Raw genomic sequence first — 54,948 nt, forward strand, 5'->3', positions numbered from 1 at the left:
ACGGCCCAGGCCGTCGAAAGTTTGCTGGCCGATCTGTAGCAGCGGGCCGACATTGTTCATGGTGTTTCCTCCGCCTGCTGGACACTCACGCTCTCGGGGTGCTCGCCATCACTGTGTTTGGCATAGGTCCAGATGACCTTGGTACCATCGGGCAAGGTGCGTTCGAGCACGCGTGAGTAGGCGTCATACAGGAAGTCGATGACGATATCCGGCTTGCCGGCCACGATTGTGCGTTGCTGCGTGACCCTGTCCAAGCCATCGCGGGTGAAGCGGACAGTACGCACCTTTCTGCCTGAGTCGTCATGGAGCACTTGTTCGACGACGCTGCCCGCAGGGTTGCTGTACGTGACCTGCTTGCTGCTGGGTTTGCCGTTGCTGTCTTCCTGCCACTGTTCGGTGCACAGCGTGATCGGGTCGTGAACGGTACGAGTGGTCACGCCCGTGAGCGAAGTCTCTGAATCAGCGTTGCCCCAGTCGTCATAGGTCGTCTCGAGGCTCTGTTCGATGGCTTGAGCATTGACACCTTTCCAGCCCTCTACCGGATCGAGTTGCCAATCGTATTTCCAGTCATAGGATGTTTGCTTGATCACCCGTCCCAGCCCGTCGTACTGCGTATGGGCCACATCGCGAAAGACCAACGCGTCATCCACAGGGTTGTCGATGTCTTGCAGCTGGACCATCACCTCGCGGCCGGAGCCGTCGAGCCAGGTGTATTTGTGTTGGCCCGTGGCGTCGGTTTCGTCCAGCCCCACGAGGACCTTTTCGTCACTGCCTGGAAAGTTAGGTGCATTGGCACTGCTGAAGTCGTCACTGAGGTGGAACTGTGCGGTGCGTACCGCTTGGTAATCAGTGCCTTTGGCGATCGTCGTCTTTCTGATACGCCCGAGTTCGTCGAACTTGTAGACGGTGAGCGCCCCGCTAGGGCTGCGTTCTTCGCGCGTCAGGCCGGTGATGAGCGAGCGCCCCTCGCACGTGGCTGACTGATGGGTTGCATCGCCCTCGAAGCCTTTGACCGTAGTGGTGATACGCAGCAATTTGTCCATGCGCCCATAGCCGTCCTCTCCGTCATCGAAATCAACGATGTCGTACGAGTAGTCGGTTGTGGTGGTGACGCCGCCCAACTCGGTCTCGGCCTTGTCCAATCGACCATAATGAGGGCCGGGCGTGAGGACGTAGGTGTTGATGGTCTTTTCCAGCAACCGTGGTTTTTCCGGGTCGGTTGTATCGTGAAGCTGTTCTGTCTTGACCACCGCGTGGGGCGGGTCGTCTGTTCTGCTGGAGGGCAGGTTTTCGTAGGTGTAGTCAGTGGTCAATACGGGGGCACCGCCAAACGTGCCGTCTGCAAGGGTGGCGGGGGTGACTGTTTTCTTTTTCAAGAAGCGGATCATGCCGGAGGGGTCGGGGGGGAAACTTTTGCCTTCACCAGCGGGGTCGTAGTAGTCGCTTTGCTCCACGACTTGGCTTGGAAAGGTCGTGGTCAGGATGTTGCCGGCGATATCGTAGGTGTATTCAATGCATTCCGAACGCTCGCGGGTAGTCTCTGGGTCGGAGGTGTCGGTATAGGTCGTGGTGACTTTGATCGGCAGTTGGCACCAGGGCTGCTGGCTTTCCCAGGTAACGTCGTAGTTGATGTCATAGTCAGTGACGACCTCGGTCTGGCAGGTGCCTTGTTTGGTCGTTTCGTTTATCGGCAGGTGATGCCGGTCCCAAGTGCGAGTGATGGTCGCCAAGGTCACCGCGTCGGCGCTCAGCGTTTCGATGACGCTGTAATCGTAGCGTCGGCGTAATTTGTAGAGGGTGTCCCAGCCCCTTTCCCAGCGAATACCCTCTGTGTTGCCGTAGCCTAAGTAGTTGTTCGTGCCCACCCACTGGTAGCGCTGCTGCCGGATGTTGCTGAGCACTCCATCGGAGTGTGTCCAGAGGATGACTCTGGGCAAGAAGTCGATCGGTGCTGCGTTTGGCAAGCGGTGGGAGGTCTGGGCCGTCTCGCTCCAGCTGATCGTGTCCTCGGCACCCAGAGGCCCGGTGAGCTTGGTGGGAAAACGCAATGTCTGGCCCCCGCCGACGGTGATGCTCTTGTAGAGGAAGACAAACGGCTGGTCGAGGGTCGGCAGCCGCAGCCACCTGAGTTCATTGCTCTGTTGTTCGAACTTGATGACCGTTTCATGAGTGGTCTGCGGTTCGAGTGTCAAGCTGGGTATGCCTGCTCGGTTGATGGACGCCAGCACACGTTTTTCATCCCTGACCTTTTCCAGGTAATTGATATTGTTGCCCCGGACCCAGTCGAAATACAGGCTGCGACCTTCCGGGCTTCGTACCTCATGGAGCACATAGGCGTTGCCTTGGTCGTTGACACGCCTGAGAATTTCGAACTCTCCGGTCTTGTGTTCGACCTTGAACTGATTGTTGGCAAGGACGGTCACGCGTATTGCGTCGAGCTTGTAGTCCTGGAAGGCCAGGCGACCGCCAACGTTCAAGTCGGAATTGGCAAGGTCGACCACGAATTGTTCACCACTGGAGAGGCGCAATGACCACCACTGTTGGTCTCTGATCAGTTCTGAATAGCTGACGCCCCAACCGTGACCGAAGCCGGAGTTGATATGCGAAGCCAAACTGCTGAAGGCCAGGGTGAACGACCACGAGGGGCCGCCCAGGTCATTGGCCATCCCTAAGGGTAGGGTGATGGCCAGATTGAATTGCCCAGTGCGCGGATCGACACCAGATTGCACCGCTTGTATGAAGTTATTGGCCTGGGTGTGAACGTTCCCGACGTTGAGGGGAGCAGCACTTGCTGTCGAAGCGGTAGTGTCAGTCATCGTAGGCTCCTGTCTGTTTATAACAGAGGCTCAAAAGAGCTAGGGCTTTTCATACAGCACCTGCCTGAGGGGCACTGTTGGCTTGCAGCTGGGATTCGGGTGTTGTGGAAACCACCAGTTTGATTCGTTTCTCTAGCTGCGTGCCTTCGGAGGTAAACCGGATCGACACGTTGTGGCCATTTCCCTGACGGTCCACGACCGTGACCGTGAGTGGCCCTTGGTATCTGGAACTAGCTGAATGATAAGGTATTCTACTGTCGCCCTGTAACAGCACAACAAGAGACGAAGCGTTGTTACTGACGACTGTCGTTTTCATACGCTCTTTTTTGAAGGCATCAGGTAATACAATGTTCGTGTTGTAATGAACCGTGCGGTCGCTGCCAATGAGGGCAATGCCTACGTGGGAGGCGAAGGTCTGACTTGACTCATTGGTGTGCCAGCGAATCATGCCGGGGGTATCGTCAGCGTCGAGCGTTGCATAGGAAAATCTGAAATGTTTCAGTGAAAGGGCGTGTTCGATAAGGAAGTTGGAACCGCCGGAGATGTCGCCCTCTTCGAGTTGAGTTTGCCAGGTATAGTCTTCGGGATAATTGTAATTGGCAGGTCGTACGGAGGAGAGTTGAATGCTGCTTTCAAGGCCTTCGTTGGTTGTGCTGTAGTATACACACCCGTCGTCTTTTGTGATGGCGGCTCGCAATACGACAGCGTTACCACCTGGCGCCGTCGAGTGGATATAAATTGATTTAGGTGCGGGATCCGCTGAGGTACGGGACGGCTCAAGAGATATTGAATCAGAGGTGGGATAGTAATCAAAATCGCTGTCCCACGTGGTCGTGTAGCCCCAGGGGGGCGAGCCGCTAAAACTTGGCAGGTCTCGGTATTCATCCTGCCTGACTTCGATGACGGCACGAAGGGTTGCCCACTCCGTGGCTGAAATCGACAGGCCGGGTAGCGGTATGGCATCCAGCTGAACTTCAATCTGTTGGCGGCCGTTAGCGAATACCTGGGAGCTGGCAGACGTTATCGTAATGGTGAGATTCTGAAGCCAGCTGTCTGCTGATTCCATGTCATGGGAGCGCTTTTTGGATTTCATGATCATCCCTCGTATGTGCATACAGTAGGCTTGATGGTATGTGAAAGTCGAAAGGCGAGTTACCTGACATAAATGCCAGGTATTAGCGCGTTGGCTAAGTGTGTGGCAACGGTATCCTCATGACTGACGTTGGTCGTAGCTGGTTTTCAACTGGGTCGTTTTCGATGGGCACAGCACGATCGGCCGGGTAGCGCGTCCGCGCAGCCCGGGGTTTCAGGTTGTAATCGCAGTTTTTAGCTGGGCGCTTAGCTTTTGGCGTCAATCCATTCGAGCATATTGGCGTCGGTGCCCCGTTGAGCTCTAATCCATAATGGATGGCCGTTACCATATTGATCTCGGTAAAAGACCCGTAGGCCTTTATCTATCTCGGATTCCTGCCCAAAGCCATATACCTTTAGCCTTGCTGCGTAAGCGATACCTGCAGTGTTATTAACTTGAATTAAAAAAAATTGGCCAAGTGCGAAAACGATCGCCTTGCGGCTATGGTCTCGTCTGAAACAAATTTGCTCATTAAAGATAGTAAATCCGACATTGTCTTTAGCAAAAATATAGTCAGACGAACTGCTGGAGCGTATTTGATATCGGCTGTCAGAGATTTTAAGTTTGTAAAGGTCGATGTCATAATCATCGCCTGATTGATGGTTGCTACGGGTGTACTCGAATTCACCGGCCGGTATTGTGTAGTTCTGCGGGTAAGGTACGATAGTTGCTGAACTGTTGGATTTACCGGATTCGGTTTCTCCGCCGACTTTACCGGCTTTGAAGTACGTGTGATAGGTCACACCGTCCAGTATCAGCCGCGCTGCCACCTGAACATTCACCGCTGAACTGGTCTTTATCCAGATGCGAATGCTTTGATCATCCTGTGACGGCGCTGATTGTTCAGCGGGCAATGACGCTGGATACGGATCAAACAAATCGTCGGGGGAGCGTTTGCTAGCCGAGATATACCATGAATACCCATTAGCCAGTCGCGCGCCGGTATCGTAGCTGACCAGCTCGATGCTGTTCAATTGACTTGCTGTCAGATTGACGGGTTCCTGATTGTCATTAACGGCTCTGATGACCACATCCACATAGGTCGTTTGGTAGGTGTTGTTGTACAGAGGGCATCGGGTGTTGTTTTCGGCTAACCCAAGCCCCTTCACTTGGAAAAACGCAATATTGGCAACGGCTTGCGGCACGACCGGGTTTTCCTGTGCGCAGTGGCTGCTGATCAGGCGAAATCCGGGGTGGTCACCGTCCTGGCCATCATCGAGTTCAATTGAAAACGGGTGTCGATTGCCCTGCCGGTCATAAACGCAGAGTCGCCACGCAGGTTGCTGACCACCAGGCTCTTTGCTGGAGGGCGTGTGATCTTCATGCTGTAAACGTATCGCGATGTGCCCTGGGTTATTAGGGTCGAAACGCGCAGTCAGGCGCGGGGGCGCGTCCGAGGTGGAGCAAGACGGGTCACCCTGCAACTGTATGAACCCGTTGGAATCCCCTGAATCGGATTCGGCGCACGAGAAAGCCCCCGAGCCCGGTGTCAGGATGTATTCTTGGATAACGCTGTCCGCTTCCTGGGGGCGTTCAGAGGGAGTTGTCAGCTGGTAGTCTTCAGGGAACAGGTAAGTGGGGGTGGGGTGGGCGTAGAGTTCAATGTCAGCGCCTACTTCATCGGTCCAGTAGGTCTTTCCATTGTCACGGGTGATACAGGCACGTAACTGAATCTTGCTGCCCCCTGGCGCTCGGCTATGAACATACAGCTGCTTTTGCCTGCTGCGAGGATGCATTTCCCTGGGTGAGCTTTCTAGTTGTATTTCCATGCCTTCAAGTTCAGGCGGAATTGCCAATTCGGGAAGGGCCGGCGGTACCAGCACCGGAAAGTAATCGAACCGTTCGTCGCGCGTGGTGGTGAAGTACCAAGGGGCAGTTACATGCTCTTCGGGCAAGGGGTCATAACCCCCTTCGCTGTTCTGCACGACAATATGCAGGGAGGCGAACTCGCTGTCGGAGAGCTCGCCCTCAAGGGGCGTGGCATACACGTTAACGGCCACTTGCTGCCGCGTATTGTTGTGGACGCAGGCGCTGTGCGATGACAGCTCGATGCTGAATTCGCCGAGCCACTCGGAATAAGTCGGAGCTTGTGCCATGACTGTTTCTCCTTGAATACCCGGACAGTGGGTAGGCCAAGTGTATGCGTACGATTTGTTTCCGGAACCTGGCAAAAATATCAGGTCGTAGGGGCGGGCCTAGGGGGGGGGGGCTGCTCGCTGAGCGTCAGGGGAAGTCTCGATGTTCTTGTGGTTCGCAAACAAAAACGCCTGGCAGATGCCAGGCGTTTGCTGCGACCCGCTAAGGCCTTACTTCACTTCGATGGCCAGGCTCTGGGCAATCTTGTTTTGCCACAGCGCAGGGCCGGTGATGTGTACCGACTCACCATTACTGTCGACTGCAACGGTGACTGGCATGTCCTTGACCTCGAACTCGTAGATCGCTTCCATGCCCAGTTCGGCAAAGGCCAGCACTTGCGATTTACGAATGGCCTGAGCGACCAGGTAGGCAGCGCCACCCACGGCCATCAGGTACACCGCCTTGTTGTCCTTGATCGCTTCGATCGCAGTCGGGCCGCGCTCGGACTTGCCGATCATGCCCAACAGGCCGGTCTGCTCGAGGATCTGGCGGGTGAACTTGTCCATCCGCGTGGCGGTGGTCGGGCCGGCCGGGCCGACCACTTCGTCACCGACCGGATCGACCGGGCCGACGTAGTAGATGAAGCGGCCTTTCAGATCGACCGGAAGCTCTTCACCGCGGTTGAGCATCTCGACCATGCGCTTGTGCGCGGCGTCGCGGCCGGTGAGCATCTTGCCGTTGAGCAGGATGGTTTCGCCTGGCTGCCAGCTGGCGACTTCTTCCGGGGTGATCTCGTCGAGGTTGACGCGGCGCGCGCTCGGGCCGGCTTCCCAGACGATTTCCGGGTAGGCGTCCAGCGACGGCGCTTCAAGCTCTGCAGGACCGGAGCCGTCGAGCACGAAGTGGGCGTGACGGGTAGCCGCGCAGTTGGGGATCATGCACACCGGCAGCGAAGCGGCGTGGGTCGGGTAGTCCATGATCTTGACGTCGAGCACGGTGGTCAGACCGCCCAGGCCCTGGGCGCCGATGCCCAGCTGGTTGACCTTGTCGAACAGCTCCAGGCGGATCTCTTCGATGCGGTTCTGCGGGCCGCGGGCCTTGAGCTCATGGATGTCGATGGATTCCATCAACACTTCCTTGGCCATGACCGCAGCTTTTTCGGCAGTACCGCCGATGCCGATGCCGAGCATGCCAGGCGGGCACCAGCCAGCGCCCATGGTCGGCACGGTCTTGAGCACCCAGTCGACGATCGAATCGGACGGGTTGAGCATGGCCATCTTCGACTTGTTCTCGGAGCCGCCGCCCTTGGCTGCGACGTCGACTTCCAGCTTGTCGCCTGGCACTACCGAGTAGTGGATGACGGCTGGGGTGTTGTCCTTGGTGTTCTTGCGCGCACCGGCCGGGTCGGCCAGGATCGAAGCACGCAGGACGTTCTCCGGCAGGTTGTAGGCGCGGCGCACGCCCTCGTTGATCATGTCGTCGACGCTCATGGTGGCGCCATCCCAGCGCACGTCCATGCCCACGCGCACGAACACGGTGACAATACCGGTGTCCTGGCAGATCGGGCGGTGGCCTGTGGCACACATGCGCGAGTTGATCAGGATCTGCGCGATCGAGTCACGGGCAGCCGGCGATTCTTCACGCAGGTAGGCTTCGTGCATCGCCTGGATGAAGTCAACGGGGTGGTAGTACGAAATGAATTGCAGGGCATCGGCGACGCTCTGAATCAGGTCGTCTTGCTTGATCACGGTCATGCAGCGCGCTCCTCTTGAAGACGGGAACATCTGTAAAAGGCTTTTCGACCACCAGCGTGGCGAAATGCCTGGCAACGCGGCGGCAGGTCAGGCCGACGCAAAAAAGGCGCGGCAGTATAGCGCGCATACCGGTGCGACACACCACCGCATGCGCGGGACCAAGGTCTGAAGCGGGTTGGCAGCGTTGTTGCCTGTGTTCTGTAGAATGCAGGAAGAACCCTGGAGGTCTTTGACCCATGCCCGATGTCTACGTAGGCGCGCAGCGAATCAGCGTGCCTGCCGCCAGCAATTTGCTCGACGCCCTCAATGGCGCGGGCTTCAACGTGCCCTACAGCTGCCGCGCCGGCAGCTGCCATGCGTGCATGGTGCGCTGTGTGGATGGCGCTGTAGCGGACGCTTTGCCCGATGCGCTGCCGGTGGCCAAGCGCGAGCAAGGTTGGCGCTTGGCCTGTCAGTGCAGCGTGCTTGGAGACCTGCAGGTGGCGTTGTTCGACCCGCGGCTGGACGGTCTGCCTGCCAGCGTCTGCGCGGCGGACTGGCTGGGCGAGGTGTTGCGCCTGCGTTTGTTGCCGGAGCGGGCGTTGCGCTATCACGCCGGTCAGCATCTGTTGTTGTGGCTCGGCGGGGTCGCACGGCCTTATTCGCTGGCGAGCCTGCCGGGTGAAGACGATTTTCTGGAATTTCACATCGACTGCCGACGCCCTGGTGCTTTCTGCGATCAGCTACGACGGTTACGGGTGGGAGACCGTCTGCGCTTGGGCGAGCTGCGTGATGGTGCTCTGCATTATGACCCGGACTGGCAGGCCCGGCCGCTCTGGCTGTTGGCCTCCGGCACCGGCCTTGCGCCGCTCTGGGCCGTTGCCCGTGAGGCCCTGCGTCAGGGTCACACGGGCGAAATCAAAGTGTTGCATGTAGCTGCCAGTGACGCCGGCCATTACCTTGCCGACGCCCTGCAGGGTTTGGCCGGGCTTGCAGTTGAACAGGTGCTCGCCGAGCATCTGGACAGTGCGTTGGCTCAATTGCGGCCGACATCGCGGCAGACCATGGCATTGCTCTGTGGCTCGCCGAGCAGCGTCGAGCGTTTTGCCAAACACTTGTTCGTCGCCGGCCTACCGCGTAACCAGGTCCTGGCCGATGTGTTCGTTGAACACGCCTGAGTCACAGCGGTGTATACAGCTGCGCGGTAGCGATTCGATAACGCCGGGTATCAGTGGAATCAGCCTGGCCTACCCAGCGCTGCCACATGAGGGACGGTCGCCTCTGCGCGACCCCTATCATTTTTGCCAGTAGCGGCAGTGTGTTGCCAATGTCTAAATGAGCCACGGATGAAGAAGGAGAGCTTCCATGTGGACCCTGGCACGCCTGATCGTTGGGCTCTTGCTCAGCATTGCTGCGCAAACGGTGCAGGCCGCCGATGCGACGAGTATGCTCGCCGCGCGCGCAAAGGCGGCAGTGGACCAGCTGAACACCTGGTACAACAGCACCACCGATGACTGCGGTGGCCCAGATAAACCCGGTTATTTGTGCAGCGGCATCACTTTGCGTACAACGGCCAGCAGAACAGGTTTTTTGCCTTGGGAGCCCAGCGACAGTCAACTGGAAAAGGGCAGTGTGGCGTTTTCCTGGATGCGCCGTGACAGCAATTTCGGCAAGCCCTTCGGCAACCAGAATGGCCTGATCCTGTACCCACCCCATTACGCCCCGCCTGGCAAGCTGGCCAATCTCCATGTGCTGTGTAGTTTCCCGATCAATGCCAACACCAACCAACGGCCGACCCTGCAAGGCTGTGGCCCGATTCTGGGTTTCGAAGCGACGACCGATACCTGCCAGGCCCTGGCAGTGAACACGGCGCAACAGTGGCTGGACAAGTACCCGCAGGCGAACAACTACCGCGTGTGTGGCTGGGATCTACGCCACGCCTCCACATCGTCGGCCACTGCGTTCCATACCTCGTTGCAGGCCCGTCATGGCCTGATCGACGCATTTTGGTCGATCAACAACGAAGTATTGCTACCGGTGTGGACGAAAGGTATGGGGGGCACCTTGCCGGTACATTCGTTTTTCTACGTGGACGGCGAGCGCGAAGCGCTGGCCAAAGCTCAGTACGACCAGATTCGCTACCAGCAGCTGTATGAGCAACTGGTCCCGGTGATGAGTGTGCGGTTCCCGGCAGACAGATCTGGCAGCGTGCTGTTCGGCTACGCCGAGCAGGACCAGGCCGTGGGCCGGCCAACGCCTACCCCGACCATCGATTTTGAAGACGTATTGCCCGGTCAATACAGCCGCTTGACGGTACAGGGCGTTGAGTTTCTGTTGGAACGCCAGTTACGAGAGGTCAATGACAAGCCGCACCAAGAAAGCAACGGGCTGATAAGTGGTAAACATCTGGAGGTCGACTCATCGATCAAGCTGGTGCTTGAGGGCGCCGGGCGTCGGCTGGTCAGCTTTGCCTGGGGATGCAATAGCTACTGCGGGGTGCATACCACGATAGGTGATAGCTACGAGGAATTGTCGGATGAGGGGCCGGGTGCCATGCGCTATGGCACCAAGGAGCTGATCGTCAATGGGCCCGAGGCGTTGACGCTGGCTGTGGATACCGAAGAAGAGGGAGCGATGCTGGTGTTCGACAACCTGCGGGTGCAAAAGCTGCCTGATAAATGAGTTAAACGGTGCCAGGCGCAAGCTCCTTACCCAGCGCGTTGCACTCAGTCTCTGAAACCGCCCCTGACGTTCTGGCAGCACCATGGCCTGACGTAGGCAAAAAAAGACCGCTCCGGGGAGCGGTCTTTGTTGATGACCCTGAAGTTGCTACAACTTAGGCATCAACCAACCAGCGGATCACCGACGTGCAAGATCTTCATGCCATTGGTGCCACCGATGGTGTGGTAGCTGTCGCCCTTGGTCAGGATGACCCAGTCGCCTTGCTCAACCAGGCCGCGTTGCAGCAGCTCGTCCACTGCAGCCTGGCTGACCTTGTCGGCCGGCAGCGCGGCCGGGTCGAACGCGATCGGGTAGACGCCACGGAACATCGAGGCGCGAGCCTGGGTAGCGCGGTGCGGAGACAGTGCGTAGATCGGCACCTGCGAGCGCAGGCGCGACATGATCAGCGGGGTGTAGCCACTTTCGGTGAGGGCGATGATCGCCTTGACGCCGGGGAAGTGGTTGGCGGTGTACATCGCCGCCAGGGCGATGCTCTCGTCGCAACGCTCGAAGGTGGTGTGCAGGCGATGACTGGAGCGCTGGTTGGTCGGGTGCTTTTCAGCGCCCTGACAGATCCGCGCCATGGCCTGTACGGCTTCGATCGGATAAGCACCGGCAGCACTTTCAGCCGACAGCATCACCGCATCGGTGTTATCCAGCACGGCGTTGGCCACGTCGGAAACTTCGGCGCGGGTCGGCATCGGGTTCTGGATCATCGACTCCATCATCTGGGTCGCGACGATCACCGCTTTGTTGTTGCGGCGGGCGTGTTGGATGATCTTCTTCTGGATACCGATCAGCTCGGCATCGCCGATTTCTACGCCGAGGTCGCCACGGGCAACCATCACGGCGTCGGAGGCAGCGATCAGGGCGTCGAGGGTTTCGTCGTCGGCAACCGCTTCGGCGCGTTCGATCTTGGCCACCAGCCAGGCGCTGCCGCCGGACTCGTCACGCAGTTTGCGTGCGTATTCCATGTCCTTGGCATCACGCGGGAAGGACACGGCCAGGTAGTCCAGGTCCATCTCGGCAGCCAGCTTGATGTCGGCCTTGTCTTTCTCGGTCAGGGCCGGTGCGGTCAGGCCGCCACCTTTGCGGTTGATACCTTTGTGGTCAGACAGCGGGCCACCCACTAGCACTACGCAGTGCAGGGCGTCGGCGGTAGCGGTCTCGACGCGCATGACCACACGGCCGTCGTCGAGCAGCAGCTCGTCGTTCACGCCGCAGTCCTTGACCAGGTCGGGGTAGTCGATCCCGACGATATCCTGGTTGCCTTCGGTCAGCGGGTGCACGGTGGAGAAGGTGAACTTGTCACCGATTTTCAATTCAATGCGCTTGTTGCTGAACTTGGCGATGCGGATCTTCGGACCCTGCAGGTCGCCCAGCAGTGCGACGTGACGGCCGTTCTTGGCGGCGATCTCACGGATCAGGCGGGCGCGAGCCTTGTGCTCGTCCGGCGTGCCGTGGGAGAAGTTCAGGCGGGCAACGTCGAGGCCGGCGAGGATCAGTTGTTCGATCACTTCTGGCGAGTTGCTGGCAGGGCCAAGGGTGGCAACGATTTTGGTACGGCGGATGGTCATGCATAGACTCCTGTAGTGAAGCGCAGCGAGAGGCTACTCCTCAATTGCGCTGTAGTCATTGTTCCGTTGCACTACCTTGCGTGTTGCGGGGGTGGCATTTGTACGGTCGCGCTATGCTTGCAAAAGCGTGTGAAGATTTGCCGCGTCGGGCCGATACACTGCCTATCAAAGGAGAATCCCCATGCGAACCCTGATCGTTCTGGCGATTGCCGCCAGCGTCGTTGGCTGCACCCGTTGGTCGATGGACCATCACCTGAACAACGCCTACCGCGCCTATGATCGCGGCGATTGCCAGCGGGTGATGCTCGAGCTGTCCCAGGTCGATCGGACCAGCCGCGCGCGGCCGTTCATCCACCCTGAAGTGGCCCTGCTGCGTGGCCAATGCCTGGAGCGGCAGAAGCTCTACGTCGATGCTGCGCAGACCTACGAGTACCTGGTCCAGCGCTACCCGCAAAACGAGTACGCCTACCGCGCCCGTGCGCGTCTGCTGACCCTGGAAAAGCTCGGCCACTATCGCCAACCTGCCGTGGCCAGCCCGGTGCACACCACGCCTTGGCGCTAATACCAAGGTGTCATTGATTTCACGAGAATCGCCACAGCGGCTGGGCTAAGCTGTATCTTAGCTGTAACAGCAACCGCCAGTACCTCGTATTCCTGGCCGCGGAAACGGGACATTACCTGTCATCATGTTTATCCAGCGCCACATCCAGCGTCACCAGTTGCCTTGTGTACTCAAGGTCTACAACCGCTTTACCGATCAGCAGATCGGCTACCTTGGCAACGCCTCCGAAGACGGTTTGATGCTGATCAGCTCGCTGCCGGTGCTGGTCGGGCCCGACTACGAACTGCAGCTGCGCGTGCCCTTGCCCGGCGGCGCCTGGCAGTTCATCAACCTGGCGGCAAGCTGCCTGTGGTGCCGCGAAGACCAGACGCCCATGCATTACGACTCAGGCTTCATGCTGCTACAGGCACCGCACGAGTACGATGAGTTCGTGCATTCATTGCGTGACTTCTTCAGCTTCCGCCCTGCCGCCAACGCTTCTGCCTGACCCCGGCGACACATTCTGCCTGCATTAAAGGTGCGAACTGCCCGCCCGGGCCGCTAGACTCACGGTCGACCTAGCTACAGGACGAACCCGTGAGCTCCAGCATTTTCTGGCACGACTACGAAACCACTGGTATCAACCCGCGTTGCGACCGGCCGTTGCAACTGGCGGGGCTGCGCACCGACTTCGACCTCAATGAGATCGAAGAACCGGTCAATCTGTTCTGCCAACCGTCGGCAGATATTTTGCCGCATCCGATGGCCTGCCTGGTCACCGGCATCACCCCTGAGCAACTGGCCAGCAACGGCCTGTGCGAAGCCGAGTTCATGACCCGTGTGCATGAGCAACTGGTGCGGCCTGGCACCTGCGGCGCCGGCTACAACACCCTGCGCTTTGACGACGAGGTGACCCGTTACAGCCTCTATCGCAACTTCTTCGACCCCTATGCTCGCGAGTGGCAGGGCGGCAACAGCCGCTGGGATCTGATCGATGTGGTGCGCACGGCCTATGCCCTGCGCCCTGAAGGCATCGTCTGGCCGCAGCAGGACGGGCGCACCAGCCTGCGTCTGGAATTGCTCAGCAAAGCCAATGGCATCGATCATGGGCATGCTCACGAAGCGCTTTCCGACGTGCGGGCGACCATCGCTCTGGCGCGATTGATTCGGGATAAACAGCCAAAGTTGTATGACTGGTTATTTCAATTGCGCAGCAAGCATAAAGTCATGGAGCAGATTCGGCTGTTGCAGCCATTGGTACATATTTCCGGGCGTTTCTCCGCTGAGCGAAATTACCTCGGCGTGGTACTGCCGCTGGCCTGGCATCCACGTAACCGCAACGCACTGATTGTGTGCGACCTGCAGTTGGAAACCTCTCCGCTACTGGATGAAAGCGCCGAAACATTACGCAAGCGTTTGTACACTCGGCGTGACGAATTGTCCGATACGCAATTACCGGTGCCGCTCAAGTTGGTACAAGTCAACCGCTGCCCAGTACTGGCACCGCTGTCGGTATTGCGCCCGGTTGACCAACAACGATTGGGCATTGATCTGTCCCTGCTGCAAGCACGCGGCGAGCAACTGGCGCAGCAACAAAACGTCTGGCAAGACAAACTCGCGGCTATTTACAGCGCCGAAGAATTTGGCGCAAGCGACGACCCCGAGCAGCAGTTATATGCAGGCTTTATTGGCGACCGTGACCGCCGTCTGTGCGAACAGGTGCGCGTGGTCGACCCGGCGCAACTTGGCCGATCACAATGGATGTTCGATGATCCACGGCTGCCTGAACTGTTATTCCGCTACCGGGCGCGAAACTTCCCCGAGACCCTGGATGAGCCAGAGCGACAGCGCTGGCTGCAGTTCTGCCAGCAACGTCTTGGCGACCCTGCGGCGGGCGCGCCGATTACCCTGGAGGGTTTCGAAAAGGCCCTGCAAAGCGCCTTGGCGACAGCTGACGAAGGCGGGCGGCAGGTACTGCTTGCCTGGCAGCAGCATGCCGAGAAACTACAGCATTCGTTTGTGCTGTAATGTGTCCAGGCAATAAAAAACGCCGGCAATAGCCGGCGTTTTATTCAAGGCAGCAAAGCGGACTTATCAGTCCAGCAGGGTTGCCCAGCCTTCAACCACATCGCCACCCCATTTGGCTTTCCATTCTTTCAGGGTCTTGTGGTTGCCGCCTTTGGTTTCGATGACTTCACCATTGTGCGGGTTCTTGTATTGCTTGACCTTGCGTGCACGCTTGGTAGTGGTGGTCTTGACGCCGCCACGTGGGGCCTTGCTCAGTTTCGATTCCGGGTCGAGCAGGGCGATCACATCACGCAGCGATTTTGAATATTCGCCCATCAGGGTGCGCAGCTTGCCTTCGAATTCCAGCTCTTTCTTCAGCTTGTCGTCCTGCGACAGGTTGGCCAGACGAGCTTGAAGTTCTTTGATGGCTTCTTCTGTGGCGCGGTATTCGTTGATCAGAGACATGAAGTGTTCCTTAATAGTGCATGTACAGGGAGTCAGTGGCCTAATAATAGACAGCCGCTAGTCTCAAGTAAACAATAATCAAGGCACGCTCGCTTAAATAGGCGAGTGTTAACAATGTATTCAGGTTAAGAAAAATTTACATATCACTGGCGGCGTCCGCCGCTGTCATGCTCGGCGCCGCAGCGATGGCTGAACAATTGCCGCGCGGCGCGGCCCGTACGGCAGCTGCTGATGATTACTGTGTTTTTTCTGCCAGCTCGCTAGAATATGCGCCTTTGCGAAGTTCCTGGAGTCTCATTCATGCGCACCTATCGACTGGTGATTGCCTGCCCCGACCGTGTCGGCATCGTGGCGAAAGTCAGTAATTTCCTGGCTCTGTACAACGGCTGGATTAACGAAGCCAGCCACCACTCGGACGAGCAGAGCGGTTGGTTCTTCATGCGCCATGAGATCCGCGCCGAGTCATTGCCGTTTGGGATCGAGGCCTTCCGTGAAGCGTTCACGCCGATTGCCGAAGAATTCTCGATGATCTGGCGGGTTACCGACTCGGCGCAAAAGAAGCGTGTGGTGCTGATGGCCAGCCGCGAATCGCACTGCCTGGCGGATCTGCTGCATCGCTGGCATACCGATGAGCTGGACTGTGATATCCCTTGCGTGATTTCCAACCATGATGACCTGCGCAGCATGGTCGAATGGCATGGCATCCCGTTCTATCATGTGCCGGTCGACCCGAAAGACAAACAGCCGGCGTTTGCCGAAGTCTCGCGTCTGGTCGAAAGCCATGGTGCCGATGTCGTGGTGCTGGCGCGCTACATGCAGATCCTGCCGCCACAGCTGTGCCAGGCCTATGCTGAAAAAGTGATCAACATTCATCACAGCTTCCTGCCTTCGTTCGTCGGTGCCAAGCCTTACCACCAGGCCGCCCTGCGTGGCGTCAAGCTGATCGGTGCGACCTGTCACTACGTCACCGAAGAGCTGGATGCCGGCCCGATCATCGAGCAGGACGTGGTCCGCGTCAGCCATGCCGACAGCATCGAAGACATGGTGCGTTTCGGTCGCGATGTGGAGAAGATGGTGCTTGCCCGTGGCCTGCGTCATCACCTCGAAGACCGCGTGCTGGTGCACGGCAACAAGACCGTGGTGTTCGACTGAGAGGAGGGCGGGCCATGGCGGATCCACTCGACAAGGCCGCGGCCAGTGCGCTGCCGACGCTGGGTGAGGGCTGCCTGGCTCGCTTCGATCCTGACGCCATGAGCGACGAGCACGGCACCGATTTTGTCGGTGCCGCCGAACTCTGGCGGCAGCTCAATCCGGCTGCTGACGGCGCCAGCGCTGGAGTAGCGGTCGCCCCAGCAGGCAGACAAACACCGGCCCCCCGGCCAGTAGGTAAAAATAATAAGTAACAGCGCGCCAGAGCAAGATCGCTGCTGCTGCCGTCGAACTGCCCACCAGTGGTGTCAACAAGCTCGCCGATGTCAGTTCGGCAGCGCCGGCCCCGCCCGGCAACAGGCTGAACTGACCAGCACTCAGCGCCAGCATCTGCACCAGAAAGCTGGGTATCCACGCCAGCTCCACCCCAAGCCCGCGAATCACCAGATACAGCACGCTGAAGCGCAGGCTCCAGTGCAGGCACGTCAGGCTGAATACCAGCGCTAACGTGCGCTTTGGCAGCCGCCAGGTCTGCGCCAAAGCCTTGATGAAGCTCAGCAGCTTGCGCGCCCAGCGGCGCCGACGTTTTTCGGCCATGCCGACCCTGCGCAGCAGGCGACCATTGAGCCGCATGATCTGCCGCCGATAGCGCAGCAACAGTACGATCAGCACCAAGGCTGCACACAGCATCATTGCGCTGCCCATGAGCATGCCTTGTTGGCTGCGGCCCAGGCTGTGGCTGAGCGCGTAGCCGGCAACGGCGAGCATGGCGCAGAAGAAAAACAGCAGGTCGTTCAATTGATCGATAGCGAACACCGCGCCGCTGCGGGCCGCACCGATGCGCTCGCGCGCCAACAGCGCCATCAGCGCCAATGGCCCACCGCTACCGCCTGGGGTGGTGCAGATGGCAAACTCTGTAGCCATGATCACCCCAAGACTGCGCCAACGCCCCAATTGCGCACCTTGCTCACCTAGCAGCAGGCGCAGACGTGCCGCATTGATGATCCAGCACAGCAGGATCATCCCCAGCAGGGTCGCCATCAGGCTCGGGGAGAAGCTCTGCAGTCTGGGCAGCAGCTCGGCGCCGCCGAGCAATGCCGGCACCAGCAGGGCCAGCACCAGGGCCAGCCCAAGCCAGGCATAGCGCTTCATGCCGCGACCTGGCGGTCCAGCCAGGCTGACTTGGTCAGAGGCTCGCGGCCTTGTTCGATCAGTGTTTTCAAGGTTTGCAGCCAGTAATCGCGAGAGCTGCGATGGCGCATGTCAACTGGGTGCAGGCCCAGGCGCAAGGTTGGCGCACTTTGCCAGCGTTGCAGCTGCGAATTGCACAGTGCCCGCGACAAGCCCCGGCGCCAGGCGCTGCGGGCGCTCCAGACCAAGCCAGGTGCGTCTATCGCGGTGAATTCAGGTAGCCGATAGAGGTGCTGAGGCGTGCTGGTGTAGCGCAATGGCAACTGGCGCAGAGCCTGGCGGGTGCCCTCGCTCATCAGCCAGGCCGGGGCGACGAAGCCCGCCACCGGCCAGCCCTGGCTATTGAACAGCTGCAGGCCCGCTTGCAGGCGCTGCAACGCCTGAGCTTGTTCCAGCGCATAAAATTCACCCTCATGCGTATAGATCCTGCGCATGAAGAAGTCCCTCGGCGTGCGTGGCGTCGGCCCGAGGTCGGCGTGGTAATAGCCATGTAGCGCCAGCTCGTCGCCCTGCTGCAGGCGCCAATCTAGCAGACGGCAGAAGGTCGGCGAGCGCTCAAGGGCATTGCGCTGATGAAAGTCGGGCACCACCAGCCAGGTCATCGGCACGTTGCCCAGCTGGTCGACCGCCTCGACAAACGGCTGGTAGTCGGGCCAGGTCTCAGGCGCTACGTCGTGCAGCACCAGCATCACGCTGCGCTGCTCGGTAGTCTGTTCAAGCATGTGCACGCACCAGTGGCTGATGGCCGAGCACGGCTTGGTAGTGCTGCAGCAGGCCGTTGACCACGTTGTCCCAAGAGTAATGCTGCTCGACATGCCGGCGTGCCTGCTGGCCAAGCCGGCGCACGCCGTCCTCGAATACCTCGCGTACGGTGGCGGCCATGGCCTGGCCGTCGTTTGGCGGGCACAGCCGGCCACATTGCTCGGTGACTATTTCGCTGAACGCGCCGGCGCGCACTGCGACAACCGGGGTGGCACAGGCCATGGCTTCGAGAATGACCAGGCCAAAGGTTTCCTGATCACCGGCATGCACCAGCAGGTCGGCACTGGCCATCAGCCGCGCGACTTCTGGCAAGGGGCAGAAGTGATTGATCACGCTGACGTTGGCAGGCACGTTGCTGGGCATGGCCGAACCCACCAGCAGCAGGTGATAGTGAGGGCCGAGGTGACGCATGCAATCGAGCAATACCGGCAGGTTCTTCTCGCGCGAGCCGCGCCCGGCAAACACCAGCAGGCGGGTAGTGTCGGGGATCCCCAGTTCAGCCCGCAGGCGGTTGTCGCGCTGCTCCGGGTTGAACGTGCTCAGATCTACGCCCAGCCGCTGCACATGCACGTCGCGCACGCCCAGCCGACGCAGTTTGTCGGCCATCACCTGGCTTGGCGCCAGGACCCGGTCGAAGTTGCCATAGAGCTTGCTGACGTAGGCCTCGACGTTGGGCGTGAACCAGTTGCCCATGCGATTGCCCACCAGCAGCGGCAGGTCGGAGTGATAGAAGCCGATTACCGGCACATCCAGCTTGCGCCGCGCTTCCAGCGCTGCCCAGGCAGTCAGATACGGGTCGCCGACTTCGATCAGATCAGGCTGCAGCTCGCGCAACACCTTGCACCACGGCGCCAGGCGGACCGGGAAGCGATAGCCCTTGCCGAACGGCAGTGGCGGGGACGGCACCCGGTAGACGCCATCGGCGTGGCTGGCGCTGGCGCCAGGGATCAGCAGGCTGTGGTGAACGCCAGTCATGGCGTCGAGACGGCGGTGTTTGGCATCAAGATAGGTACGCACGCCACCACTGGCGGGTGCGTAGAACATGGTGATGTCGGCAATGTGCACGATCAGCATCCCTCCGGGGATCGACTTCAGGTCTGTCATGCGCGGTAACAAAGCGGCGATGACATGCCTAGAGGTGGACCTTCAGGAAGAATAGTTTGTTCGATCGAGGTTGGCTCGGGCGCGCATCGGCATTATTGCCGGCGAGCCCGTGGCCAAGGCTCCCGCCGCCAGTATCGACATGGCGGCAGGGAGGGTTGCACCCAGAGGTCAGATGCGGAAGCTGCCCACCAGCTGTTTCAAGCGGCTGGCTTGCTGCTCCAGATCCGAGCAGGCGCGCAGAGTAGCCTGCAGGTTTTCCACACCTTCCTGGTTAAGCATGTTGATTTCGCTGATGTCCATGTTGATCGAATCGACCACCGCCGTCTGCTCCTCGGTTGCCGTGGCCACCGACTGGTTCATGCCGTCGATCTCGCCGATGCGCACAGTCACGCTTTCCAGGCGCTCCCCGGCCTGGTTGGCAATCTGCACACTGTCCTGGCTGTGACGCTGGCTCTGGCCCATGGTCTCGACCGACTCCCGGGCGCCGACCTGCAGCTCTTCGATCATGCCCTGAACTTGCTGCGCTGACTCCTGGGTGCGGTGGGCGAGGTTGCGCACCTCATCGGCGACGACGGCAAAGCCGCGGCCGGCTTCGCCCGCGCGGGCAGCCTCGATGGCGGCGTTGAGCGCGAGCAGGTTGGTCTGTTGCGAGATGCTGGTGATGACTTCGAGGATCTGGCCGATGTTGACGGTCTTGCTGTTCAGCGTTTCGATCTGCGCGCTGGAGCCAACGATCAACTCCGACAGGCGGTTCATCGCGGCAATGTTGCGGTCGACCACCTGCTGACCTTCTTCGGCAAGATGCCGCGCCGAGGTCGCGTGCTGCGACGCCTGGGCAGCATTGCCGGCGATTTCCTGGGCGGCAGCGCCCAGCTCGTTGATGGCGGCGGCAACGCTGTTGGTGCGGTTGGACTGCTCGTCGGAGTTGGTCATCGACGAGTTGGAGGCGCTGATCACCCGCAATGCCACTTCGTTGACCTGTTCCGTCGCCGAGGACACCTCGCGGATCGAGCTGTGAATACGTTCGACAAAGCGGTTAAAGGCGCTGCCGAGTACGCCGAATTCATCCTGGCTGTGAATGGTCAGGCGCTTGGTCAGGTCACCTTCGCCCTGGGCAATGTCTTCCATGGCGCGGGTCATGGTGTGCAGTGGCTGCAGCAGCACCCGAATCAGCAGGCCGAGCAGGGCAATGATGATCACAACCGCGACGACCGTGGCGATCACCGCCGAGGTGCGGAAGGTGCTGAGCATGGCGAAGGCTTTGTCTTTGTCGACCGACAAGCCGATGTACCAGTTGGCCGCAGGCAGGCCTTTGATTGGGGTGAAGGTGATCAGGCGGTCCTTGCCGTCAGCGCTGACTTCGGTCAGTTCACCGGAAAGCCGTGGTGTGTTCTGCGGAAACAGATCCGACAGCGGCTTCATGACCAGGTCTTTGTCCGGATGAACCAGAATCTTGCCTTGGTCGTTGACCAGGAAGGCGTAACCCATGCCGCCGAAGTTCAGCGAGTTGATGATCTCGACCAGGCCATCGAGCGCCAAGTCGCCGCCAACCACGCCGACGCTGGTCGAAACCTTGCTGATGATGCCGATGACCATCTTCTGGGTGGCCATGTCGATGTACGGCTCGGTCAGGATCGCTCCGTTAGCAGCCATGCCATCCTTGTACCAGGGCCGCACACGCGGATCGTACCCAGCCGGCATCGGCGAGTCGGGACGCACGCTGAAACCGCCATCGACCTTGCCCACATAGACTGTGAGGAAGCTTGAGATCAGGGCATTCTGGCCGAGCAAGGTCTCTGCGTCGGCGGGCGCCTGGGCGATGTTCTGCGCGAGGTTCTCTACCAGCTTGATCCGGCCATCGAATAGATTGCGCACGTTGGTCGAGGTCGATGCGCCCATCTCTGTCAGATAGTTTTCCAGATCCTGGCGAATCGCATTACGCTGCAGGTAATCGTTGTAAAGGGTGAACAAGCTGAACGCGAGTATCACGATAAGCGATGCGGCAATAAGGATCTTGTGGCTGAAACGAAGGCTTTTGTTCATGGCGTGATCGGTTCCGCTAAGGTGATATCGGGTCGTTCGCACAAAGCGCTGAAAACAGTGCAACTAGTCCCGCAAGTCACTTTGGGGATGTTCCTGTCTTTAAGGCAATTATCACCACGACATATCGGCCGTTATCCGGCAAAGCTTGAGGAGAGGATGAAACAACATGTCAGATTCTTCGCAAATCGTTGTAGGGGCGGGAGCTGACGGCCAGCCTGTCAGCCAGGCCATACGCCTGGCCAACCGCCACGGTCTGGTGGCCGGTGCCACCGGTACAGGCAAGACCGTGACCCTGCAGCGCCTGGCAGAGGTCTTCAGTGACGCGGGCGTGGCCGTATTCGCTGCCGACGTGAAGGGCGACCTGTGCGGCCTCGGTGCCGCCGCGACGCCGCAGGGCAAGGTTGCCGAGCGCATTGCCGGGATGCCATGGCTGGGGCACAGCCCGAAGGCGTATCCGGTGACCCTGTGGGATATTGCCGGCAAGTCTGGCCATCCGCTGCGTACCACCCTCAGTGAAATGGGTCCCCTGCTGCTGGGCAACCTGCTGGAGCTGACCGACAGCCAACAGGCTGCCTTGTACGCAGCGTTCAAGGTGGCAGATCGGGATGGTTTGCTACTGCTCGATCTGAAAGACCTCAAAGCCCTGCTCAATCACCTCAAGGACAATCCGCAGGTGCTTGGTGACGACAGTGCGCTGATGACCAGCAGCTCCACCCAGGCGTTGTTACGGCGCCTGGCGACCCTCGAGCAGCAGGGCGCCGAGGCACTGTTCGGCGAGCCGGCCTTGCAGCTTGAAGACCTGCTGCAGCCGACGGCTGATGGCCGTGGGCGCATTCATCTACTCGACGCCAGCCGCTTGGTGCATGAAGCGCCCAAGGTCTACGCGACCTTCCTGCTGTGGCTGCTGGCTGAGCTGTTCGAGCAGTTGCCCGAGCGCGGGGATGCGGAAAAACCACTGCTGGCGCTGTTCTTCGACGAGGCGCACTTGCTGTTCAATGGCACACCCAAGGCGCTGCAGGATCGCTTGGAGCAGGTGGTGAGGCTGATTCGCTCGAAAGGCGTTGGGGTGTATTTTGTCACCCAGTCGCCCGCGGACCTGCCTGATGCAGTGCTGGCCCAGCTCGGCTTGCGTATTCAGCATGGCCTGCGGGCATTCACCGCCAAGGAGCAGAAGTCGTTGAAGGCGGTTGCCGATGGCTTTCGACCGAATCCCGCTTTTTCCACCCTTGGCGTGCTCACTGAGTTGGGCATAGGCGAGGCGCTGGTAGGCACCTTGGAGGACAAGGGCACGCCGGCGATGGTCCAGCGCGTGCTGGTCGCCCCACCACAGTCGCGGATCGGGCCGTTGAGCAGTGCCGAGCGCGATGCATTGCTCGCAGCCTCCAGCCTGCGGGGCCGTTACGACCAGCCGATTGACCGTGAGTCTGCCTATGAAATGCTCACCCAGCGTAAAGGTGAGCCGGCCGAGCCGGTGCCGCAGGCCAAGCCTGAGCAGGACAGCTTCGCCGATAAGGCAGGGGAGTTTTTGCAAGGTGCGGCGGGGCAGGCGATCAAGTCGGCAGTGCGCCAGGCGGCCAACCAGCTAGGCCGGCAGCTGATGCGTGGGCTGATGGGCTCGTTGCTGGGCAACAAGCGGCGTTGATCCTCGCTTGCGGTCGGCAACAACGAAAAAGGCGCCCCGCAGGCGCCTTTTTCAGATCATCACAATGTGCTTCAGCTGATCGCCTTGGTGGCCAGCCAGAACAGCCCGGCAGCCAGACCGACCGTTGCCGGCAGGGTCAGTACCCACGCCAGCAGGATGGTCTTGACGGTGCCGCCTTGCAGGCCGCTCTTGTTGGCGACCATGGTCCCGGCTACGCCCGAAGACAATACATGGGTGGTCGATACCGGCAGGCTGAACACGTTGGCCATGCCGATCGCACAGGCCGCGGTGATCTGCGCCGACATGCCCTGGGCATAGGTCATGCCCTGCTTGCCGATCTTCTCGCCGACGGTCAGTACCACGCGCTTCCAGCCGACCATGGTGCCCAGGCCCAAGGCCAGCGCAACCGCGACGATCACCCAGAACGGTGCATATTCGGTGGTTGCGGTGAGGTCTTTGCGCAGTTTTTCCAGGTCGGACTTCTCACGCGGCTCAAGGCCCGGCAGCTTGCCGACCTTTTTCGCGGTGTCGTCCAGGCACAGCAGGTAGCGGCGCACTTCGACGCGCTGCTCGGCGCCCAGCGCGCGGTAGTCGGTCACGCCTTGCAGCGACGATTGCAGCGCGGCAATGGTCGGTTCGGTTTGCTGCGGGTTGCAGCTGAACTTCTCCGGCAGATCGCCCGCCTGGGCTTTGCCCAGGGCCAGGAACTCGCCCAGCATCGCTTCATTGCGCTGGTAGAACTGGCTCAGGTGCAGGGTTGCATCACGGGTGCGTTCGATCTGGTAGGTGGTGCTGTTCAGGTCGAGTACGAACTTGTCCGGGACGATGCCGATCAGCACCAGCATGATCAGGCCGATGCCTTTCTGGCCGTCGTTGGAGCCGTGCACAAAGCTCACGCCCATGGCCGAGATCACCAGCACCAGGCGGTTCCAGAACGGTGGATGCTTCTTGTCGTCGAGCTTGCGGCGCTGCTCCGGCGTCTTGTGCATCTTCGACAGCGGGCGCCACCACTTCAGACCCAGCAGAACCAGCGCCGCCACGGCAAAGCCGGCCAGTGGCGAGAGCACCAGCGACATACCGATGTCGATTGCCTTCTGCCAGTTGACGCCATCACCCAGGGGGATGTCGCTGATCAGCGCATTGGCCAGGCCGACACCGAGGATCGAGCCGATCAGGGTGTGCGAACTCGAGGCCGGGATACCGAAGTACCAGGTGCCCAGATTCCAGGCGATGGCCGCAGCCAGCAACGAGAAGACCATGGCCAGGCCGTGACCGGTGTTCACATTGATCAGCAGTTCCACCGGCAACAGATGGACGATGGCATAGGCCACGCCAACGCCGCCAAGCAGCACGCCGAGGAAGTTGAACACGCCGGAGAAGAACACGGCGAGGTGCGGGGGCATGGCTTTGGTATAGATGACAGTGGCTACCGCGTTGGCGGTGTCATGAAAGCCATTGATGAACTCGAATGCGAGTACAAAGGTGAGCGCGAGCACCAGGCTCACTACTACCCAGGCATCCAATCCGCTGAATAAATCGATCATGAAGGTTTTCTGGCGGTCGTAGGGGGGCCGGATTATGCCAGAAAACCATGGCAGCAGATGCACCCCCGGCAGACCGATGGCAGCAAAAAAAGCCCGGTACGGTTACCAGTGCGCTACACAGGGATGGATATTTTTCGGCGTAAATTCCGGCAAGTGCTTTAAACGCCGGCGAATTTACGCAAAGCGCGTACCGTCACGTTCATTCAAACGTCTGTATGAAATTTGTGTAATTCCATTTCATGGGCAGTTAGGACGCAGCCTTGGCGCTACTCGACACAGTCAATGCCTGGCCTGAATGCTCAGGCCTCGTCGCCGCGCAGCTCCTTTTCAATCTTTTCCAGTTCCTGGGCGAATACCTGGTCCTGAACAGTTGCGCGTTTGCGCCATGGTTTGCGCTCGGGTTCGGATTGAGCGGCGTAGGTGGTGACTTCACCACCGTACACATCCTTGAAGCGTTCGGCCTGGCGCTCGAGCTCGGCGCGCAGTTCATCTTTCGTCACAGTAAATACCTGACTAGTTAGAGTAAGGACTCCGGCTTCGGCATGCAGTGTCGGGCATGCGGCCACGCAACCAGAGCGAGTGTGCTGTCGCAGCGACAGGGTTCAAGCAAGCAAGGGCATCAGAGCATGCGATGTATCAAGGCTATATAGGGAGGCGGGGAGCCGACTATCGCCGATCTGGCATGCTCGAGCAGTGATTCAGGTTGTTCAATTGTAGCAACCGGCTGAAGTTTGATCATCGGTCTTTACTGATAGTGAAGCAAGACTTTGACGATGAGCAAGTAGCAGGTGATTTCATCATTTGTACTGCAAGAACTTGGAGTGGAGAGAAACGATTAAGTTCGTATTGCAGCACAGGAGGAATAATAAACGGCCCCGCGTCAGCGAGGCCGTGCCTGGGGACTTCTACGGTGGGTACCTGACCAGTCTCTCCAAAGAAGCCACATGTGGCAGGGGAAAGGTATAAGCAAAAGTGTCAGCGGTCAATTGCGATTATCGGCCGTTCGTTCGATAATCGCACGAAGCGCCCATTATTTTTCGAGGTCAGCCATGAGCGACGAAAGCTTGCCTACCGTTTCCCCGATGCCCGAGCGCACTGGCTCTGCAGCGATGGCGCCGCCCATCGTTGCTTCACCGGCCAAACGCATTCAGGCCTTCACCGGTGATCCGGACTTCATGACCTCACTGGCGCGCGGCCTAGCGGTGATTCAGGCGTTCCAGGAGCGCAAGCGGCACCTGACCATCGCGCAGATCAGCCACCGTACCGAGATCCCCCGTGCAGCGGTGCGGCGCTGCTTGCACACGCTGATGAAGCTGGGTTACGCCACGACCAATGGGCGGACCTATTCCTTGCTGCCCAAGGTGCTCACGCTTGGCCATGCCTATTTGTCTTCGACGCCGCTGGCGATGTCGGCCCAGCCGTATCTGGACCGCATCAGCGACCAACTGCACGAGGCCGCCAACATGGCCACCCTCGAGGGCGATGACATCCTCTATATTGCACGTTCGGCCACGGTCGAGCGGTTGATCTCGGTCGACCTCTCGGTGGGTGGCCGGCTGCCCGCCTATTGCACCTCGATGGGGCGGATTCTGCTGGCCGCGCTGGACGACGCCAGTCTGCACGAATACTTCGATCGCGCCGATCTCAAGGCCCGTACCAGCCGCACGTTGCATGATAAGGAGTCGCTGCTTGCCTGCATCCAGCAGGTTCGCGCGCAGGGCTGGTGTGTGGTTGATCAGGAACTGGAGCAGGGCCTGCGTTCGATCGCTGTGCCTATCTACGATGCCTCGGGGCAGGTACTCGCGGCGCTCAACGTCAGTACGCATGTCGGCCGGGTCACCCGCAGCGAGCTTGAACAGCGGTTCTTGCCGATCCTGCTCGCCTCGAGTCGTGATCTGTGCACCCAACTGTTTGGCTGAAGCGCGAGAGCTGCGCAATCTACTGTTCGATAAACGCCCATAGTTGCGGCCAACGAATTGCGCAGCCATCGCGTGCTGATTAATGTTTCTCGCAACGGTCGGCTGTGCCGACCGAACAAGAACAACATGCGAGGCAACACCATGATCACTGTCTTTTCCGAGCTGCGGGCGTACCCGCATCCAGTGTCGTTGTATCCAGGCTGACGCCAGGCCGTAACCGTCTCTTCGCAACCCGCGCCAACAGTGCGCCAGGGTTTTGCTTGCGCCGATTTTCTGGATAACAACAATGAACAAACCGCAAACCAACGTCGGCAGCTGCCTCGACGTTCAGTCTTTTATCAATCAGCAGCCGCTGACGCGCTATCAATGGCGGGTAGTGATCCTGTGCTTCCTGATTGTCTTCCTCGATGGCCTTGATACTGCCGCCATGGGCTTTATCGCTCCGGCGCTGTCACAAGAGTGGGGTATCGACCGGGCCAGCCTCGGGCCGGTCATGAGCGCCGCGCTGATCGGCATGGTATTCGGCGCGCTGGGCTCAGGCCCGTTGGCTGACCGCTTCGGCCGCAAGGGTGTGCTGGTCGCTGCCGTGTTGGTGTTCGGCGGCTTCAGCCTGGCGTCGGCCTATGCGACCAATGTCGACCAGTTGCTGATCCTGCGCTTTCTGACCGGCATTGGCCTCGGCGCTGGCATGCCCAACGCGACCACGCTGCTGTCTGAATACACCCCGGAACGGCTCAAGTCGCTGCTGGTGACCAGCATGTTCTGCGGCTTCAACCTGGGCATGGCCGGGGGCGGCTTCATGTCGGCGAAACTGATCCCGGCCTATGGCTGGCACAGCCTGCTGGTTGTCGGCGGCGTGCTGCCGCTGATCCTGGCAGTGGTGTTGCTGTTCTGGCTGCCGGAGTCGGCGCGTTTTCTGGTAGTGCGCAACCGCAGTATCGACAAGATCCGCAAGACCCTGGCGCCGATTGCGCCGGCAATCGTGGTCAAGGCTGCCAGCTTCAGTGTGCCGGAACAGAAAGTGGTCGCCGCGCGCAGTGTGTTTGCGGTGATCTTCTCCGGCACTTATGGGCTGGGCACCATGCTGTTGTGGATGACCTACTTCATGGGTCTGGTCATCGTCTACCTGCTGACCAGCTGGCTGCCGACGCTGATGCGCGACAGTGGCGCGAGCATGGAGCAGGCGGCGTTCATCGGCGCGCTGTTCCAGTTTGGCGGTGTGCTCAGTGCGGTCGGTGTCGGTTGGGCGATGGACCGTTACAACCCGCACAAGGTCATCGGCATGTTCTACCTGCTGGCCGGGGTGTTTGCCTACGCGGTTGGCCAGAGCCTGGGCAACATCACCCTTCTGGCAACCCTGGTGCTGGTCGCGGGTATGTGTGTCAACGGCGCGCAATCGGCCATGCCGTCCCTCGCCGCGCGCTTCTATCCGACCCAGGCGCGGGCTACCGGGGTATCGTGGATGCTCGGCATCGGCCGCTTCGGGGCGATTCTCGGGGCATGGAGCGGGGCGACCTTGCTCGGCTTGGGCTGGAACTTCGAGCAGGTGCTGACTGCGCTGCTGGTGCCTGCGGCGCTGGCCACGGTCGCTGTGATCATCAAAGGCTTGGTAAGCCACGCCGACGCAACCTGATGCAGCTTGGGCAATCGACCGCAGGCCGCTCGTACAGCGGCTTTGCGGCATTGAACAGCAATGGATAGCACAACAACAAAATGTTCGATAATCGAACGAGTAATCGATTATCGGATTGTGCGATGTGTCCAGCTTGCTTAATCTGAGCTCAACGCAGCATCCTGACCAGGAGTCTCCAATGGCAGCAATCCTCTCGCTTCACGAGGCCGTGAAGCAGTTCATCCAGGACGGCGACACCGTCGCTCTCGAAGGCTTCACCCACCTGATCCCTACGGCTGCGGGCCATGAGATCATTCGCCAGGGCAAACGTGACCTGACCCTGGTGCGGATGACCCCGGACCTGATCTACGACCAGTTGATCGGCGCCGGTTGCGCCAGCAAGCTGATCTTCTCCTGGGGCGGTAACCCAGGTGTCGGTTCGCTGCACCGCCTGCGTGACGCCGTGGAAAAACAATGGCCGCACGCGATCGAGATCGAAGAGCACAGCCACGCCGACCTGGCCAACGCCTACGTCGCCGGCGCCTCGGGCCTGCCCTTTGCCGTACTGCGTGCTTATGCCGGTTCTGACCTGCCCAAGGTCAACCCGCTGATCCAGAGCGTTACCTGCCCGTTCACCGGCGAAGTCCTGGCAGCGGTGCCTTCGGTGCGCCCTGACGTGACCGTGATTCACGCGCAGAAGGCCGACCGCAAGGGCAACGTCCTGCTGTGGGGTATCCTCGGCGTACAGAAAGAAGCAGCCCTCGCCGCCAAGCGCTGCATCGTCACCGTCGAAGAAATCGTCGACGACCTGCAGGCTCCGATGAATGCCTGCGTGCTGCCGACCTGGGCGCTGTCTGCCGTGTGTCTGGTGCCAGGTGGCGCGCATCCGTCCTACGCCCACGGTTACTACGAGCGCGACAACCGCTTCTACCAGGCCTGGGACCCGATCGCCCGTGACCGCGCGACATTTACCGCCTGGATCGACCAGTACATCCGCTGCACCGCCGACTTCAGCGAATTCAAGGCCAAGCTGGCCAGCACTACGGAGGCCGCACAATGAGCTACTCCACTTCCGAAATGATGACCGTCGCCGCCGCCCGCCGGCTGCGCAATGGCGCGGTGTGCTTCGTCGGTATCGGCCTGCCGTCCAAGGCCGCCAACCTGGCGCGCCTGACCTCGTCGCCTGACGTGGTGCTGATCTACGAATCTGGCCCGATTGGCGCCAAGCCAACCGTCCTGCCGCTGTCGATTGGTGATGGCGAGCTGGCCGAAACGGCCGACACCGTGGTGCCGACTGGCGAGATCTTCCGCTATTGGCTGCAGGGCGGGCGCATTGACGTGGGCTTCCTTGGCGCTGCTCAGGTCGACCGCTTCGGCAACATCAACACCACCGTCGTCGGTGACTACCACGCCCCGCGCACGCGCTTGCCAGGTGCCGGCGGCGCACCGGAAATCGCCGGTTCCGCCAAGCAGGTGCTGATCATCCTCAAGCAGTCGCCGCGTGCATTCGTCGACAAGCTCGACTTCATCACCTCGGTCGGCCACGGTGAAGGCGGCGACTCGCGCAAGCGTCTCGGTCTGCCCGGTGAAGGCCCGGTGGGGATCATCACCGACCTGTGCATCATGGAACCGGAAGCTGGCAGTAACGAATTCGTGGTCACCTCGATTCACCCAGGCGTGACCCGCGAGCAGATCATCGCCGCCACCGGCTGGGCCATTCGTTTTGCCGACGACGCGCAGACTACCGCTGCGCCGACCGAGCTGGAACTGACCGCGCTGCGTGATCTGGAAGAGCGCACCGCTGCCGCCCACGGCCAGAAGCCAGGAGAAGCGTGATGCGTGAAGTATTCATCTGCGACGCCATCCGTACCCCCATCGGCCGCTTCGGTGGCGCCCTGGCCAGCGTGCGTGCCGACGACCTCGCGGCAGTGCCGCTCAAGGCGTTGATCGAGCGCAACCCGTCGGTGCAATGGGATCAGGTCGACGAGGTGTTTTTCGGCTGCGCCAACCAGGCCGGTGAAGACAACCGCAACGTCGCCCGTATGGCGCTGCTGCTGGCCGGTTTGCCGGCGAGCATTCCCGGGGTAACCCTGAACCGCCTGTGCGCGTCGGGCATGGACGCCATCGGCACTGCCTTCCGCGCCATCGCCAGCGGTGAAATGGAGCTGGCGATAGCCGGCGGCGTCGAGTCGATGTCGCGTGCGCCGTTCGTCATGGGCAAGGCCGAGAGCGGTTACTCGCGCAACATGAAGCTGGAAGACACCACCATCGGCTGGCGCTTCGTCAATCCACTGATGAAGAGCCAGTACGGCGTCGATTCGATGCCTGAGACAGCCGATAACGTTGCCGACGATTATCAGGTATCGCGTGCCGATCAGGACGCCTTCGCCGTGCGCAGCCAGCACAAGGCCGGTGCCGCACAGGCAGCGGGTTTCTTCGCTGAAGAGATCGTGCCGGTGCGCATTGCCCACAAGAAGGGCGAGACCGTGGTCGAGCAGGATGAACACCTGCGCCCCGACACCACCCTTGAAGCGCTGACCCGGCTGAAACCGGTCAACGGCCCGGACAAGACCGTCACCGCCGGCAACGCCTCGGGCGTCAACGACGGTGCTGCGGCGCTGATTCTGGCCTCGGCCGAAGCGGTCAAGAAGCACGGCCTGACCCCACGCGCGCGCGTGCTCGGCATGGCCAGCGCTGGCGTTGCCCCGCGGGTAATGGGCATCGGCCCGGTGCCTGCGGTACGCAAGCTGACCGAGCGCCTGGGCATCGCCGTGGCAGACTTTGATGTTATCGAGCTGAACGAAGCCTTTGCCAGCCAGGGCCTAGCGGTCCTGCGTGAGCTGGGTGTGGCGGATGACGCGCCGCAGGTCAACCCGAACGGTGGTGCTATCGCCCTTGGCCACCCACTGGGCATGAGCGGCGCACGTCTGGTGCTGACAGCGCTGCATCAGCTGGAAAAAACCGGCGGGCGCAGAGGCCTGGCGACCATGTGTGTAGGCGTCGGCCAAGGCCTGGCGTTGGCTATCGAGCGGGTCTGAGCAAGCGCAACATGCAGCTTGGCCGCTTTGCGCCACCGTGCCAGCAGTGCTCAGGTCCACGCAACCTGAGCACTGCTGATCTGGGGTCGCAACGCGGCCAGACTGCCTTGCAATCTCGACCAAAGCCGGGCTGGCGGAACATGAGTGTTACTGAGTATGTCTAGATTCAACGGTAACCCTCAGGAGTAATCCCACCATGACCTCAATTCATTACACCGGTGAAGAGCGCCGCAAGCGCATTTTCGCCATTGTCGGTGCATCATCAGGCAACCTGGTGGAGTGGTTCGACTTCTACGTCTACGCCTTCTGCGCAATTTATTTTGCGCCAGCCTTCTTCCCCTCCGATGACCCCACGGTGCAGCTGCTCAACACGGCCGGGGTATTCGCTGCGGGCTTCCTGATGCGGCCAATCGGTGGCTGGATCTTTGGTCGGCTGGCCGACCGCAAAGGCCGCAAGCATTCGTTGATGATCTCTGTGCTGATGATGTGCTTCGGCTCGTTGATCATTGCCTGCCTGCCTACCTACGCCAGTATCGGCGCCTGGGCGCCGGCGCTGCTGTTGCTGGCGCGCTTGATTCAGGGGCTGTCAGTGGGCGGTGAATATGGCACCACGGCCACCTATATGAGCGAAGTGGCATTGCGCGGCCAGCGCGGCTTCTTTGCCTCGTTCCAGTACGTGACCCTGATCGGCGGCCAGTTGCTGGCAGTGCTGGTGGTGGTAATCCTGCAGCAGTTGCTCAGCGAAGATGAGCTGCGTGCCTGGGGCTGGCGCATCCCGTTCGTGGTCGGTGCCGTTGCGGCGTTGATCTCGCTCATGCTGCGCCGCTCGCTGCACGAGACCAGCACCGCCGAGGCGCGTCAGGACAAGGATGCAGGTAGCGTCAAAGGCCTGTTCCGCAACCACGCTGCGGCCTTCATCACCGTGCTCGGTTACACCGCCGGTGGCTCGCTGATTTTCTATACCTTCACGACCTACATGCAGAAGTACCTGGTCAACACTGCCGGGATGAACGCCAAGAGCGCAAGCTTCGTCATGACCGGGGCGCTGTTCCTGTTCATGATCCTGCAGCCGGTGTTCGGCATGCTCTCCGACCGGATCGGCCGGCGCAACTCGATGCTGTTGTTCGGCGCCCTGGGCACCGTGTTCACCGTGCCGCTGTTGATGGCGCTGAAAACCGTCACCAGCCCGTTCATGGCCTTCGTGCTGATCACCCTGGCGTTGTGTATCGTCAGCTTCTACACCTCCATCAGTGGCCTGGTGAAGGCCGAGATGTTCCCGCCGCAGGTGCGCGCCCTCGGCGTCGGCCTGGCTTATGCGGTGGCCAACGCGCTGTTTGGCGGCTCGGCCGAGTACGTTGCCCTGGGCTTGAAGACCCTGGGCATGGAAAACACCTTCTACTGGTACGTCACGGCAATGATGGCGATTGCCTTCCTGTTCAGCCTGCGCCTGCCCAAGCAAGCGGCGTACCTGCACCACGATGACTAAGGATCGATAATGACCCACCGAGCGGACAACCAGCTGTTCGACGCCTACTTCACTGCGCCGGCCATGCGCGAGATCTTCTCTGATCGTGGCCGTCTGCAGGGCATGCTCGACTTCGAAGCAGCCCTGGCGCGCGCCGAGGCCAGCGCCGGGCTGGTGCCGCACACGGCGGTGCCGGCGATCGAGGCGGCATGCAAGGCGGAACGCTACGATGCCCATGCGCTGGCCGATGCCATCGCCACTGCGGGCAATTCGGCGATTCCGCTGGTCAAGGCATTGGGCAAGGTGGTCGCCAGCGGCGTACCCGAGGCCGAGCGTTATGTGCACCTTGGCGCCACCAGTCAGGACGCCATGGACACCGGTCTGGTCCTGCAACTGCGCGATGCATTGACGTTGATCGAGGCCGATCTGGCCCGCCTGGCCGACAGCCTCGCTCGCCAGGCGCTGCAGCATGCCGACACGCCGCTGGTTGGCCGAACCTGGCTGCAGCACGCCACGCCGGTCACTCTGGGCATGAAGCTGGCCGGGGTGCTTGGCGCACTGACCCGCCATCGGCAACGGCTCAAGGAGCTGCGTCCGCGCTTGCTGTGCCTGCAGTTCGGCGGCGCTTCGGGCAGCCTTGCGGCATTGGGCAATAAAGCGCTGCCGGTGGCCGAAGCACTGGCCGAGCAGCTCAAGCTGAACCTGCCTGAGCAGCCTTGGCATACCCAGCGTGATCGGCTGGTCGAGTTCGCCTCGGTGCTGGGCCTGGTGGCTGGCAGCCTGGGCAAGCTTGGCCGTGATATCAGCCTGCTGATGCAGACCGAGGCCGGCGAGGTGTTCGAACCCTCGGCGCCTGGCAAAGGCGGCTCGTCGACCATGCCGCACAAACGCAATCCGGTCGGCGCCGCGGTGCTGATCGGCGCGGCCACACGCGTGCCGGGCCTGCTCAGCACGCTGTTTGCCGCCATGCCGCAAGAGCACGAGCGCAGCCTCGGCTTGTGGCACGCCGAATGGGAGACCTTGCCGGATATCTGCTGCCTGGTGTCTGGCGCCTTGCGCCAGGCCCAGGTAATTGCCGACGGCATGCAGGTCGATGCCGAGCGCATGCGTCGCAACCTCGACCTTACCCAAGGCTTGGTGCTGGCCGAGGCGGTGAGCATTGTGTTGGCGCAGCGCCTGGGTCGTGACCGCGCGCATCATCTGCTCGAACAGTGCTGCCAGCGTGCGGTTGCCGAACAGCGCCACTTGCGCGCCGTGCTCGGCGACGAAGCGCAGATCAGCGCCGAGTTGTCCGGCGAAGAGCTCGACCGCCTGCTCGACCCCGCTCATTACCTTGGTCAGGCCCGCGTCTGGGTGGCGCGTGCCGTGGCTGAACACCAACAATTCATTGCCTGAGGAGACCGCTGTGGCGCATTTGCAATTGGCTGATGGCGTACTGAACTACCAACTCGATGGCCCCGCTGGCGCTCCGGTGCTGGTGCTGTCCAACTCGCTGGGCACCGACCTGGGCATGTGGGACACGCAGATCCCGGCCTGGAGCGAGCATTTCCGGGTGCTGCGCTACGACACCCGCGGCCACGGTGGCTCGCTGGTGACCGAAGGCCCGTACCGCATCGAGCAACTGGGCGCCGATGTACTGGCGCTGCTGGATGCGCTGGACATCCGCCAGGCGCACTTTGTCGGCCTGTCGATGGGCGGGCTGATCGGCCAGTGGCTGGGGATCAATGCCGGCGAGCGTCTGCTCAGCCTGACCCTCTGCAACACTGCGGCCAAGATCGGCAGCGAGGAAGTCTGGAATCCTCGTATCGAAATGGTCCTCAAGCAGGGCCGTCAGGCGATGCTTGACCTGCGTGATGCGTCGATTGCCCGCTGGTTCACTGCAGATTTCGCCCAGACCCAGCCAGCGCAGGCGCAGCGCATCACCGAGATGCTCGCGCAGACCTCGCCGCAGGGCTACGCCGCCAACTGCGCCGCTGTGCGCGATGCCGATTACCGCGAGCAACTGACGGCGGTGAAGGTGCCGACCCTGATCGTTGCCGGCACCGCCGATGTGGTCACCACGCCTGAGCACGGCCGCTTCATGCAGAACGCCATTGCCGGTGCGGAGTTTGTTGAATTCCCTGCGGCGCACCTTTCCAACGTCGAAATTGGCGCGCCGTTCACGGCCCGTGTACTCGACTTTCTGCTGGCCCGCTGAGGAGCGCACCATGGACGAAAAACAACGTTACGACGCTGGCATGCAGGTGCGGCGCGCCGTGCTCGGCGATGCCCATGTGGACCGTAGCCTGGAGAAACTCAACGACTTCAACGGCGAGTTCCAGGAGATGATCACCCGCCACGCCTGGGGTGATATCTGGACCCGTCCTGGCTTGCCACGGCACACCCGCAGCCTGATCACCATCGCCATGCTGATCGGCATGAACCGCACCGACGAGCTCAAGCTGCACCTGCGTGCCGCTGCGAGCAACGGTGTGACCCGTGAAGAGATCAAGGAAGTGCTGATGCAGAGCGCGATCTATTGCGGGATTCCGGCGGCCAATGCCACTTTCCACCTGGCCGAGTCGGTGTGGGATGAGCTGGGCGTCGAGTCGCGTCAGTAAGCGCCTGACCTGAGCTGGCTTGCCTCACCCCGAGGCAAGCTGCACCGGCTATTACGCCGCCGCCTTTTTCTGGCGGATGGCGACTGGCCCGGCATTCGCCTCCACGGCCTGTTTCAATTGTGGGCACAGCCCGAGCATGAACGCCGCTTCCGCTACCACGAACAATGGCCCGATGATCAAGCCGCTGAGGTCATCGACAAACGCCGGCTTGCGCCCCTCGTAGTAATGCCCGACGAACTGGATGATCCAGCCCAGCACGAACGTGCCTAGCCCGGCGCTCAGCCATACGCCGGTGCTCTGCACCGCCAGCACCTGACCGAGCCACAGGCACAAGCCCAGCAGCAGCCCCATCACCAGGCCGAAGCGCAGGTCCAGACGCAGGTAGAACCACACCGACGCCGCCGCTGCCAGCAAAGCCGGTGACAGCCACACGCCCGTCAGCTCCCAACCGGGCCGCGACAGCAGCACCGTCACCGCCAGCACGATCAGCGGGATACCGACGAAATGGGTAGCGATGTTGCGCGGGTCGCGATGGTAGTTGGCGTACTGGCTGAGGTGTTCGACGAGGCTTTTCATTGTTATCGCTCCGTGGCGGCGCCTTGCTGATGGTCAATCAGTGTCTGCCAGCATAGCCCCTGAAGCTGAACGCCGGAACCGAGTATGGGTGATGCGCTGCTATCATTGCGGCGAATGAGTGGCGCGCAGACCGACGTCAGGTGCCCGCTGGGCAGGCAGCTCTGGTTGATCCAGCCTGATCAGCATATCGATCATCGCCCTGGCTGCAGCTGACAGCCGGTAGCCACTGCGGCTGACGATACCGCAACGCACGCTGAGCACCTCCAGACCCGGTGGCAGGTTGCGCCAGTGCAGCCGCACCAGGCGCCCCGCACTGAGGTCTTCAGCCACTGCCTCCTCGCTGGCCGCGCCAATCGTGTCGCTGCCCAGCACTACGCGGCGTAGCACCGATAGATGCTCGGTTTGCAAATGCGCGTTGAAGTCATTACGCCCGCTGAGGTTGGCCAGGCGTTTGCGCACCCCGGGGGCGAGCAGGGCGCTGGCCAGCGGGTAGGCGAACAGGTCATTGGTAGACAAGCTGTCCTTGCTTAGCAAGGGGTGGCCGGCGCGGCAGAAGAACAGCCCCGGGCGTGGCTTGAGGGGCTCGGTATGAAAGTACGGATCCGCCTCGAATGGGCGTACGTCATCGATAAAAAACTCGATCTGCTCACGGCGCAAGGCCTGCCCCAGGCGCTCGCCGTTGTCGACCTGCAGCGCGGTGCGAATACCGGGATGCAACTTTATGTACTGCTGCAAGGCATCGGGCACCAGTTGCACAGCCAGTGCCGAACCACAGCCAAACTGCAGTTCACCCGCGTCGAGCTTGGTCATCTGTGAGACATCGATGCTCAGTTGGGCAGCGCCCTGGACCAGCCGGCGGGCATGTTGCAGAACCACCAGGCCTTCGGGGGTTGGCTGCAGCGCCTTGTTGGCGCGGTCAACCAATGGGCAACCGAGGGTTTGCTCAAGGCCTTGAATGGCCCGGCTGAATGCGGGTTGGGTAATGCCCATGGCTTCGGCGGCACGGACGAAACTGCGGTATTCGTTGAGGGCAATGAAGTAGCGCAGTTGGCGAAGATCCATGTCGAGCTCTGCGGCGGGCGGGATGGATCTTTTTAGCTTCTGTTACATATTCCGTCAATGATGGTTGGTGATGATATATAGATCTTTCTGTTCTATGGATAAGCGCTGCGGCCTCTGCGCGATGCTGGTGATCACGCAGAGACCGCGAGAGGCTTACAGCAGGTTCAATGGATAACTGACGATCACCCGGTTCTCGTCAAAGGTATTGGTGCTGTAGTCGCGGCGCATGGTCGAGTTGCGCCACTTCATGGTGAGGTCCTTGAAGGTACCCGATTGGACTACATAGGCCAGTTCGCTCTCGCGGGCCCATTCCTTGCCGTCATCGACGGTTGCGGTGTGCACGTTGTCACCCTTGATATAGCGGTTCATCAAGGTCAGGCCAGGCACGCCGACGCTGGTGAAGTTGAAGTCATGACGCACCTGCCAGGAGCGCTCCTTGGCCTGGTCGAAGCTTGAGTTGTAGCTGTCGTTGGCGAGGGTACCGCCGCTGGTGCCGTTGACCCGCATCCAGCCATCATCACCGCTGACCTTCTGCAGGCCGACGTAGAAGGTGTTGCCGTTGTAACGCGCCGAAAGCATGGCCGAGGCGGTGCGGTTGTCCAGTTCGCCGGCACGTTTGGCGCCATCTTCTTTGCCGATGAAGTAACCCAGGTTGGCACCGAGGGTCCATTCGCCGATGGGCTGGCTGTGGCTCAGGTTCAGGTATTGCTGGCGGTAGATGTCCTTGAGCTGGGCATCCCACAGGCCGATCATCGTGCGCTTGTCGTTGAAGGTGTACTCACCGCCAGCGAAGTTGAAGCGGTCGGAGACAAACGCCCCGCGGCCGTTCAGCGACATGTCTTCCATGCTGGCGTCGTTACGCGGGCTGTTGCCGCGGAACTGGCCGCCGTACAGGGTCAGGCCGTCAATTTCCTTGGAGGTGATCTGGCCACCGCGGAAGGTTTGCGGCAGTGAGCGGCCATCGTCCGAACGCAGGATCGGCAGTACCGGCATCCACTCGCCGACTTTCAGCTCGGTTTGCGACAGACGCGCCTTGAAGGCAACCCCGAGGCGGCCGAAGTCATCTGCTGGGCGGCCATCGTCGTGGATCGGCAGCAGGGCAGTGTTGCCGGTGCCCTTGCCGCCGTCGAGTTTGACCGAATACAGACCGAGGACGTCGACGCCGAAGCCGATCGTGCCTTGGGTGAAGCCGGAGCGCGCATCGAGGATAAAGCTCTGCGTCCACTCCTCGGCCTTGCCTTGCGGGTTGGCAGGGTCGACGAAATTGCGGTTGATGTAAAAGTTGCGCAGGTTGAGGCTGGCCTTGGCGTCTTCCAGAAAACCGCTTTCGGCGGCGAAGGCGGGCAGGGCGCAGGTCATGGCCAACAGGCCGGGCAGCAGCTGGCGTGCGGAGTGCGAAGTGCTCATCTGTTGGAGATCTCTTGTTTTTATGGTTGAGCCGGTGCTTGGAAACATCGTGTCCGGGTACGGGAAAGATGTTGCGGCGCATGTCAGGGCCGGGGCAATTCGTCGCGGCCGGTATTGGGCGGTTATCGAACGGAATGTTCCAGCTAGTTAATTTTCCCACAGCGACGCGCTCCTACGGGGACCGCGTCGCAGTGGCGTCCGCGCATAAAAAAGCCCACCGCGAGGGTGGGCTTGTTGCAGTGCCTTGGCGATCAGCCTTTAGGCGATTGCAGCGACGCCTGCTGGTTGGCCTCGCCGGTGCGCTCGTACCAGCCGCCTCCCAGTGCCTTGTACAGATTGACCTCGCTGGTCAGCTGCGACAGCCGATCGCTGATCAACGCCTGCTGGGCGCTGAACAGGTTGCGTTGGGCATCGAGGAAGGTCAGGTTGCTGTCGATCCCGATGCGGTAGCGGCGTTCGGCCAGGCGGTAGTAATCCTGGTTGGCTGCAACCAGATCGCGCTGCGCCTGCAACTGCTCTTCAAACGTCTTGCGTGCGGCCAGGCCATCCGAGACTTCCTGGAAGGCGGTCTGGATGGTCTTTTCGTAACGCGCGATGTTGATGTCTTTCTGGATTTTCGAGTAATCCAGGCTGGCGCGCAGGCTGCCGGCGTTGAAGATCGGCAGGTTGATCTGTGGCTGGAACAGCCAGGTACCCGAACCACCGCTGAACAGCCCGCTCATGTCCGGGCTGAGGGTGCCGGCATTGGCGGTCAGGCTGATGCTCGGGAAGAACGCTGCACGGGCGGCGCCGATATTGGCGTTGGCCGCCTTGAGCAGATGCTCGGCTTCCTGGATGTCCGGCCGGCGCTGCAGCAGATCGGAAGGCAGGCCCGCTGGCACTTCGGCCAACTGATCAGCGTCGAGCTTGAGCGGTGTCGGCAGGTTGGCTGGGATGCCGGTACCGAGTAGCACGGTCAGGCTGTTGAGGTCCTGGGCGACCAGGCGTTGGTACTGCGCAAGCTTGACCCGGGCGCCTTCTACAGCAGTGCGCGCCTGGCTCAGATCGAGCGCCGAAGCCACGCCAACCTCATTGCTGCGACGGGTCAGGTTGAAGCTCTGGTCGTAGGTCTTGAGGGTTTCTTCGGTCAGCTTCAGCAGCGCCTGATCGGCCTGCCAGGTGTAATAGGCATTGGCCACGCTGGCGACCAGCGCGATCTGCGTCGAGCGCCGCGCCTGCTCGCTGGAGAGGTAAGTCTCCAACGCCTGCTCGCTGAGGCTGCGCACGCGACCAAACAGGTCCAGCTCGTAGGCGCTGACGCCGACGGTGGCCGAGTACTGGCTGGTAATGCCGGCTTGGCCGGTTTGCGACATGTCGGCAGGGACGCGCTGACGGCTACCGCTGCCAGTCGCCGACACTGCCGGGAACAAGTCGGCACGCTGGATGCGGTACTGCGCACGGTAGGCGTCGATATTCAACGCAGCAACGCGCAGGTCACGGTTGTTCACCAGCGACGTCTGGATCAGCTGTTGCAGCGCCGGATCGGTGTAGAACTGGCGCCAGCCTTGCTCGGCCGCCGCCACTTCTGCCGATTCGGTCGGCGAGTAGGCAGGGCCTTGCGGCCACTGCGCTGCCACCGGAGCATCTGGGGTTTCATAATCAGGAATCAGCGAGCAGCCGCTGAGAATCAGCGCGGTGACCGCCAGGGACAGCAAAGACTTGGTCATTGCCCAGCCTCGATACGTGGAGTTTCAGGGGTGGCGTCGGCTTCCGGCTTTTTGCTGCCGAACAGCGACGACACTGCGACGAAGAACAACGGTACCCAGAAAATGGCCAGCACGGTCGCACTGATCATGCCGCCGATCACACCGGTACCAATGGCGTGCTGGCTACCCGAGCCTGCGCCGCTGGCGATGGTCAACGGTACCACGCCGAGGATGAACGCCAGCGAGGTCATGATGATCGGGCGCAGACGCATGCGGCACGCTTCGATGGTCGCGTCGTACAGGCTTTTGCCTTGTTCATGTAGCTCTTTGGCGAATTCGACGATGAGGATCGCGTTCTTCGCCGCCAGGCCAATGGTGGTCAACAGGCCAACCAGGAAGTACACATCGTTGGACAACCCGCGCAGGCTGGTGGCAACCAGTGCACCGATGATACCCAGCGGTACTACCAGCACGACCGCGATTGGGATCGACCAGCTTTCGTACAACGCTGCCAGGCAGAGGAACACGAACAGCAGCGACAGGGCGAACAAGGCTGGCATCTGCGAACCGGAGAGTTTCTCCTCGTAGGACATACCCGTCCACGAGTAGCCAATGCCGGTAGGCAGTTCGCCGGCAATGCGCTCGACCTCAGCCATGGCTTCACCAGTACTGTAGCCAGGTGCCGGTGCACCCAGAACTTCGACCGCTTCCACGCCGTTGTAACGCGACAGTTTTGGCGAACCGAACGACCACTCACCCGTGGCGAAGGAAGAGAACGGCACCATCTCGCCCTGGCTGTTGCGCACATACCACTTCTTCAGGTCTTCAGGGTTCATCCGCGCACTGGCGTCGCCCTGAATGTAGACCTTCTTGACCCGACCGCGGTCGATGAAGTCGTTGACGTAGCTGCCGCCCAGAGCGATCGACAAGGTGCTGTTGATATCAGAGATGGTCACGCCCAACGCGCTGGCGCGCTCGTCATCGACAATCAGCTGATACTGCGGCTCATCGTTCAGGCCGTTAGGGCGCACCTGAGTGAGGACCTTGCTCTGCGCCGCCTTGGCCAGGAACTGGTTGCGCGCTTCCATGAGTTTTTCGTGGCCAAGACCGGCACGGTCCTGCAGGAACACGTCAAAGCCGGTGGCGTTACCCAGCTCCAGTACCGCAGGCGGGGCAAAGGCAAACACCATCGCATCACGGAAGGTGAAGAAGTGCTGCTGAGCCCGGCCAGCGAGGCCGAACACGCTGTTTTCAGCCGTACGCTCACCCCATGGTTTGAGCATGATGAAGGCCATACCCGAGCTCTGCCCACGGCCGGCGAAGTTGAAGCCGGTAACGGTGAATACCGACGACACGGTGTCGGCCTCGTCCTTGAGCAGGTACTCACGCATCTGGTCAACGACGGCCTGGGTGCGCTCGGCACTGGAACCGGCCGGGGTTTGTACCTGGGCAAACAATACGCCCTGGTCTTCTTCAGGCAGGAACGCCGTCGGGATGCGCATGAACAGGTAGATCATGCCGACGATGATCAGGGCGTAAGCGAGCAGGAATGGCGCCTTGTTGCGCAGAATGGTGCCGACGCTACGCTCGTAGCCCTGCACACTGCGGTCGAAGTTGCGGTTGAACCAGCCGAAGAAGCCACGCTTGGCGACATGGTGTTCGCCCTTTTTCACCGGCTTGAGCATGGTGGCGCACAGGGCCGGGGTGAAGATCAACGCGACCAGTACCGACAGGCCCATGGCCGAGACGATGGTGATCGAGAACTGCCTGTAGATCACACCGGTCGAGCCGCCGAAGAAGGCCATTGGCAGCAGTACCGCCGACAGCACCAGGGCAATACCGACCAGCGCACCCTGGATCTGCTCCATCGAACGTTTGGTCGCCTCGTTGGGCGGTAGTCCCTCTTCGGACATCACCCGCTCGACGTTCTCCACCACAACGATGGCGTCGTCCACCAGCAAGCCGATGGCCAGAACCATGGCGAACATGGTCAGGGTGTTGATGCTGAAGCCGGCTGCGGCAAGGATGCCGAAGGTGCCGAGCAATACCACCGGCACCGTCATGGTGGTGATCACTGTGGCGCGGAAGTTCTGCAGGAACAGGTACATCACCAGGAACACCAGCACCACCGCTTCGATCAGAGTGTGGATAACCCCGCTGATCGACTCGGTCACCACCGGCGTGGTGTCATACGGGAACACCGCTTTCATCCCAGGCGGGAAAAACGGCTCGAGGTCGCTGATGGTCTTGCGCAGCGCCGTGGCGGTATCCAGGGCGTTGGCGCCGGTGGCCAGTTTGACCGCCAGGCCCGAAGCCGGCTTGCCGTTGAACTGGGCGCTTACCGAATAGTTCTCGCCGCCCAGACCGACCTTGGCGACATCGCCCAGGCGCACCTGGGAACCGTCCTTGTTGACCTTGAGCAGGATCTTCTCGAACTGCTCGGCAGTCTGCAGGCGGGTCTTGCCGATGATGGTGGCGTTGAGCTGAGTGCCCGGCAGTGCTGGCAGGCCGCCCAGCTGACCGCTGGAAACCTGCACGTTCTGCGCGGAGACTGCGGTGCGCACGTCGACCGGGGTCAGCTGGAATTTGTTCAGCTTGGCCGGATCGAGCCAGATACGCATGGCGTACTGAGCGCCGAACACCTGGAAGTCACCCACACCCGCGGTGCGCGAAACCGGATCCTGCATGTTCGAGACGATGTAGTTGGCCAAGTCATCCTTGGTCATGCTGCCGTCCTCGGACACCAAGCCGATCACCATCAGGAAGTTCTTCACTGCCTTGGTAACACGGATACCCTGTTGCTGCACTTCTTGCGGCAGCAGCGGGGTGGCCAGGTTGAGCTTGTTCTGCACCTGCACCTGCGCGGTATCAGCGTTGGTGCCCTGCTCGAAGGTGGCGGTAATGGTCATGCTGCCGTCGGAGTTGCTCTCCGACTGCACATAGCGCAGGTTGTCGATACCGTTGAGCTGCTGCTCGATCACCTGGACCACGGTGTCCTGCACGGTTTGCGCCGAGGCGCCCGGGTAGCTCACGGCAATCGCGATGGCAGGCGGGGCAATGCTTGGGTACTGGTTGATCGGCAGCTTGAGGATCGACAAGGCGCCGACCAGCATGATCACCAGGGCAATCACCCATGCGAAGATCGGGCGATCGATAAAGAACTTCGACATGGTTTACTCCGCTTTGGCGTCAGCTTTCGCCGCGTTGGCCTGGTTGGGGTTAGCCGCAGACTTGACGTTGGTCGCTTCGCTGACCTTGACCTCGACGCCAGGGCGCACATACTGCAGGCCTTCGGTGATCAGGCGGTCGCCCGGGTTGAGGCCTTCCTCGATCAGCCAGTCGCTGCCCAAGGTGCGGCTGGCCTTGAGCTCGCGCAGTTCGACCTTGTTGTCCTTGTTCACGACCAGTGCCGTAGGCGTGCCTTTCAGGTCGCGGGTGACGCCTTGCTGCGGCGCCAGGATGGCATTGGCGGCGACCCCAGACTGCAGGCGGGCGTGGACGAACATGCCCGGCAGCAGGGTATGGTCGGGGTTGGGGAACACCGCCCGCAGGACCACCGAACCGGTGGTTTCGTCGACCGATACCTCGGAGAATTCCAGGCGGCCCTTTTGCGCGAAGGTGCTGCCATCTTCCAGAATAAGCTCGACCTGAGCAGCATTCTCACCAGATTTCTGTAGTTGCCCACTGGCCAGCTCGCGGCGCAGCTTGAGCAGCTCTGCAGTGGACTGGGTGACGTCGACGTAGACCGGATCAAGCTGTTGAATAGTGGCCATGGCGTCGGCCTGGCCGTTGCTCACCAAAGCACCTTCGGTGAACGCCGAGCGACCGATACGGCCGCTGATCGGCGCCAGCACCTTGGTGTAGCGCAGGTCGATCTGAGCACTCTTGAGCGTTGCTTCAGCCTGCAATCGTTTGGCATTGGCATCGTCGTATTCCTGCTTGGATACGGCCTGCTCATCGATCAGCTGCTTGTAGCGATCGGCCAGCGAGCGGGTCGCTTGCACGTTGGCCTGGGCGTTGGCCAGGGTCGCTTCGTAAACAGAAGGGTCGATCTGATAGAGCTGCTGGCCTTCCTTGACGTCGCTGCCTTCTTTGAACAGGCGCTTGAGGATAATGCCATTGACCTGCGGGCGCACTTCGGCAACGCGGAAGGCAGTGGTGCGCCCCGGCAGTTCCGAGGTCAGGGTGAAGGCTTGCGGTTGCAGGGTTACAACGCCGACCTGAGGAGCCTGCGGTGCAGGCGCGGCTTCTTCTTTCTTGCAGCCACTGAGCAGGGTTGCCAGGGCGACGGCGGAAACCAGGGCTGTGACAGCTGGCTTGAATTGCATGAGGATCCTCGGGTCGCTAGAGCTGGGAGATGCTCAAGAGTAATGGAAGAGTCTTGTCAGAATAAATCATTCGGCTGGATAAGTAGCTTACTAACGAATATACTTACATTCATGGTTGTTTGTAAATAGTCATTTGTAGCGGTCTGTTGCCACGGCGCAGATACAGAATTGTGTTGAGAAGCGCCCATCTAGAGGTGTTCCACGCAGGCCACCCGAGCGCAGATCATGCGCTGGGATCTTGATGAGGTTGAGCTGCCATGGTCCGTCGAACCAAAGAGGAAGCCCAGGAAACCCGCGCCCAGATCGTTGCGGCTGCGGAGCGAGCTTTCTATAAACGCGGGGTTGCGCGCACTACCCTGGCTGATATTGCGCAGCAGGCGGGGGTCACTCGTGGGGCGATCTACTGGCATTTCAGCAACAAGGCTGAGCTGGTCCAGGCGCTGCTCGACAGTGTGCATGAGAGCCACGATCACCTGGCCCGTGCCAGCGAGAGTGAGGATGAGCTCGACCCACTCGGTTGCATGCGCACACTGCTGTTGCAGGTGCTCAACGACCTGGTGTTGGACGCGCGAACCCGGCGTATCAATGAAATCCTGCATCACAAGTGCGAGTTCACCGATGAAATGTGTGAGATCCGCCAGCAGCGCCAGGGCGCCATCGCCGATTGCCATCAAAGCATCGTGCTGGCGCTGGGCAATGCAGTACGTCGCGAACAGTTGCCTGCCGACCTGTTGGTCGACCATGCTGCGGTAGCGATTTTTGCCTACATCGACGGTCTGATCGGCCGCTGGTTGTTGCTGCCAGACAGCTTCGATCTGCTGGGCAATGCCGAACGCTGGGTGGACACGGGCCTGGACATGCTGCGCCTGAGCCCGGCCTTGCGCAAATAAGACTTTGTGAAGGATTGTGCGCGAGCTTGTGAGGCACGGATTAACCGGCGATTAACAGCCGCGCGCGGGTTCAATGCCCGCGCAGTTGTCGGTCGGGCAATGCCACTGCGGCAATCAGACCCAGCAGCGCAACGGCGGCACTGCCCATCAGCAGATAGCTGAAGGTCTGCAGCAGCTGCGCCTGGTGCAGCGGGTCGGCCGCTCCCGTCTGCACATTCGCCAGCAATGGATTGCCCAGCAACTCAATCCCACCCATATGCAGCAATGCCAGCAGCACGCTGGACATGCACGCCACACCCACCGCGCCGCCCAACGAGCGGAACAGGTTGGTAGTGCTGGTCACCACGCCGATATCCTGTGCCTGCACTGCACTCTGGCTGGCCACCAGCGACGTCGGAAACTGCAGGCCGCCAGCAACCCCGACCAGGAGCATTGCCAGCGCACTGAGCAGCGCTGAGTCAGGTGGAGTCAGCGCCATTACCAGGATTGCCATAGGCATCAACACGGCGCCGGCGAGGATCTGCGGCTTGTAGCGACCAGTACGGCTGGTCAGCCGACCGCCGCAAAATGCCCCCAGCGGCAGGCCGATAGCCAGCGGCAGGAGGTGTAGCGCAGCGCTGTCGGCGCTGGCGCCGGTAATGCTCTGAAAGCGCAGCGGCATCAGCATGGTCAGCGAGATCGACTGGAAGCTGGCAAAAAAGATTACCCCCCAACTGGCCAGCGCGACGCGGTTTCCGAACAGCTTGAGCGGCAGCAGCGGCTCGGCGCAGCGGCGTTCCTGAACGATCAACAGCAGCAGACCCAGGATGGCGCAGCCGAACAAAGCCACTACCGGCGTCGACAGCCAGGCATGCCCTTGGCCGATCAGGGTGATGCCCAGCAGCAGGCTGCCCAGGCCGACGATCAGCAGCAGTGCCCCCAGATAATCCACCTTCGCCGCGCGATGGCGGCTCGGCATGCCGTTCAGCGCTCGACCGATGACCCACAGCGCCAGCAGCCCCAGCGGCAGATTGATCCAGAACACCCAGTGCCACGACAAGTAAGCGGTCAAGCCGCCGCCAAGGACCGGCCCGGCCACGCTGGCCAGGGCGTACATGCTGCTGAAATAACCTTGATACTTGCCGCGATCGCGCGGTGCCACGTAATCACCAATGATCGCCTGGCTTACCGAGACCATGCCGCCGGCGCCGATGCCCTGCAGCACCCTGGCCAGGATCAACTGCTCGATATTCTGCGCGAGTGCACAGAACACCGAGGCCAGGGTGAACAGCGCGGTGCCGGTGAGGATCATCCTTCGGCGCCCGTACAGGTCACCCAGCTTGCCGTAGATCGGCACCGCAACCGTCATCGCTACCATATACCCGGCAATCACCCAGGCCAGCAGCTCGACTTCATTGAACTGCGCCGAGATCGCCGGCAGCGACACGGCAATGATGGTCTGGTCGAGGGCACCAAGAAAGATCGCCAGCATCAGGGCGGTCAGCACGCGGCGAAGGGCAGCAGGAGGGAGTGCGGCAGTCACGGTCATACCTTGTATGAAAATGTCCAGGTCAGGGCCATCAGGCGCAAGCCAAGTGTAACCTGACTTAGGTAGCTTCCTATCCAGTATGTGCATCACCTATGCACGATCGGCATACGCGCTTTCGACCGAACCGAAGTGGCTGCGTGATATCGTGGCGGAGCCGCAGTGGCTGATTACGGGGCTTTGCACCAGCATGGTGCAGCAAATGGTCGCAGTATTCCGCGCCGCTGTAGCCCACGCCTTTTATTCCTCTGCCTGCATGTCGAGCATGACCGCCCAGATGGCGACGGTTGGAACGGGTCAGGTAGACCCCACATTCAAGGGTCGGTTTTCAGCCAGTTCAATTACAAGTTTATTGCGGAGTGATCATGCCCAGGGCTTCCCACCAGGATTTACGTTTTGCCTTCCGCGAGCTGCTCGCTTCCGGTTCGTGCTTCCACACAGCTTCCGTGTTTGACCCCATGTCGGCGCGCATCGCGGCAGACCTGGGCTTTGAGGTGGGTATTCTCGGTGGTTCGGTCGCCTCCCTGCAGGTGCTGGCTGCGCCTGACTTTGCCTTGATCACCCTGAGCGAGTTCGTCGAACAAGCCACCCGCATCGGCCGCGTTGCGCAACTGCCGGTCATGGCCGACGCCGACCATGGTTATGGCAATGCCCTCAACGTCATGCGCACCGTGATCGAACTCGAGCGCGCCGGCGTGGCGGCATTGACCATTGAAGACACGCTGCTGCCGGCTCAGTTCGGGCGCAAGTCCACCGACCTGATCTCGGTCGACGAAGGCGTCGGCAAGATCCGCGCGGCCCTCGAAGCCCGGGTCGATTCGTCGCTGTCGATCATCGCGCGGACCAACGCCGGCGTACTCAGCACCGAAGAGATCATTGTCCGTACCCAGAGCTACCAGAAGGCCGGTGCCGACGCGATCTGCATGGTCGGGGTCAAGGACTTCGACCACCTCGAGCAGATCTCCGAGCACCTCAGCGTGCCGTTGATGCTGGTGACTTACGGCAACCCGAACCTGGGCGATGACGAGCGTCTGGCGCGCTTGGGCGTGCGCATCGTGGTCGATGGCCATGCCGCCTACTTTGCTGCGATCAAGGCCACCTACGATTGCCTGCGCCTGCAGCGTGGCCAGCAGAACAAGTCGGAAAACCTCAGCGCTACCGAGCTCTCGCACACCTATACCCAGCCGGAGGACTACATCCGCTGGGCCAAGGAATACATGAGCGTCGAGGAGTAACCGCGGCTATTGCCTGGCGCGTGTTTGCAGCCACTTTAGCAACTCGATCAGTCCCGCAGGCATTGGCCTGTCCGGGCTGGTCAGATAATAGCTGCTGCCGGTGCTCACCTTCAGGTCAAACGGCATGCACAAGCGCCCTTCGCGCAGATCATCGGCAATCAATGCCCAGTCGCCAATCGCCACCCCGGTACCTTGCGCAGCCATCGCCACGGCCATGTCCAGCGTCTCGAAATGCTGGCGTCGGCGATGCACCTCGGTCGAGCCTGCCGTCGCTAACCACAGGCGCCAGTCGTGTTCGTCGCGGGACGGGTGCAGCAGCATGTGTGCAGGCAGGTCGGCAAGTTGCTGTAGGGGCAAATTACCGTTCAACAGCGAAGGCGCGCAGACCGGCGTAAGCTGCTCATCAAACAGTTTTCGCGTGTGCGGGCCAGGCTCGGGTGCAGGTCCGTAGAGCACCGCAGCATCGAACTCCTCATGCTGAAAGTCGACCCCGTGCTGGACCGAACTGGTGACTTCGACCGGGATGTCCGGGCGCAGCGCCTGCCACTCGATCAAGCGTGGCAACAGCCAGCGCATTACACAGGTCGGCGCCTTGATCTGCAGCACTGCACTGCGCACGGCGACTTCGCGCACCCCCTGTTCGAGCATCGCGAACATCTGCTGTACCCGCGGCAACCAGTCCTGACCCTCGCGTGTCAGGCGCAGGCCGCGTGCCTGACGAACGAACAAGGCATAGCCCAAATGCGCCTCGAGCCCGGCGATCTGCCGACTCACCGCGCCTTGACTGATATTCAACTGCTGGCCGGCGTGGGTGAAGTTGCAATGCTGCGCGGTGATCAGAAAAGTCTGCAGGGCTGACAGGGGAGGGAGTCGATTCATCGTGTGCAGCCATGTTCTGAGGTCATGGCTAGTATGTGTTTTTTTGCATTGTGACGATAGCGGCCCCGCGGTTTCAATACGCTCATTATTTGAACAACAACGGGTATCGGACGATGGCAACCTGTGGCGAAGTGCTGGTCAAACTCCTCGAAGGCTATGGCGTCGACCATGCCTTCGGCATCCCCGGCGTGCATACCGTCGAGCTTTACCGCGGCCTGGCGGGCTCCACGATTCGCCACATCACCCCGCGCCATGAGCAAGGCGCCGGGTTCATGGCCGACGGTTATGCACGCACGCGCGGCGTGCCTGGGGTGTGCTTCATCATCACTGGCCCAGGCATGACCAACATCACCACCGCCATGGGCCAGGCATTTGCCGACTCGATTCCGATGCTGGTGATTTCCAGTGTGCAGTCGCGCAATGCCCTGGGCGGCGGGCGCGGCAAGCTGCACGAGTTGCCCGATCAGCGCGGGCTGGTGGCTGGAGTCAGCGCATTTTCGCAAACCCTGATGAGCGCCGATGACTTGCCGCATGTGCTGGCGCGGGCGTTCGCCGTGTTCGATGGCGCCCGGCCACGGCCTGTGCATATCGAGATCCCGCTGGATGTGCTGGTCGAGCCGGCCGATCATTTGTTGCCAGGCCGACCGATCCGGGTCAGCCGCGCAGCAGCGGCGCCGACCACCGTTGTGCAGATGGCAACACGTCTGGCCCAGGCGCAACGGCCATTGATCCTTGCCGGTGGCGGTGCGCTCGCAGCCGGCGCGGCCTTGGCCGCACTGGCGGAGCATTTGCAGGCGCCGGTAGCTTTGACCATCAATGCCAAAGGTCTAATGCCTGCAGACCATCCCTTGCAGATTGGTTCGACCCAGTCGCTGCCCGTTACCCGCGAACTGATCGGCGAAGCCGATGTTGTGCTGGCGATTGGCACTGAGCTGGCAGAAACCGACTACGACGTGACCTTCCAGGGTGGTTTCAAGATTCCCGGCAGCCTGCTGCGGATCGACATCGATCCGGACCAGACTGTGCGCAACTATTTGCCGGAGCTTGCCTTGGTGGCCGATGCCGAGCAGGCCGCGCAGGCCTTGCTGGCTGCAGTGCAGCAGCAGCCAGCACCGCAGCGTCAAGCCAGTTGGGGCACCGCTCGGGCCGCGCGACTGCGCCAGGCCCTGGCGGCCAGCTGGGATCAGCCCAGCTTGAGCCAGACCCGCTTGCTCAAGACATTGTTGCAGACGCTGCCAGAGGTGGTGCTGGTCGGTGACTCAACCCAGCCGGTCTACACCGGTAATCTGACTCTGGACATGCCTGCGCCGCGCCGCTGGTTCAATGCCTCGACCGGCTACGGCACGCTTGGATATGCGTTGCCAGCAGCGATGGGGGCCTGGCTGGGCAGCTCGGCGGCGATCAAGCAACGCGCGCCAGTGGTCTGCTTGATTGGCGATGGTGGCCTGCAGTTCACCCTGCCTGAACTGGCCAGCGCGGTGGAGGCGCAGGTGCCGCTGATTGTCCTGCTGTGGAATAACCATGGCTATGAAGAGATCAAGAAGTACATGCTCAACCGCGATATCAAACCGGTCGGGGTAGATATCCATACCCCAGACTTCATCGCCGTGGCGCAGGGCCTGGGCGCGGCCGCCGAGCAGGTCAACGACGTCGCGCAGTTGCAGGCGGCGTTGGCCCGCGCCGTCGAACGCAACAAGCCCACGCTGCTGCAGGTCGATCAGGCGCAGTGGCAGCAGGCCGTGCACGATTGATTCGGGCAGTGCTCAGCTGGCGCTGGCGCGTAACCGGGCGACATCGCGAATCGGCGGCGCACCATACAGCCGGCTATATTCGCGGCTGAACTGCGACGGGCTTTCATAGCCGACACGGTAGCCCGCCACCGCCGCCTCGACACCATCATTGAGCATCAGCCGGCGCGCCTCCTGCAGGCGCAGCTGTTTTTGATATTGCAGCGGGCTCATCGAGGTCACGGCCTTGAAGCGGTGGTGCAGTGTCGAGGTGCTCAGGTTGACCTCGCGGGCCAGCTCGTCGATACGCAGCGGCTGTTGATAATGCCGGTTGAGCCAGGCGATGGCCTGGCACACGCGATGGGTCTGGCTGTTGGACAGGGCGATTTCATACAGCCGATAGCCCTGCGGGCCGCGCAGTACTCGATACAGCAGCTCGCGCCGCACCAGCGGCGCCAGTACTGGAATATCGCGTGGTGAATCGAGCAGCCGTACCAGCCGCAGCAGGGCATCGAGCAGCTCGCCATCGCTGCGCTCGACGAACAGGCCACGGCCCGACGGTTGGCTGGGCACCAGCATCGGCCCGCTCTCGGCAATCAACTGGCTGATCTCGGCAGGGTCCAGGTCCAGGCGCAGGCCCAGGCAAGGATTGTCCGGGCTGGCATCCAGGCTGGCGCCGGTGATTGGCAGGGTTACCGACACCACCATGTAATGCAGTGGGTCGTAGGTGTAGCTTTCATCACCCAGAAACAGCGTCTTGCTACCTTGGGCCAGAATGCACAATGCAGGCTGCGCCAGGGTCGGCATTGCGCGCAGGTTTTCCTCGTAACGACTGAGGTATAGCGCGTCGATCGCCGACGGCCCGCCTCCGGCATGGCGCAGGATCAACCCGGCGAGTTCCTCGCGGAGGGCTTCAAGTATGGGGTCCAGTGGCGATGGGGTGGTCATGACGGGTTTCCTCTGCTGAGGGGAGCAGGATAGGTTTGGGCAAGCTCGGGTGCTAGTCGAATGCTGTCGGTCGCTTGCCTGATCCTGCCGCGGCGCAGGATCAGGCAAGCGGCTCGCAGTAATGACCTAACGGTGCAGGTCAAGCGGAGCATAACCTTGGTTGCCTGGATCTTCCGTCTGGCCTGTTTCAAGGAGCGCATTCATGACACCACGTCAACCGGTCACCCATTTGGCTTTTATCCGTGCCAGCAACGGCCGCTCGTCCGAGCTCGGCGCGCGTCTGCGGGACCTGCTCGAACCGTCGCTGCGCATGCCCGGCTGCCTGAGCTTCAGCGTGCAGCGATCGCAGGCCGATGACGACCTGTGGCTGCTCAGCGGCAGTTGGCACGATCAGCAGGCAATGACTGGCTACTTCGCCTCGGCCAATCTCGACCTGCTCGGCGAGCTGGTGCAGGCGCAGGTGCTGGCAAGCCTGGATCTGCATACCTTCAGCGAGTGATCAGCAGGTTACAATGCCGCCTTTTCGACAAGGAAACGCAGCATGGCACGTAGAGAATTTGCCCAGTTTGAAGCGGTTTCAGCGATGGTCCCGGTTGAGGGCGGTGGTTATCACGCTGCCATTGCGGTCAAGGCGCTCGCCGGGATGGGTACGCCGCGTTTTCACAAGGTGCTTGATGGCCAGCTGTTCAAGGGCGCAATCGCGGCCGATGAGGCCGCTTGCGCCGAGCTCGAACGCTTGCAGGGCGTGAACGAAGAGGGCGAGCTGATCTGGTGATCAGCCATCGTTGCGCGGCCGCGCCATCTTGAACAGATTGCCCAGCTCGAAGTAATCCTGCGGGCCACCACCGCGCAGAATCGGCTCACCGGCAGCCGTGTCGTAGATGCCGTCCTTGAGCAGGTGCTCGGCGATGTGTACAGCCACCACTTCGCCAAGGATCAGCCAGCTGGGTACCAGTTCCTGATCGGCGCGCTTGAGCTGGATGATCTGGCTCACCTTGCATTCGAACGCCACCGGGCTTTCGCCCACTCGCGGTACACCGACGATGCGCGATGCCGTCGGCGTCAGCCCGCTCAGGACAAACTCGTCGACATCGGCTGCAACCGCAGCGCAGCTCTGGTTCATCTGCTCGGCCAACGGTCGGGTGGCCAGGTTCCAGACGAATTCGCCGGTCTGTTCGATGTTGTTCAGGCTGTCTTTGCGGCCAACACTGCAGAAGCCGATGATCGGCGGAATGTAGTTGAAGGCGTTGAAGAAGCTGTAGGGCGCCAGGTTGAGCCGGCCCTCGCTGTCGTGCGAGGAGATCCAGCCAATCGGCCGCGGGCCGACGATGGCGTTGAAGGGATCGTGGGGCAGGCCGTGGCCTTTTGCAGGTTCGTAGTAGTACATCTGATCAGGGCCGCTCTGGGATGGACAAGATGCCTAGTGTGCCGGTTCTGCGCGCTGCTGCAAATGATCAAGCCCGGCAAGGCCGGGCTGGGTGCTCGCAGCAGGGCTTAGCTGAAGCGATGACCTTTGGTGTTGTCGAAGCCGTCTTCTGCAAAGCGTGCGCCGTTGGTGCGGTCGAAGCCGTCTTCTGCAAAGCGTGCGCCGTTGGTGCGGTCGAAGCCGTCTTCTGCGAAGCGTGCACCGTTGGTGCGGTCGAAGCCGTCTTCTGCGAAGCGTGCACCGTTGGTGCGGTCAAAACCATCCTCTGCGTACGCTGCCGATTGAGCGCTGGCGGCAGCAAAGGAATGAGCACTGGTACGGTCGAAGCCATCTTCAGCGAAAGCGCCGGTAGCCAGGACGGAGAGGGCGACGGCGAGAATCAGTTTGTTTTTCATGGCTGGTTGCTCCGGTAGGTTTCAGGTTGTTTTGTTTCCATGAATCAAATGCTACTCCGGTTAATTTGATTAAAAAGCGCAAAAATATGCACATTCGAATCGTATTAATCGATGTATATCTATGCGATTGGCACCGCTTGCAGGCTTGTGCCCGTGGCAGGTTTGAGTGATTGGTCAGCTTGTGCAGACTAGGTGTCTGAGATTAATGAGGAATTAACAGGCTGAAACTGGCGCGAAGACATTGAACGGTGAAAATGAAAAAGGGCACACCGATTACCGGTGCGCCCTTTCTGGATTGCCGCTGCGGGATCAGTCAGTGGTGATCCGCGAATGGGTCTTGGTGTCTTTCATGGTTGCGTACACCAGCAAGGAGCAGGCGATGCAGGCGGTGACGTACCAGTAGTAGCCGCTTTCCATGCCGGCGCTCTTGAACCACAGGGCGACGTATTCAGCGGTGCCGCCGAAGATCGATACAGTCAGCGCGTACGGCAGGCCAACGCCCAGCGCACGGATCTCGGTCGGGAACAACTCGGCTTTGACCACCGCGTTGATCGAGGTGTAGCCGCTGACGATGATCAGCGCCGCCATGATCAGGAAGAACGCGCCCCACCAGGTCTGGATGGTGTGCAGGGTGGTCAGAATCGGCACCGTGAAGATCGTCCCCAGTACGCCGAAGGCGATCAGGATCGGGCGTCGGCCGATCTTGTCCGACAGCCCGCCTATCACGGGTTGCAGGCACATGAACAGGAACAACGTAGCGGCCGAGATGGTGGTCGAGTCGCTGATGCTCATGCCCACCGTGTTGACCAGGTACTTCTGCATGTAGGTGGTGTAGGTGTAGAAGGCCAGGGTGCCGCCCATGGTCAGGCCAACCACGGTAAGCAGCTCCTTGGGATGGCGCATCAGGGTGCGCATCAGGCTTTCTTTGGACTTCTCTTTCTTGGTGAACGACGCGGTTTCTTCCATACCGCGACGCAGGTACAGCGCAACCACTGCACACAGCGCGCCGATCACGAACGGCACACGCCAGCCCCACGAGTACAGTTGCTCGGTGGTCAGGGTCTGCTGCAGAACGATCAACACCGCCAGGGCAATCAACTGGCCGGAAATCAACGTCACGTACTGGAAGCTGGAGAAGAAGCCACGACGCTCCTTGCTGGCCATTTCGCTAAGGTAGGTAGCGGAGGTGCCGTATTCACCGCCTACCGACAGGCCCTGCAGCAAACGTGCAAGAACCAACAGGATGGGGGCCGCGACGCCGATGGTTTCATAACCTGGGGTCAGCGCAATCACCAGCGAACCTGCGCACATCAGCAGTACCGACGCCATCAGCGCCGCCTTGCGGCCCTTGCGGTCGGCGTAGATGCCCATCAACCAGCCGCCGATCGGGCGCATGAGGAAGCCCACGGCGAAGATCGCAGCGGTATTGAGCAATTGTGCAGTGGTGTCGCCGGCAGGGAAGAAGGCCTTGGCGAAGTACAGCGAGAATGCGGCGTATACGTACCAGTCATACCACTCGACCATGTTGCCGATCGACCCGCTGAAGATCGACTTGAGGCGGCTGGCGGTGGTTTTTTCGGCGGCCGGCGCTGTGGCCGCCCCGGTTGGCAGGGAGGTGGCGTTATCCATCGGAGGTAACCTTCTCGTTGTTTTTGTGGAGCACGCCGGAGCGCTGCTTGAGAAGGGGTAGTGCAGGAGGTGTGCCAGTTAGAATTCTGGGGCTGCTTT

Annotated in this window: 45 protein-coding genes and 1 pseudogene; 21 read left to right on the forward strand and 25 right to left on the reverse strand. The window is 61.1% G+C overall.

The window, feature by feature from the left end:
• Positions 1-56: 56 nt before the first annotated feature.
• From HU736_RS21405 to HU736_RS21420, 4 genes are all read right to left on the reverse strand, one after another.
• A complete protein-coding gene (locus HU736_RS21405; protein ID WP_186700868.1) occupies positions 57-2,816 on the reverse strand; it encodes an RHS repeat domain-containing protein in 2,760 nt (919 codons plus the stop codon).
• Between the two features lie 49 nt (positions 2,817-2,865).
• The gene (locus HU736_RS21410; RefSeq protein WP_186700866.1) at positions 2,866-3,909 is read right to left on the reverse strand and encodes a hypothetical protein; all 1,044 of its coding nucleotides are present in this window, start codon (positions 3,907-3,909) and stop codon (positions 2,866-2,868) included.
• A gap of 245 nt (positions 3,910-4,154) precedes the next feature.
• A complete protein-coding gene (locus HU736_RS21415; protein WP_186700864.1) occupies positions 4,155-6,044 on the reverse strand; it encodes a hypothetical protein in 1,890 nt (629 codons plus the stop codon).
• 210 nt (positions 6,045-6,254) lie between these two features.
• Entirely contained in the window at positions 6,255-7,778 is a 1,524-nt protein-coding gene (locus HU736_RS21420) for a fumarate hydratase (protein ID WP_103438452.1), read from the reverse strand.
• A 236-nt stretch (positions 7,779-8,014) separates the two neighbouring features.
• On the opposite strand from HU736_RS21420, the gene HU736_RS21425 reads away from it, so the two are divergent.
• Positions 8,015-8,935: an iron-sulfur-binding ferredoxin reductase gene (locus HU736_RS21425; RefSeq protein WP_186700863.1), complete on the forward strand. Its 921-nt coding sequence runs from the start codon at positions 8,015-8,017 to the stop codon at positions 8,933-8,935.
• A 187-nt stretch (positions 8,936-9,122) separates the two neighbouring features.
• A complete protein-coding gene (locus HU736_RS21430) occupies positions 9,123-10,439 on the forward strand; it encodes a hypothetical protein (RefSeq protein WP_186700861.1) in 1,317 nt (438 codons plus the stop codon).
• Positions 10,440-10,600: 161 nt separating this feature from the next.
• On the opposite strand, the gene pyk is transcribed toward HU736_RS21430, so the two are convergent.
• Positions 10,601-12,055, reverse strand: coding sequence for a pyruvate kinase (gene pyk / locus HU736_RS21435; RefSeq protein ID WP_103438449.1), 1,455 nt, complete (start codon positions 12,053-12,055; stop codon positions 10,601-10,603).
• Between the two features lie 181 nt (positions 12,056-12,236).
• Here pyk and HU736_RS21440 point away from each other — a divergent pair, with 181 nt between their 5' ends.
• From HU736_RS21440 to sbcB, 3 genes are all read left to right on the forward strand, one after another.
• Complete coding sequence (locus HU736_RS21440) at positions 12,237-12,617, forward strand: hypothetical protein (RefSeq protein WP_101321957.1); 381 nt, start codon at positions 12,237-12,239, stop codon at positions 12,615-12,617.
• A 124-nt stretch (positions 12,618-12,741) separates the two neighbouring features.
• Positions 12,742-13,104 carry a PilZ domain-containing protein gene (locus HU736_RS21445; protein WP_103438448.1) on the forward strand — a complete coding sequence of 121 codons (363 nt, stop codon included), beginning with the start codon at positions 12,742-12,744 and terminating at the stop codon, positions 13,102-13,104.
• Between the two features lie 89 nt (positions 13,105-13,193).
• A complete protein-coding gene (sbcB, locus tag HU736_RS21450; protein ID WP_186700860.1) occupies positions 13,194-14,624 on the forward strand; it encodes an exodeoxyribonuclease I in 1,431 nt (476 codons plus the stop codon).
• A gap of 66 nt (positions 14,625-14,690) precedes the next feature.
• On the opposite strand, the gene mvaT is transcribed toward sbcB, so the two are convergent.
• Positions 14,691-15,068: a histone-like nucleoid-structuring protein MvaT gene (mvaT, locus tag HU736_RS21455; RefSeq protein WP_101321954.1), complete on the reverse strand. Its 378-nt coding sequence runs from the start codon at positions 15,066-15,068 to the stop codon at positions 14,691-14,693.
• 300 nt (positions 15,069-15,368) lie between these two features.
• Here mvaT and purU point away from each other — a divergent pair, with 300 nt between their 5' ends.
• Complete coding sequence (gene purU / locus HU736_RS21460) at positions 15,369-16,220, forward strand: formyltetrahydrofolate deformylase (RefSeq protein ID WP_101321953.1); 852 nt, start codon at positions 15,369-15,371, stop codon at positions 16,218-16,220.
• Positions 16,221-16,373: 153 nt separating this feature from the next.
• Here purU and gpgF read toward each other — a convergent pair whose 3' ends face one another.
• The 5 genes and pseudogenes from gpgF to HU736_RS22310 form a co-directional block, all read right to left on the reverse strand.
• Positions 16,374-17,369 carry a glucosaminyl phosphatidylglycerol flippase gene (gene gpgF, locus HU736_RS21465; RefSeq protein ID WP_186700859.1) on the reverse strand — a complete coding sequence of 332 codons (996 nt, stop codon included), beginning with the start codon at positions 17,367-17,369 and terminating at the stop codon, positions 16,374-16,376.
• Entirely contained in the window at positions 17,366-18,130 is a 765-nt protein-coding gene (gene gpgD / locus HU736_RS21470) for an N-acetylglucosaminyl phosphatidylglycerol deacetylase (RefSeq protein ID WP_103438444.1), read from the reverse strand. Before gpgD ends, gpgF begins: the two co-directional genes overlap by 4 nt.
• Positions 18,123-19,244, reverse strand: a complete 1,122-nt coding sequence (gene gpgS / locus HU736_RS21475) for an N-acetylglucosaminyl phosphatidylglycerol synthase (protein WP_150570633.1) — start codon at positions 19,242-19,244, stop codon at positions 18,123-18,125. The genes gpgD and gpgS overlap by 8 nt, the downstream gene beginning before the upstream one ends.
• A 198-nt stretch (positions 19,245-19,442) precedes the next feature.
• Positions 19,443-20,207: a methyl-accepting chemotaxis protein gene (locus HU736_RS22305; RefSeq protein WP_371411621.1), complete on the reverse strand. Its 765-nt coding sequence runs from the start codon at positions 20,205-20,207 to the stop codon at positions 19,443-19,445.
• 93 nt (positions 20,208-20,300) lie between these two features.
• Positions 20,301-21,317, reverse strand: a pseudogene (locus HU736_RS22310) (HAMP domain-containing protein); the annotation flags it as partial.
• A 166-nt stretch (positions 21,318-21,483) separates the two neighbouring features.
• Here HU736_RS22310 and HU736_RS21485 point away from each other — a divergent pair.
• Positions 21,484-22,959, forward strand: coding sequence for a helicase HerA-like domain-containing protein (locus HU736_RS21485; RefSeq protein WP_186700858.1), 1,476 nt, complete (start codon positions 21,484-21,486; stop codon positions 22,957-22,959).
• A 71-nt stretch (positions 22,960-23,030) separates the two neighbouring features.
• Here the strand turns inward: HU736_RS21485 and HU736_RS21490 are convergent, their stop codons facing one another.
• Together HU736_RS21490 and HU736_RS21495 are read right to left on the reverse strand one after the other, a co-directional pair.
• Positions 23,031-24,503: an inorganic phosphate transporter gene (locus tag HU736_RS21490; RefSeq protein ID WP_101321946.1), complete on the reverse strand. Its 1,473-nt coding sequence runs from the start codon at positions 24,501-24,503 to the stop codon at positions 23,031-23,033.
• 299 nt (positions 24,504-24,802) lie between these two features.
• On the reverse strand, positions 24,803-25,003 hold the full coding sequence (locus tag HU736_RS21495) for a hypothetical protein (RefSeq protein WP_103438440.1): 201 nt from the start codon (positions 25,001-25,003) through the stop codon (positions 24,803-24,805).
• Positions 25,004-25,552: 549 nt separating this feature from the next.
• On the opposite strand from HU736_RS21495, the gene pcaR reads away from it, so the two are divergent.
• From pcaR to pcaC, 9 genes are all read left to right on the forward strand, one after another.
• Positions 25,553-26,422, forward strand: a complete 870-nt coding sequence (gene pcaR, locus HU736_RS21500; RefSeq protein WP_101321944.1) for a pca regulon transcriptional regulator PcaR — start codon at positions 25,553-25,555, stop codon at positions 26,420-26,422.
• A 286-nt stretch (positions 26,423-26,708) separates the two neighbouring features.
• A complete protein-coding gene (gene pcaK / locus HU736_RS21505; protein WP_186700857.1) occupies positions 26,709-28,055 on the forward strand; it encodes a 4-hydroxybenzoate transporter PcaK in 1,347 nt (448 codons plus the stop codon).
• A 178-nt stretch (positions 28,056-28,233) separates the two neighbouring features.
• Positions 28,234-29,094, forward strand: coding sequence for a CoA transferase subunit A (locus HU736_RS21510; RefSeq protein WP_186700856.1), 861 nt, complete (start codon positions 28,234-28,236; stop codon positions 29,092-29,094).
• The gene (locus HU736_RS21515) at positions 29,091-29,870 is read left to right on the forward strand and encodes a CoA-transferase subunit beta (RefSeq protein WP_101321941.1); all 780 of its coding nucleotides are present in this window, start codon (positions 29,091-29,093) and stop codon (positions 29,868-29,870) included. The genes HU736_RS21510 and HU736_RS21515 overlap by 4 nt, the downstream gene beginning before the upstream one ends.
• A complete protein-coding gene (pcaF, locus tag HU736_RS21520) occupies positions 29,867-31,072 on the forward strand; it encodes a 3-oxoadipyl-CoA thiolase (protein ID WP_181003823.1) in 1,206 nt (401 codons plus the stop codon). The genes HU736_RS21515 and pcaF overlap by 4 nt, the downstream gene beginning before the upstream one ends.
• Before the next feature lie 196 nt (positions 31,073-31,268).
• Positions 31,269-32,558, forward strand: a complete 1,290-nt coding sequence (locus tag HU736_RS21525; protein WP_186700855.1) for an MFS family transporter — start codon at positions 31,269-31,271, stop codon at positions 32,556-32,558.
• A gap of 9 nt (positions 32,559-32,567) precedes the next feature.
• Complete coding sequence (locus tag HU736_RS21530) at positions 32,568-33,932, forward strand: 3-carboxy-cis,cis-muconate cycloisomerase (protein WP_186700853.1); 1,365 nt, start codon at positions 32,568-32,570, stop codon at positions 33,930-33,932.
• Between the two features lie 10 nt (positions 33,933-33,942).
• Entirely contained in the window at positions 33,943-34,734 is a 792-nt protein-coding gene (pcaD, locus tag HU736_RS21535; protein ID WP_103438434.1) for a 3-oxoadipate enol-lactonase, read from the forward strand.
• A 10-nt stretch (positions 34,735-34,744) separates the two neighbouring features.
• Complete coding sequence (gene pcaC / locus HU736_RS21540; protein ID WP_101321936.1) at positions 34,745-35,137, forward strand: 4-carboxymuconolactone decarboxylase; 393 nt, start codon at positions 34,745-34,747, stop codon at positions 35,135-35,137.
• Between the two features lie 51 nt (positions 35,138-35,188).
• On the opposite strand, the gene HU736_RS21545 is transcribed toward pcaC, so the two are convergent.
• The 6 genes from HU736_RS21545 to HU736_RS21570 form a co-directional block, all read right to left on the reverse strand.
• Positions 35,189-35,713 (reverse strand): Mpo1 family 2-hydroxy fatty acid dioxygenase, encoded by a 525-nt coding sequence (locus tag HU736_RS21545; protein WP_103438433.1) that lies wholly within the window; start codon positions 35,711-35,713, stop codon positions 35,189-35,191.
• Positions 35,714-35,815: 102 nt separating this feature from the next.
• The gene (locus HU736_RS21550; RefSeq protein WP_186700851.1) at positions 35,816-36,775 is read right to left on the reverse strand and encodes a LysR family transcriptional regulator; all 960 of its coding nucleotides are present in this window, start codon (positions 36,773-36,775) and stop codon (positions 35,816-35,818) included.
• 153 nt (positions 36,776-36,928) lie between these two features.
• Entirely contained in the window at positions 36,929-38,182 is a 1,254-nt protein-coding gene (locus tag HU736_RS21555; protein ID WP_186700849.1) for an OprD family porin, read from the reverse strand.
• A 251-nt stretch (positions 38,183-38,433) separates the two neighbouring features.
• Positions 38,434-39,888 (reverse strand): AdeC/AdeK/OprM family multidrug efflux complex outer membrane factor, encoded by a 1,455-nt coding sequence (locus tag HU736_RS21560; RefSeq protein WP_101321932.1) that lies wholly within the window; start codon positions 39,886-39,888, stop codon positions 38,434-38,436.
• A complete protein-coding gene (ttgB, locus tag HU736_RS21565) occupies positions 39,885-43,037 on the reverse strand; it encodes a multidrug efflux RND transporter permease subunit TtgB (protein ID WP_186700847.1) in 3,153 nt (1,050 codons plus the stop codon). Before ttgB ends, HU736_RS21560 begins: the two co-directional genes overlap by 4 nt.
• Positions 43,038-43,040: 3 nt before the next feature.
• A complete protein-coding gene (locus tag HU736_RS21570) occupies positions 43,041-44,195 on the reverse strand; it encodes an efflux RND transporter periplasmic adaptor subunit (RefSeq protein ID WP_103438428.1) in 1,155 nt (384 codons plus the stop codon).
• A 257-nt stretch (positions 44,196-44,452) separates the two neighbouring features.
• Between HU736_RS21570 and HU736_RS21575 the strand changes: the two genes are divergently transcribed.
• A complete protein-coding gene (locus tag HU736_RS21575; RefSeq protein WP_101321929.1) occupies positions 44,453-45,085 on the forward strand; it encodes a TetR family transcriptional regulator in 633 nt (210 codons plus the stop codon).
• A 70-nt stretch (positions 45,086-45,155) separates the two neighbouring features.
• Here HU736_RS21575 and HU736_RS21580 read toward each other — a convergent pair whose 3' ends face one another.
• Positions 45,156-46,607, reverse strand: coding sequence for an MDR family MFS transporter (locus HU736_RS21580; protein WP_186700837.1), 1,452 nt, complete (start codon positions 46,605-46,607; stop codon positions 45,156-45,158).
• Positions 46,608-46,975: 368 nt separating this feature from the next.
• Here HU736_RS21580 and HU736_RS21585 point away from each other — a divergent pair, with 368 nt between their 5' ends.
• Positions 46,976-47,845 (forward strand): isocitrate lyase/PEP mutase family protein, encoded by an 870-nt coding sequence (locus HU736_RS21585; protein WP_101321928.1) that lies wholly within the window; start codon positions 46,976-46,978, stop codon positions 47,843-47,845.
• Positions 47,846-47,851: 6 nt separating this feature from the next.
• Here HU736_RS21585 and HU736_RS21590 read toward each other — a convergent pair whose 3' ends face one another.
• Positions 47,852-48,724 (reverse strand): LysR substrate-binding domain-containing protein, encoded by an 873-nt coding sequence (locus tag HU736_RS21590; RefSeq protein WP_186700835.1) that lies wholly within the window; start codon positions 48,722-48,724, stop codon positions 47,852-47,854.
• A 113-nt stretch (positions 48,725-48,837) separates the two neighbouring features.
• Between HU736_RS21590 and HU736_RS21595 the strand changes: the two genes are divergently transcribed.
• On the forward strand, positions 48,838-50,475 hold the full coding sequence (locus HU736_RS21595; RefSeq protein ID WP_186700833.1) for a 5-guanidino-2-oxopentanoate decarboxylase: 1,638 nt from the start codon (positions 48,838-48,840) through the stop codon (positions 50,473-50,475).
• Positions 50,476-50,487: 12 nt separating this feature from the next.
• Here HU736_RS21595 and HU736_RS21600 read toward each other — a convergent pair whose 3' ends face one another.
• Positions 50,488-51,399, reverse strand: coding sequence for an AraC family transcriptional regulator (locus HU736_RS21600; RefSeq protein ID WP_186700831.1), 912 nt, complete (start codon positions 51,397-51,399; stop codon positions 50,488-50,490).
• 202 nt (positions 51,400-51,601) lie between these two features.
• On the opposite strand from HU736_RS21600, the gene HU736_RS21605 reads away from it, so the two are divergent.
• Both HU736_RS21605 and HU736_RS21610 read left to right on the forward strand, forming a co-directional pair.
• Positions 51,602-51,898 carry an antibiotic biosynthesis monooxygenase family protein gene (locus HU736_RS21605; RefSeq protein ID WP_101321924.1) on the forward strand — a complete coding sequence of 99 codons (297 nt, stop codon included), beginning with the start codon at positions 51,602-51,604 and terminating at the stop codon, positions 51,896-51,898.
• Positions 51,899-51,940: 42 nt separating this feature from the next.
• Entirely contained in the window at positions 51,941-52,174 is a 234-nt protein-coding gene (locus tag HU736_RS21610; RefSeq protein WP_103438422.1) for a hypothetical protein, read from the forward strand.
• Here HU736_RS21610 and HU736_RS21615 read toward each other — a convergent pair whose 3' ends face one another.
• The 3 genes from HU736_RS21615 to HU736_RS21625 all read right to left on the reverse strand — a co-directional run bounded on the left by HU736_RS21615 (position 52,175) and on the right by HU736_RS21625 (position 54,849).
• Positions 52,175-52,786, reverse strand: a complete 612-nt coding sequence (locus tag HU736_RS21615) for a flavin reductase family protein (RefSeq protein WP_101321922.1) — start codon at positions 52,784-52,786, stop codon at positions 52,175-52,177. It lies immediately after the preceding gene.
• A gap of 107 nt (positions 52,787-52,893) precedes the next feature.
• Complete coding sequence (locus HU736_RS21620; RefSeq protein WP_186700829.1) at positions 52,894-53,220, reverse strand: hypothetical protein; 327 nt, start codon at positions 53,218-53,220, stop codon at positions 52,894-52,896.
• A 309-nt stretch (positions 53,221-53,529) separates the two neighbouring features.
• Positions 53,530-54,849, reverse strand: coding sequence for an MFS transporter (locus HU736_RS21625; RefSeq protein ID WP_181088832.1), 1,320 nt, complete (start codon positions 54,847-54,849; stop codon positions 53,530-53,532).
• Positions 54,850-54,948 lie beyond the last annotated feature (99 nt).

The sequence above is a fragment of the Pseudomonas shirazensis genome, from assembly GCF_014268785.2.
GTDB classification, from domain to species: Bacteria; Pseudomonadota; Gammaproteobacteria; order Pseudomonadales; family Pseudomonadaceae; genus Aquipseudomonas; species Aquipseudomonas shirazensis.

Excerpts from the sequence above, each read along its gene's own strand:
- HU736_RS21405 (WP_186700868.1), bottom strand. The coding sequence starts at position 2,816 with ATGACTGACACTACCGCTTCGACAGCAAGTGCTGCTCCCCTCAACGTC.
- HU736_RS21410 (WP_186700866.1), bottom strand. The coding sequence starts at position 3,909 with ATGAAATCCAAAAAGCGCTCCCATGACATGGAATCAGCAGACAGCTGG.
- HU736_RS21415 (WP_186700864.1), bottom strand. The coding sequence starts at position 6,044 with ATGGCACAAGCTCCGACTTATTCCGAGTGGCTCGGCGAATTCAGCATC.
- HU736_RS21420 (WP_103438452.1), bottom strand. The coding sequence starts at position 7,778 with ATGACCGTGATCAAGCAAGACGACCTGATTCAGAGCGTCGCCGATGCC.
- HU736_RS21425 (WP_186700863.1), top strand. The coding sequence starts at position 8,015 with ATGCCCGATGTCTACGTAGGCGCGCAGCGAATCAGCGTGCCTGCCGCC.
- HU736_RS21430 (WP_186700861.1), top strand. The coding sequence starts at position 9,123 with ATGTGGACCCTGGCACGCCTGATCGTTGGGCTCTTGCTCAGCATTGCT.
- pyk (WP_103438449.1), bottom strand. The coding sequence starts at position 12,055 with ATGACCATCCGCCGTACCAAAATCGTTGCCACCCTTGGCCCTGCCAGC.
- HU736_RS21440 (WP_101321957.1), top strand. The coding sequence starts at position 12,237 with ATGCGAACCCTGATCGTTCTGGCGATTGCCGCCAGCGTCGTTGGCTGC.
- HU736_RS21445 (WP_103438448.1), top strand. The coding sequence starts at position 12,742 with ATGTTTATCCAGCGCCACATCCAGCGTCACCAGTTGCCTTGTGTACTC.
- mvaT (WP_101321954.1), bottom strand. The coding sequence starts at position 15,068 with ATGTCTCTGATCAACGAATACCGCGCCACAGAAGAAGCCATCAAAGAA.
- purU (WP_101321953.1), top strand. The coding sequence starts at position 15,369 with ATGCGCACCTATCGACTGGTGATTGCCTGCCCCGACCGTGTCGGCATC.
- gpgF (WP_186700859.1), bottom strand. The coding sequence starts at position 17,369 with ATGAAGCGCTATGCCTGGCTTGGGCTGGCCCTGGTGCTGGCCCTGCTG.
- gpgD (WP_103438444.1), bottom strand. The coding sequence starts at position 18,130 with ATGCTTGAACAGACTACCGAGCAGCGCAGCGTGATGCTGGTGCTGCAC.
- gpgS (WP_150570633.1), bottom strand. The coding sequence starts at position 19,244 with ATGCTGATCGTGCACATTGCCGACATCACCATGTTCTACGCACCCGCC.
- HU736_RS22305 (WP_371411621.1), bottom strand. The coding sequence starts at position 20,207 with ATGACCAACTCCGACGAGCAGTCCAACCGCACCAACAGCGTTGCCGCC.
- HU736_RS21485 (WP_186700858.1), top strand. The coding sequence starts at position 21,484 with ATGTCAGATTCTTCGCAAATCGTTGTAGGGGCGGGAGCTGACGGCCAG.
- HU736_RS21490 (WP_101321946.1), bottom strand. The coding sequence starts at position 24,503 with ATGATCGATTTATTCAGCGGATTGGATGCCTGGGTAGTAGTGAGCCTG.
- pcaR (WP_101321944.1), top strand. The coding sequence starts at position 25,553 with ATGAGCGACGAAAGCTTGCCTACCGTTTCCCCGATGCCCGAGCGCACT.
- pcaK (WP_186700857.1), top strand. The coding sequence starts at position 26,709 with ATGAACAAACCGCAAACCAACGTCGGCAGCTGCCTCGACGTTCAGTCT.
- HU736_RS21510 (WP_186700856.1), top strand. The coding sequence starts at position 28,234 with ATGGCAGCAATCCTCTCGCTTCACGAGGCCGTGAAGCAGTTCATCCAG.
- HU736_RS21515 (WP_101321941.1), top strand. The coding sequence starts at position 29,091 with ATGAGCTACTCCACTTCCGAAATGATGACCGTCGCCGCCGCCCGCCGG.
- HU736_RS21525 (WP_186700855.1), top strand. The coding sequence starts at position 31,269 with ATGACCTCAATTCATTACACCGGTGAAGAGCGCCGCAAGCGCATTTTC.
- HU736_RS21530 (WP_186700853.1), top strand. The coding sequence starts at position 32,568 with ATGACCCACCGAGCGGACAACCAGCTGTTCGACGCCTACTTCACTGCG.
- pcaC (WP_101321936.1), top strand. The coding sequence starts at position 34,745 with ATGGACGAAAAACAACGTTACGACGCTGGCATGCAGGTGCGGCGCGCC.
- HU736_RS21545 (WP_103438433.1), bottom strand. The coding sequence starts at position 35,713 with ATGAAAAGCCTCGTCGAACACCTCAGCCAGTACGCCAACTACCATCGC.
- HU736_RS21550 (WP_186700851.1), bottom strand. The coding sequence starts at position 36,775 with ATGGATCTTCGCCAACTGCGCTACTTCATTGCCCTCAACGAATACCGC.
- HU736_RS21555 (WP_186700849.1), bottom strand. The coding sequence starts at position 38,182 with ATGAGCACTTCGCACTCCGCACGCCAGCTGCTGCCCGGCCTGTTGGCC.
- HU736_RS21560 (WP_101321932.1), bottom strand. The coding sequence starts at position 39,888 with ATGACCAAGTCTTTGCTGTCCCTGGCGGTCACCGCGCTGATTCTCAGC.
- ttgB (WP_186700847.1), bottom strand. The coding sequence starts at position 43,037 with ATGTCGAAGTTCTTTATCGATCGCCCGATCTTCGCATGGGTGATTGCC.
- HU736_RS21570 (WP_103438428.1), bottom strand. The coding sequence starts at position 44,195 with ATGCAATTCAAGCCAGCTGTCACAGCCCTGGTTTCCGCCGTCGCCCTG.
- HU736_RS21575 (WP_101321929.1), top strand. The coding sequence starts at position 44,453 with ATGGTCCGTCGAACCAAAGAGGAAGCCCAGGAAACCCGCGCCCAGATC.
- HU736_RS21585 (WP_101321928.1), top strand. The coding sequence starts at position 46,976 with ATGCCCAGGGCTTCCCACCAGGATTTACGTTTTGCCTTCCGCGAGCTG.
- HU736_RS21590 (WP_186700835.1), bottom strand. The coding sequence starts at position 48,724 with ATGAATCGACTCCCTCCCCTGTCAGCCCTGCAGACTTTTCTGATCACC.
- HU736_RS21595 (WP_186700833.1), top strand. The coding sequence starts at position 48,838 with ATGGCAACCTGTGGCGAAGTGCTGGTCAAACTCCTCGAAGGCTATGGC.
- HU736_RS21600 (WP_186700831.1), bottom strand. The coding sequence starts at position 51,399 with ATGACCACCCCATCGCCACTGGACCCCATACTTGAAGCCCTCCGCGAG.
- HU736_RS21605 (WP_101321924.1), top strand. The coding sequence starts at position 51,602 with ATGACACCACGTCAACCGGTCACCCATTTGGCTTTTATCCGTGCCAGC.
- HU736_RS21610 (WP_103438422.1), top strand. The coding sequence starts at position 51,941 with ATGGCACGTAGAGAATTTGCCCAGTTTGAAGCGGTTTCAGCGATGGTC.
- HU736_RS21615 (WP_101321922.1), bottom strand. The coding sequence starts at position 52,786 with ATGTACTACTACGAACCTGCAAAAGGCCACGGCCTGCCCCACGATCCC.
- HU736_RS21620 (WP_186700829.1), bottom strand. The coding sequence starts at position 53,220 with ATGAAAAACAAACTGATTCTCGCCGTCGCCCTCTCCGTCCTGGCTACC.
- HU736_RS21625 (WP_181088832.1), bottom strand. The coding sequence starts at position 54,849 with ATGGATAACGCCACCTCCCTGCCAACCGGGGCGGCCACAGCGCCGGCC.